This is a genomic window from Kaistella sp. SH40-3, assembly GCF_030686865.1.
Classification (GTDB): domain Bacteria; phylum Bacteroidota; class Bacteroidia; order Flavobacteriales; family Weeksellaceae; genus Kaistella.
Genome location: NZ_JAQYUS010000003.1, coordinates 288,356 through 346,026, shown reverse-complemented (window position 1 = coordinate 346,026; position 57,671 = coordinate 288,356). Strand labels below are relative to the sequence as shown.

Genomic DNA, 57,671 nt, shown 5'->3' with positions numbered 1-57,671 from the left:
GATTTTCATTACAATATTTAAATAGTTTTTATAATTTATCAGATGAGTCAAATTAATAATACTGAAGACCTTTCAGAAAATATAAATCTTAGTGAACTTATAAAACCTTATTTAAACAGATGGAAATTATTTTTATTCTCTGTAATTGGAGTACTTTTTTTATTTGTTTTATATATTAAAAAGACTTCTCCTACATATGAGATCACATCAACGGTGTTGATTAGAGATGTTAAAAAATCTCCGTTAGATTTCGGAATGATGTCTGAATTATCCAGTTTTGGTGGTAGAGCAAATAGTGGCATTAATAATGAAATTGAACTTTTAAAATCTAAAAAGCTAACAAAAGAGGTCGTTCAAAGATTAAACATTCAAAATGCTGTTTACTCAAAAAAAGGTTTAAGGGCTACAGAATTATATGAAAATTCAGCACCTTTTTTGGTGAGGGTGATTTCTGAAAAAAAAGTGCCCGATGACTTTAAAATCGAGCCCGTCAAAGTGCAGCTAAATGGTGATAAAGTCTTACTTTCATCAGAAAATTTAGAAAATACTATAACATCTACATATAATAAGACGATCAATTTGCCATTCGCAAATTTGATGTTAACAAAAAATCCCACGTATAAAAATTCAGAATTTAAAAATTTGAATGAATTATATGTTGTATTTGCTCCTATTGACAAAGTCGTAATTGATTTGCAGAAAATTATTGATATAAAATTAGTTGACAAAGAAGCTACTGTTATTGGGATAAATATTAATTATCCTAACATTGATAAAGGAAAGGCAATTGTGAATACATTAGTTAATGTATACAATAATGATGCTATTTTAGATAAAAATTTAGAATCAAAAAAAACAAAGGATTTTATTGATGAAAGACTTTCTATTATTTCTCGTGAATTAGGTGATGTTGAAGCGCAGAAAGAGAATTTTAAAACATCAAATCAAATAACTGATATCGCTACCGAAACACAATTGAATCTTGGGACATCGGCAGCTACAAGAGCCAGACTATTGGACGCAGAAACTCAATTGTCAATTAGCAATGACCTTATAAGTTATATGTCAAAACAAGGTTCAAATCAAGTCCTTCCTTCAACAGTTGGACTAAGTAATCCTACCGCATCTGCCAATATTACTACTTATAACGAATTGGTGATGCAGAGAAATCGTTTGCTAGAAAATGCGACACCGCAAAACCCTTCTGTTATCGAAGTTACAAAACAGATTTCGAATGTAAGAGCTGCTATTATGGATAATCTGATTAAAAATCGCGCAAGTTTGAACGAGGTGAAAAATCAGATGCTGAATGAGCAGAATATATTAAACTCTAAAATTAGAAAAGTTCCTTCATGGGAAAAAATGTTTAGAAATATTGAGCGACAGCAATCTATTAAAGAAAACCTATATTTGATATTGTTACAAAAAAGAGAAGAAAATGCTATTCTTCTAGCAAATACTACACCGAAGGCGAAAATTGTGGATTATGCATATCCTTCTGATAAGCCTGTTTCTCCGAAAAAGTTTTTTCTTTTGGGTGTAACTCTTTTGTTTGGTATGTTGTTACCTTTTATTTATATCTACCTACAAGAATTATTTAATAATAAACTCCGCTCTAAACATGATTTAGAAAAACTTTCGACAACCCCAGTTTTAGGTGAATTGCCAAGTTTAACGAAAGGACAGAGTGAGTTGGTAGAAGTGAATGATTTATCACCAATGGCCGAAGCGTTCCGGATTATTATTACCAACATGAATTTTATGCTTCCTAAGAAAGAAAAAGGGAAGATTGTATTTGTGTCTTCCTCAGTGAAAGGTGAAGGTAAAACGTTTGTTTCTGTTAATTTAGCACTTACTTTGGCGAATGGTAGAAATAAAGTACTGATCATAGGTTCTGATATAAGGAATCCACAACTTCAACGCTATAATCCTGCCAGAAGAGGTTTAGCAGGACTAACTGAATATTTGCATGATTACGAAACGCAATTACAGGATATTGTGCATGTATCCAGTTTTAATACGCAATGCGATGTGATTTATTCAGGAAGTATTCCTCCGAATCCGACAGAACTATTGTCCAGTGGTCGATATGAGCAGTTGCTAGAAGAGGTGAAACCATTGTACGATTATGTTATCGTAGATACCGCACCATTGTTGCTGGTGACCGATACCTTCTTGTTTGCTGAATTAGCGGATGCTACATTGTATGTCGTTCGTTCTGGTCACACTGAAAAAGAATTGATTGAATTTGCTAATAAGCAGATTACAGGCAATAGGATTAAAAATGTAGGATTCGTGCTGAATGATGTAAGAAAAGATTATTTTGGATACGGAAATAAATATGGATATGGGTACTCTGCTACGGAAAAAAGTTTTTTCGAAAAATTAAAAGATAAATTTTAAATACTTATGGAACACGATATCAGACCTTGGGGAGAATACTGGGTATTAGAAGATGCACCGACCCATAAAGTAAAAAGAATTCAGGTTAACTCAGGAGGGAGATTATCTTTGCAATATCATCATAAAAGAGCGGAAGTTTGGACGATCGTATCAGGGATTGGTACCATTACCATCGATGATGAAATTAAAGATTATGTTGCAGGGGAAGTAGCCCAAATTCCTCAAGGAGCCCACCACCGTATCGAAAATAAGACCTCCGAAGCAGTGGTTTTTATTGAGGTGCAGTACGGTACCTACTTTGGTGAGGATGATATTGTTAGAATAGAAGATGATTATAATAGATCATAAATAAATTATGTTTAAAGATAAAACTTTATTAATTACTGGCGGAACTGGATCATTTGGCAATGCCATGTTGAAAGGTTTTTTAGATTCTGAGTTAAAAGAAATACGTATTTTTTCTAGGGACGAGAAAAAACAAGAGGATATGCGTATTGAATACAAAAATGATAAGCTTAATTTTGTTATTGGGGATATTAGAAATTTTAATGATATCAATCAGGCAATGATGGATGTTGATTTTGTATTTCATGCTGCTGCACTTAAGCAAGTTCCATCATGCGAATTTTATCCTATGCAAGCAGTTCAAACTAATATTCTAGGGGCAGAAAATGTATTGGAAGCTGCGGCAAGAAACAAAGTTTCAAGAGTCGTGGTTTTGAGTACAGATAAAGCTGTTTATCCTATAAATGCAATGGGTATTTCAAAAGCGATGATGGAGAAAATTTCTATTGCAAAAGCTAGAGATCCTAGGGTAAAAGATATTGGTGCTATTTATACAGCTACAAGATATGGAAATGTGATGGCATCACGAGGATCTATCATTCCGTTGTTTATTAAACAGATTAAGGAGAGAGCTCCTCTTACTGTTACAGATCCTAATATGACCCGATTCATGATGTCGTTAGATGATTCCGTGGCATTGGTTATGTTTGCTTTTTTAAATGGACAACCTGGAGATATTTTTGTTCAAAAGTCTCCAGCAGCCACAGTTGAAGTTTTAGCCCAAGCCTTAAAAGAGCTTTTTAATGCGGATAATGAGATAAAAATTATAGGAGCACGACATGGGGAAAAAATGTACGAAACTTTATGCTCAACAGAGGAAATGGCAAAAGCTGAAAATTTAGGTGATTTCTATAGAGTACCAGCTGATTTTAGAGATTTAAACTACACAAAATATGTTCAAAAAGAGGCGAATGTTAAGTTAGAAGGTGAATATAATTCAGATAACACCAAAAGATTGAATGTTGAAGATTTGAAAGAATTACTTTTGACTCTTGATTATGTAAATGAAGAATTAAGAACGCACCAAAAATAATATTATGAATAGGGTTTTGGTTTTAGGAGTTGCCGGAATGGCTGGTCATGTTGTATATACTTTTTTGAAGGAAACGAATAACTATGAAGTGTTTGGTACAACTAACCGCAATAATTTAGAAGGTGTATCTTTAAAAATGAATATTTTTGATAGAAATGAGGTTGAAGAGATCATTAAAAATGTACAGCCAGACGTTATCATTAATTGTATAGGTATGTTGATTGGAACATCACGATCTAACCCAGATCAAACAATTTATGGTAACTCATATTTTCCATATATGTTAAAACTTCTGGCCCATCAATATTCTTCTAAGCTTATACATATCTCAACAGACTGTGTTTTTTCGGGAAAAGCAGGGGGGTACAGAGAAAATTCGTTTAAAGATGCTACAGACTTATATGGATTATCTAAGAATTTAGGAGAAATTAACGATTCTTTTAATTTGACAATTAGAACTTCCATCATAGGGCCGGAGATTAAGCAAAATGGAGAGGGACTTTTTCACTGGTTCATGGATCAAAGTGAAACAGTGAATGGATTTAGAAGTAATATTTGGTCAGGCATTACCACATTAGAATTAGCAAAATTCATTGACTGGGTAATTAAATATCCCTTAACAGGACTTGTACATTTGACTAATAATAAGCCAATATCAAAGTATGATCTGTTAGATATTTTTAATGATGTTTACGTAAGAAACATAAAAATTTTAGATGACAAAGACTATGTGTGTGATAAATCTTTTATTTGTACAAATCCAGATGTCACTTATAAAGTTCCGACTTACCGCCAAATGCTTGAAGAACAAAAAGAATTTATGCTTAAGCACAAAACCTTTTATGAAAATATTTATTTTTAATGGAACAATCTAATCTAGTTAAAATTATTTCAAATTACGGAAGCAGGCTCTGGAGTATGGTTTCCGTTTTTGTTTTTATACCACTCTATATAAAATTTTTAGGGAGTGAAAACTATGGTTTAATTGGCTTCTATGCTTTGCTTTTAGGTATTATCAGCTTTGCAGATTCAGGGATGTCTTCAGCAGTGATAAAAGAATTTTCTCAAGAATCAAAAACAAATTATAAATATACCCTATTTAGGAATCTCGAAATAATTTATATTATTTTATGTGTATTGATTTCGGGCATTATTTTTTTTAGTGCGGAATTTATAGTGAAGCATTGGATTTCTTCCCAAACGATATCACAGCGAGATTTAGTTTATTATGTAAGATTAATTGGTGTAGGAGTAACAACCCAACTTATAAGTTCACTATATTTCGGAGCACTTTTTGCGTTGAAAAATCAGGTTAGATCTAACCTATTGCAGTTGGGATGGAGTTTTTCCAAGTCTGCATTGGTCTTCGTGCTGTTTATTATTTTTTCAAAATCAATAGAACTTTATTTTATATGGCAAATTGTCTGTAATGTTTTTTATATTTATTTACTAAGATTTTTTGTTTTAAGACAACTCAATCTTGAGGTTTCTACAACACCTCTAAAAATACTATTTAGAAAGCTTCCGAAACATATAGCAAAGTATATCGGAGGAATGATATTTATTGCCATTATATCTTCAATCAATATCCAAGCAGATAAGTTAGTAACCAGTTCAATGTTTGACTTGGGAACTTTTGGGTTTTATAATATTGCATCTAGTTTAGCACAAATTCCTGTTATTTTGATTGCACCATTAATTGCCTTTGCATTCCCCCTTTTTTCCAAATTTTCAAATCCTATTCCTAAAGAGAATGAACATAAGAATCTGGTTGTGTTTAATAAAATTTTTTATTTGACAAATTTAATAGCGATTGTATTCACAGTAGGTATATTTTTTTATTCGAAAGAAATTCTATTATTATGGACTAAGAGTGCAATTCCTACATCTATTTTTCCGGCAATAACTTTTGATGTAAAGATTTTAATTTTAGGTTCTTTTTTCCTAGCGTTACAATTTCCTTTATATTATTTATTATTATCAAAAGGGAAAACAAAATACACTATATTTCAAGGAACGATACAAGTTTTAGTAGGTATTCCTTTGTTATATTTTTGTTCAAAAAAGTTTGGACTTTTTGGTATTCCTATCCCGTGGTTACTTATTAATATATCAGCGTTTGTTTATTTATTTATTATTGTACAAAAAAAATATCTTGATTTTGCAAACGTTCATTTTTACACCAGAATATTATTTCCGCCTTTAATCATTACACTTCTGTTCAATTTTTTGGTGTATTTTTGTTATCAAAAAATCCAATTTGCTTTTATTGCTTTTATTGCGTTTTCTGCATCTATAAGTCTCATTAGTTCGGTGTTATATTTTAATAAACAATCGAAAAACAATGTCTTTTCATTTAAACATTTATATAGTTTTCCTCATGAGTAAATTACTATCAATTATTATACCTACAAGGAACAGACAAGTCTATTGTGTAGAAAGTATTAAATCAATATTAATGGATATTGACCACCGTTGCGAGATTATTGTGCAAGATAATTCCTCAGATAATAGGCTTCATCAAATGCTACACAGTTTAAACAATGAATTAATCGTGTATAATTATAACTCTGCACCGTTATCTTTTATTGATAATTTTGAAGAAGCGTTGAATATTTCAACTGGACATTATTTTATAATATTGGGGGACGATGATTCAACAACTAAAGACATTTTATCGATTGTCGAATGGATGGAAAGAGAAAACATTGAGTCAGTATCCAGTAGTTTTGTTGTTGATTATATTTGGCCTAATGATAAAATAGAAAAATACAGAACGGGGTACCTAACCATACCCAATTACAAAGGAGATGTTCGTAAAATAAATGTCGATAGAAAACTTACAGAACTCATCGAAAACGGCTTCTTAGCATATCAATCTTTTGATTTACCAAGGACATATCATGGTATTGTCAAAAGAGCTTGTATGGATAAAGTAAAAAAAACTGGAGGAAGGTATTTTGGAGGATTAACGCCAGATATTTATTCAACTGTTGCTTTGTCATGCATTATCAAAAATCATGTAGTTATAGATTATCCTTTTTCTATTGCAGGGGGATGTCCTGCTAGCGCCACTGTGAATGCACAAGTTGGTGGACATTCAGGTGAATTGAAAGATGCACCCCACTTTAATAATAGAGGAGAATATGATTGGGAGGAAACAATACCAAGATATTATAGTGTAGAAACTATCTGGGCAGAAACTGCTATAAAAGCATTAAAAGACATGCGATATCCCAATTGGCAGAAAAAATTTGATAAATATAAACTTTATGTATACTCAATATATAATAATAGAAAATTTATACTTAGTTTGTCGGTAAGACAAACATTGTTATTACATAAATTGGACAAATTGTATTTCTTGAAATTATTGAATAGTTTAAAAAATGCGAGTATAAAAATGCTATTAAGAAAAAAAAATATATTACAGTTGTCTTATTTGGAATTTTATGAAGTCGTTGACTTAAATGTTTGTAAACAACAACTGTATAAAGAGATAAGAAGGGTACTCGATATAAATGCCAAAAGTAAAACAAATATCGCCTATCTTAAAGAATAACTCATATTTGATATTTGTACTTCTGATCTATTTTTTTTCAAAAAATTGGGCTATGAATATATTATGAAGCAAATTAGTATATTAGAAATTTTATTTCGATTATTTTGCTTTGATATAATAAAATAGTTAAATATATAGTATGTTTTAACCATTAATTAATTTAAAAACTATTTTATTCAATTTAATTAATTATGTATTTTTATCTAATCATTTTCTTGTTTATTGCAATCTGTTCTCTATACGAGATCAATCAATACCCCAAAAGGAATAAATCGTTAATAGGAATAATAATATTTTTATTATTTCTTGTATCGGGTTTTAAGTATGAAACTGGAGTAGATTGGTTTGCCTACGAATACTTAATTGACAACTCATATCCTATTGATAAAGCATTTGTTAATGGCAGATGGGATCTCGTATTTCCGACATTAGATGTTGGTTATTCCTTTTTGAATTCTTTAATTAAGTCATTAGGAGGGGGTATACAAATTTTAATCTTTATTAGTTCGCTTGTATCAATTGGTCTCTTGAAAAAAAATGTCGAAAAATATTCTCCTTTGCCTATTTTTTCTCTACTTGTATATTACACATTTTTCTTTTTTATATTCGACTTAAGCGGTTTAAGGCAAGGGCTAGCAATCCAATTATTTTTCTTTTCATTAAGATATTTAGAAAAGAAGAATTTTTTAAAATATATTTTAACTATTTTATTAGCAACTTCGGTTCATTGGACTTCAATTTTACTAGTGCCTATGTATTTCATTCTAAATAGAAAAGCTTCAATTAGAAATGTTGTAATCGTTATTATCATTTCAACGATTGTTTTCTCATTCCAAATAAAATGGCTTGGAGTTGTAATGGGGGATGTTTTGAATCAAATTAACGGCTTTACTTTATTGGCCGGAAAAGTAAGTGCCTATACTACCAATGATGTTTTTGCACAAAATAGAGGTTGGAATACTTATTCGTTTTATGTTTATATCAAGATTATACTGCTTGTAATATTAACATACCAAAAAAGAAATACAATCATCAAAAAAGAAAAGTCCCAATATTTTAATATCTTCTTTAATCTTTCTTTAGCTCAGTTTTTTTGCATATTTACTTTTTATGAATTTTATGAAATGTCAGAACGATTCAAGTTTTATTTTCTAATTTCGGAGGTGATTTTGTTTCCATGGCTGATTGTGTCATTTTATTATCGATATCAAAAGCAAATCACCTTGTGTATGTGCACAATTTTCATATTTTTTAATAGTTATATTTACTTTTTGGAATTTCCAACAGCAATTGCCTATACACCTTATCAAAATTATATTATTTATAAAATGCTGGACAAAAAAAGTACAGGATATGAAAGATTACAAGAACATATTAGACTGAATAGTGATGAGTAATTTAATATACATATGTCATATTATTGAAAGCGAAGATGATGGAGGAATGGCAAGGAATAGGGCTTTCTATAATTTTTTTTTGAATAAAAATTCCAAAATCTATAATATGTATCATTCAAATATAATGGTACGCCTTTTTAGATTAATTGTTTTTATATTTCAAATTTTATCATATAGAAGGAAAAAAATATTTATTCATATCGGTAGTATTTTTAATATTTTCCCAAAATTTATTTTAAGGAGAAAATTTGGGATATTTTTATTAAAAAAATTCATCATTATATTGGCAAAAAAAAATCATTTGATTTTTGAAATTAATGATCTACCATATGAGCAGGCAAAGGATTTGGATTTGCCGATCGAAAATTTTTACGAGGAGTTTCAAAACATTATATTTAATAATACGCTAAAATCCAAATATATTTTTGCTTCCAATCAGATGGAGAAATATGTATTAGAAAAATACCGCATTGCTCCTAATTATTCACAGGTTTTGATTAACGGTGCACCTAAACTGGATGAATCATTAGGAGAAACGATGTTTATGAAAGAATATAATTTATTCAAAGTCAAATATATTTATGTTGGTACAATGAATAAAGGAAGGGGTATTGAAGAGCTTTTAACTCTTTTTGAAAATCGTAAATCATATTTGTTTTTAGTTGGGCCAGACGGTGAATGGCTCCTAGATTATTTAGAAAAATTATCTAATATAGTCTATCTCGGAAGCTATAATGAACAAATGGCCATGCAAATTGCTTCGCAATGTGATTATGGTATTTTGCATTATGATAGTAGTAAGTTTTATTATAATTTATGTTATCCAACAAAAAATTCTTTTTATATTGCTGCTGGTATAAATGTGATTTCAACTCAATTAAAAGAAACTCAAAATGTTTTATCAAAATATAATATTTTCTTATTTGAGGATTTTCAGAAATGGGAAAGTATCATAGAGAATCCTAGTTGCTATTTTAATAAAATAAATAATATCGAAGAAAATACAAAAGAAAAATTTTATTGGTCTACTATTCTAAATAATTTAAAAATTTGAATGAGCCCAAAAGAATAAAGATTGTAATCTTAACCATCTTAAATTCTAGTTGGCCGTGCATTAGTAGATTTTCAAATTATTTGTATTCCATTTTTTATCATATCCGATCCCATATGGCAATGATTTCTTATATACATTGAATAATGTTAATTCCCCGACATTAGGACTCGCAATATAAATATCCCAACTATTACTATTGTTAAATGAAGATGGAGATGATATTTTTATATTACTAACATCATTTACCGGCGTAGAGTTATTTAACGTTAGCAATGCTCCAATGTTTTTGTACTTACCTATGTTATTATGACCTGCATGTGGTGCGATAATTTCGATAAGAGTAGTCCCAGAATCTATATCCCATCCACTTTTATTCGCATTTTCTGCTCCACAAGAAATAAATGTTATTGAATGGGTATTACTATTTGGACCCTTTTTTAAATTATAAGCATTATTAGGGCTTCCATCTACAGCACAACTTATAAAAGTCGAATAGATAGTCCCCTCTATATTAAAACTACATCCCTGCAGATAGCAAGTTTCAAAAACCAATGATGTATTAGAATCTCCTGTGAAAACTCCAATGCCTCCATCATCGTCAATAATATTTACTCTCGAAATTTTACCTTGAAACACCGCATTTTCTCCATTATACTTGCCAAGAGATAGGGCAATAGATTTTGATGAGTTTGCTGATCTTATTTTTACATTATCAATTTCAAAATCATAACCTTTGTATAATTCAATAATTTGTTCATGGTTTTTTCCTGTACTGATGAAATTAATATTTTTTATTTTTAGATCTATAAAATCTGAAATGATTAGATGCGAATTGTTTTTAAATATAATTGTAGAGCCAGTAAACTGTCCTCCTTGTAAAGAATAAGTAGATTTGTTTCCAATTATTTCAATTCCTCTAAGATTATTGATAGTGCATACCCTGTTGAATGTGAGATTTTTATTTATTATTAGGGTTCCTCCGTTTAATTTTTTTAATAAACGTATTGCTTTTTCAAATTTAGTATTATCATCTAAGTCTTCGAGATCGTCAATTTTTATTGTTTTTGTCAATATAAAATTGTTATCAACAAAATATTCATTATTTTTTTTTATGTAAATTAACCCATCCACTTTTGAATCATTCATCAATGTTGTATCTTGCCAAATATTTGTTTTTATATAATTTTGTGATTTTATAAAACATGTGCACATAATTAATAATAGTACCGTAGAAAATTTTCTCATGAGAATTATTTTTTATGCGTAATATACATATATTTTTTAATTTTTTTATGTCAAAAGAAATTCTTTATATTATTGTAACATACAAAGAGAAATATTATCATTGTAGCTCTTACAAGTCACTAATTGATAGTTTTAAATGTAGCAAATTTTTGAATTCGAATGAAAAATTATATGTTTTTGTAGCAGATAATACTGATTTAAACGAATGGGATTGTGAGGTAGCCGAGAATTTGGATCATATTAGTGTGTATTATCATCGGTTTAAAAATAATCCTGGGTTATCATTTGCTTATAACAAAGCAGTGGATTTTGCAAAAAAAAATGGATTCTCATGGGTGGTTTTATTGGACCAAGATACGATGTTACCAAGTAATTTTTACGAAGGTTACAGTCAATCAATAAGACAAAATGAGACGATTTTTTTGAAAGTACCTGTCGTTTTTATTAATTTTAATGCTATTCTATCACCGTCAAAATATATAGGTTACCGGGCTTATTTATATAAAATTGTTGAACCTGGGATTAAGAAATTAAAAGGAAATTCATTCATTAATACTGGAATGCTAATTAATATTGACTTTTATATAAAAGTAGGAGGTTATAATGAACAAATTAAACTGGATTTTGCTGATCATGATTTTGTCTATAGATGTACTAGATTTACTACTCAATATGAAGTTTTAAATATTAGATTGTTGCAAGATTTTTCATCTTTTACTAATTCTAAAGAACAGGCTATTAATAGATACCGTCTATATTTAAGGGATTTAAAAACTTTTAAAAAAGGAAAAACAAATAAATGTATGCTTTTTTTTAATTCGGATTTTTTAAGGTTAGTGAAACTTTCAATACAATATAAATCTTTTGATTTTCTTAAACTCAGATTGTCCAAATGATAAGTGTATGTGTAACTACCTATAATGGGGGTAAATTTTTGAAGCAACAATTAGACTCAATTCTTATGCAATTGGGCGTAAATGATGAAGTAATAATATCTGATGACGGATCTACAGATAATACATTAAAAATCATTGAAAGTTATTCTGATAAGCGAATAAAGTTATTACATCATCAACCTGAAATAGATAAATTCAAATTTAGTTTAACAACTTCAAATTTTGAGAATGCTCTGAAACACGCTATTGGTGATTATATTTTTTTTGCAGACCAAGATGACATCTGGAAGAAAAATAAAGTAGAGGAATGTATTAAAGTTTTGCAACAAGGGTATGACTTAATTTTACATGATGCAGAAATAATAGACGAAGCAAATAATGTAATTTATGAATCATATTTTAAAATTAATTCTTCAGTACCCGGGATCAGTAGAAATATTGTAAGTAATGCTTATTTAGGTTGCTGTATGGTAATTAGAAAGAGATATTTGGATAAAGCATTGCCTTTTCCCACTATTCCAGTTCCTCACGATATGTGGATTGGTTTACTATATGAATATTTTGGTAATGTGATTTATTTAGAAAAGAAATTACTTTCTTACAGAAGGCATGGGGGAAATGTTTCGAACGCAGGTGAAAAGAGTAAAAACAATATTTTTTTTAAACTGAACTATAGAGTGATTTTCTTGTTTGCTTTTATTAAAAGAATATTCTGATATTTCTTAGTTTGTCATTTCTGAGATTAAAAAATTTAATTTAAATATAAACGATAGTAATAAACAATAAAAACTATCAATGAATAGGAAACACAATGAAAATATTACAAACTATTAAATATTTTGAACCTAGTAAAGGCGGAATGGAATCTGTTGTTAAAAACTTAGTTGTTGGTATTAAGAGAAATAAATATGATTCTGATATTACTGTGATTTGTAATAATCATGAAAAAAGTAGTAAGACAATAAAAGAAAAATTACTTAATGTAAATGTGGTACGTTATAAATCTTTTTTTTATAAAAGTCAACCTATCTCTTTATTGTTTAAAGGATTAAATAAACATCTTAGGGATTCTGATGTGATTAATCATCATTATCCATTTCCAACTATGGAATTGGCATTATTAAAACATTTAAAAATTTTAAAGAAGAAAAATTTTATTATTACGTGGCATGCAAATATTGAGAACTCGCGATGGTCGTGGATTGAGAAATTTTATAATCCAATAATAAAACAATTGTTAAATTCTGCTACTAAAATAGTGGTGACTTCCCCACAATTATTTGAATATTCCCCCATACTTAAGTATTATAGACACAAAATCGAAATAATACCTTTGAGTTATGAGCCTCAAAATGAATTTATCTATCCAAAAACATTAAATGGGCAATTGAAAATTTTGTTTGTAGGAAAACTAAGAGAATATAAAGGACTAAAATATTTAATTGAAGCAACAAGGAATCTTGATGTAATAGTAGATATTGTTGGTAATGGAGAACAGGAACAAGAACTTAGGGGTTTGATAAAAGCCACAAATCAGGAAGAAAAAGTAAAACTACATACTGATGTAAATGATGTTGAATTAAAGAAATATTATAAAAACGCACATATATTCGTGTTACCATCTATTAATGAAGCTGAAGCGTTTGGTGTCGTTCAATTAGAGGCTTTAAGCTATGCATTGCCAGTGATTAACACGAATCTAAAGTCAGGCGTGCCATATGTTTCATTAAATAATATTACAGGATTTACAATAGCACCATTAAACAGTACTGAATTACAAAAAGCAATTATTAAGTTTATAGATAACCCTACGCTGTATGCAGATTTTTCGAGAAATGCCTTAGAAAGAGCTAAAGAGTTTACTACTGAAAAAATGGTAAAAAAATATTTAAGTTTATATGTATGAAAATCACCATCACAGGCGCATCCGGTTTTGTAGGGTCTAATCTTTCAAAATATTTGGAAGAAAAGGGAAATACCATAGATAGATTATCTTTAAGAAAGTCTGATTTTTCTTTGCAGAAAGATGCAAATGCTGTGATTCATTTGGCAGGTAAAGCCCATGATACGGCGAACACTTCTGCCGACAAAAAATATTTTGAAATCAATACTGAACTGACAAAGAAATTGTTTGATGATTTTTTGAATTCAGAAATAAAAGATTTTCTCTTTTTCAGCAGTGTAAAAGCCACCGCCGATACTTTGGAGGGTATTTTGGATGAAAACCATTCTTCCAGTCCGCAAACGCCTTATGGAAAATCGAAATGGGAGGCAGAAAAATATCTGCTTTCAAAAAATCTGCCTTCCGGAAAACGCCTGTTCATCGTTCGTCCTTGTATGATTCACGGTCCGGGCAACAAAGGAAATCTAAACCTGCTTTACAAAGTGGTAGAAAAAGGCATTCCTTGGCCATTAGCCAGTTTTGAAAATAGAAGATCCTTTTTAAGTATTGACAATTTGAATTACCTGGTTGATAAAATCATAAATTCAGATATCCCTTCCGGAATTTATAATTTTGCAGACGATAAAGCCATCTCGACAAACGAATTGGTGAGAATTATCGCGAAAACCTCTGGTAAAAAGGAAAAATTATGGCATATTTCAGCGGGTTTAATTTCGGGTGTGGCAAAACTGGGCGATAAAATAAAATTGCCACTCAATTCAGAAAGATTAAAAAAATTAACTGAAAGTTATGTGGTTTCCAACCAAAAAATCAAAACCGCATTAAATATCGATTCATTACCCGTAAGCGCCGAAGAAGGGATGAGAAAGACGATTGAGTCATTTAAAAGTAGTAAATAACAATCATTATTAAAACTTAATCCTCCAGTAAAACAATTCTTATCAAATGAAGATAAAAATTTGCATATTTTTGCAAATAATCTGATAATAAACACCCATGATGTATTTCGCTGTTTTTCTCGTGCTTTTTGTCTTAGAATTGTTCTATTTCAAAATTGCGGACCGATTTAATATCATCGATAAGCCCAACCACAGAAGTGCACACACCGATATTACCTTGCGCGGTGGCGGAATTATCTTTCCGATTGCTTTTTTGTTTTTTATGGGATATGAATTTTTCTTTAAAGGATATCGTTTTTCTTTGGACAATTCTTTAGAACCAAATTTCTGGATTTTCGGTGCTGGTTTGTTAACCATCTGTATCATTAGTTTTATTGATGATATGATGGACTTATCAACCAAGATCCGATTGATCTTTCATTTCATTTCGGTGACTTTGCTACTATTTTTTCTTAATGCATTTCAGTTACTCCCGTGGTGGGGAATTCCCGTTTGTTATGTCTTGATTATCGGTATTCTTAATGCTTATAATTTTATGGACGGAATTAATGGGATGTCTGGTATATATAGTTTGGTAGTACTGAGTTCACTTTTGTATATTAATCAATGTGTGGTTGAATTTGTCAATCATGATTTTATAATTTATCCAATACTTGCATCCGTTGTTTTTCTGTTTTTTAATTTCCGAAAAAAAGCAAAGTGCTTTCTTGGTGATATTGGCAGCATGGGAATAGCATTTTGGATTATAACACTTCTGTCTTTATTAATGTTCAAAACCGGGCAAATAAAATGGGTGCTTTTTTTAATGGTGTATGGTGCTGAAACAATCCTAACCATTATTGAAAGATTAAGATTAAAGGAGAATATATTTGATGCTCATCGCAGACATCTTTACCAATTATTTGCAAACGATAAAAAGATATCTCATCTCTTAGTAAGTTCTTTATATGGCTTAATACAACTTCTAATAAATGTAATTGTAATAATGTCAAATTGGTCTGATTTGATTAGTTTTTTAGTAATTTTGCTACCTACTGTTATTTTATATTTAGTAGTTAAAGACAAAGTGAAAAAGACAATTTTAAATTCCTAAGTAAAAATTTGATGAAAATTAAAGAAACCCCACTCAAAGATTGCTACATTATTGAACCTACCATTTTCGAAGACGATCGTGGTTATTTTTATGAAAAATTCAACGAACAAAAATTTGAAGAACTCACTGGAATGAACGGCCATTTCGTGCAGGATAATGTTTCAAAATCTTCTTATGGAGTTTTAAGAGGTATTCATCTGCAAAAAGGTGAACATGCTCAGGCAAAACTGGTTTCCTGTTTAGAAGGTAAGGTTTGGGATGTTGCCGTAGATCTTAGAAAAGATTCTCCCACTTTCGGAAAATGGTTCGGGGTGGAATTAACTCCCGAAAACAAATTGCAATTATACGTTCCTAGAGGTTTCGGACATGGTTTTTCTGTGCTTTCTGAAAAAGCAATCTTTGCTTATAAATGTGATAATTTCTATCATAAAGAAGCAGAAGGAAGCGTTATCTGGAATGATCCTGATTTGAACATCGACTGGAAGTTACCGGAAGAAGCAATCGTTCTTTCCGAAAAAGATGAAAAATTACCAACCTTTGCAGAAAATAATTTTTAAATCAAGTTATTAAATATAGGGTAAAAAGTTTAAAAACAGTTTTGAGAATGAAGTAGATTAAAGAAAATAGATGAAAGATAAAAGACTTACAATCAATCGTCTAAATTCTTAAAATATATTATTAAATACCTGTTAGTTCAATGACTCATTAACTCAATAACCCAATTACTCAAGCACTCAGTCAAAAACTATGAAAAACATAATCATCACCGGCGGCGCTGGATTTATCGGTTCTCACGTGGTTCGCGAATTTGTGAAAAATCATCCTGATTCTACAATCATCAACCTTGATGCTTTAACGTATGCAGGGAATTTAGAGAATTTAAAAGACATCGAAAATGAACCCAATTACGTTTTCGAAAAAGCAGATATTACGAAAGTTGACGAACTAAGAAAAGTTTTCGAAAAATACAATCCCGACGCTATTATTCATTTAGCTGCGGAATCTCATGTTGACAGAAGCATCACCGATCCAAATGCATTTATTAATACCAATGTCAACGGAACGGCAAATCTTTTGAATTTAGCCAAAGAATTTTGGACTCTGAACCCAGATCATCAACACGGGAATTTCCCTGATGAAACAAGAAAGAATTTATTCTACCATGTTTCTACTGATGAGGTTTATGGAAGTTTGGGCGAAACAGGATTCTTTTTAGAAACCACGGCTTACGACCCGAAATCTCCTTATTCTGCGAGTAAAGCAGCGTCCGATCATTTGGTGAGAGCGTATGGAAATACGTACGGAATGCCATTTATTATTTCAAACTGTTCCAATAATTATGGTCCCAATCATTTCCCGGAAAAATTAATTCCATTGTGTATTTCTAATATTTTGAATGGAAAACCGCTTCCGATTTACGGCGACGGAAAATATACCCGAGATTGGCTCTACGTTATTGATCATGCCAAAGCGATCCATCAGATATTTTTTGAAGCAAAAACCGGAGAAACATACAATATCGGAGGTTTCAACGAATGGAAAAATATTGATCTGGTCAAAGAACTCATCAAACAAATGGATGAAAAACTTGGAAATCCAGCGGGACACTCAGAAAAACTCATCACTTATGTGAAAGATCGTCCAGGTCATGATTTACGTTATGCCATCGACGCTACAAAACTCAACAAAGAACTCGGCTGGAAACCCTCCGTAACTTTTGAACAGGGATTAAGCAAAACAATTGATTGGTTTTTAGAAAATAAAGAATGGTTGGAAAATGTAACATCCGGAAACTATCAAGATTATTACAATAAACAATATTCTTAGCATGAAAGGAATTATTTTAGCCGGAGGTTCCGGAACAAGGCTTTATCCATTAACCATCGCGGTTAGCAAGCAATTAATGCCGGTTTACGACAAGCCGATGATTTATTATCCGCTTTCTACGTTATTGTTAGCCGGAATTAAAGATATCTTAATCATTACAACACCGCACGATCAGGAAGGATTCATCAAACTTTTGGGCGATGGTTCTGCGATTGGGTGTAATATTCAATATAAAGTTCAACCAAGTCCAGATGGTTTGGCACAAGCTTTTATTTTGGGTGAAGAATTTATCGGTGATGATTCAGTAGCATTAGTTTTGGGAGATAATATTTTTTATGGAACTGGTTTAGCAAAATTATTAGAAAGCAAAACGACTGTAAAAGGAGGTTGCGTTTTTGCGTATCAAGTTTCTGATCCTGAAAGATATGGAGTTGTAGAATTTGATGAAAATTTGAAAGCCGTTTCTATTGAAGAAAAACCAGAACATCCAAAATCAAACTTTGCAGTTCCTGGATTATATTTCTATGATAATTCGGTTGTAGAATATGCCAAGAATTTGAAACCTTCTGTTAGAGGTGAATTAGAAATTACCGACATCAATAGAATTTATCTTGAAGAAGGACAATTAGAAGTTGGTGTGATGTCTCGTGGAACCGCTTGGTTAGACACCGGAACGTTTGATTCTCTACATGAAGCTTCAGAATTTGTAAAAGTTTTAGAGAAAAGACAAGGATTCAAAATTTCGTGTATCGAAGAAATCGCTTATACGAAAGGTTTCATTAATAAAGAACAACTTCTGAAATCAGCCGAGAAATATGGTAAAAGCGGTTATGGTGATTACTTAAAAAAATTGGTTTAGTATTGCTATTCAATATCAAGTAAAACCGGAAATCCTTTAAGAAATCTTAATCTTAAAGGATTTTTTCTTTTAAAAGATCAAGTCATTTTTTAATTTTCTGTAACAAATAAATCACTAAATTTGCACCCACAAAAATTAGCCACTGCTAATCAACTTATTACTTTAAAATTATGCGTACAAAATCCGTCGGAAAAAAGAAAATCAATATCGTAACTCTTGGATGTTCCAAAAATGTTTATGATTCTGAAGTGTTGATGGGACAATTACAAGCCAACGGAAAGGAAGTGGTTCACGAAGATAAAGGAGACATCGTTGTAATCAATACTTGCGGATTTATTGATAATGCTAAAGAAGAAAGCATTAACACCATTCTAGAATTTGTAGAGGCAAAAAACAGAGGCGAAGTTGAACAGGTTTTTGTTACCGGTTGTTTGTCAGAAAGATATAAACCAGATTTAATCAGAGAAATTCCAGATGTTGATCAGTATTTCGGTACTCGCGATTTGCCTTTATTGTTAAAGCATCTAGGTGCAGATTATAAACATGAATTGGTGGGCGAAAGAATGGTTACTACTCCAAGACATTACGCTTACTTAAAGATTTCTGAAGGCTGCGACCGACCATGTTCTTTTTGTGCAATTCCTTTAATGAGAGGTGGGAATATTTCAACACCAATCGAAAATTTAGTGATTGAAGCAGAGAAATTAGCGAAAAAAGGAGTTAAAGAACTTATTTTAATTGCACAGGATTTAACCTATTATGGTTTAGACATCTATAAAAAAAGAGCGTTAGGCGATTTGCTTTTACGTTTGGTAAAAGTAGAAGGAATTGAGTGGATTCGTCTGCATTATGCATTCCCAACTGGCTTTCCGGAAGATGTTCTAGAGATTATTAAAAACGAACCGAAAGTTTGTAACTATATCGATATTCCTTTACAACACATTAATTCTGATTTGTTGAAAGCCATGAAACGAGGAACTTCTCACGAAAAAACCAACGCATTATTGGCGAAATTCAGACAGATGGTTCCAGATATGGCGATTAGAACTACATTGATTGTTGGTTTCCCGGGAGAAACAGAAGAGCGATTCCAGGAAATGAAAGAATGGGTTCGGGAGCAAAGATTCGATCGTTTAGGTTGTTTCACTTATTCGCATGAAGAAAATACTACGGCATTCGTTTTAGAAGACGATGTTCCTCAAGAGGTAAAAGAAGCGAGAGTAGAAGAAATCATGGAATTACAATCTCAGATTTCTTGGGAAAAGAATCAGGAGAGAATTGGTAAAACATACCGTTGTATTTTCGATCGTAAAGAAGGAAATTATTTTGTAGGAAGAACAGAGTTCGATTCGCCAGATGTAGACAATACCGTTTTAGTAGCAGCAGAAAACGTTTATTTGTCAATCGGAGAATTTGCCGATATCAAGATTACCGCTGCAGAAGAGTTCGATTTATATGGCGAATTGGTTTAATATTTAGCAATTATTGGTCATTTTTTTGACAATACTATAAAGATAATCATCAAAAAAATACTTCCAGAATTCCTGGAAGTATTTTTTATTTATTTAATTGATAATCAGGGTTTTATTGCTTGTAGTGTTTAGGTGTTATGCAATGTTTAGTTAAAATCATTAACATTTAATGCTTAATTTTAACACAATTTAACAATGTTTGTTAAATGCTGCTATTAAGGAGAATACAGACATTGTTAACAAAAATTTAACAATTTGTTAAGAGTGTTTAACTACTTGGGTGTTGTATAAGTCAATTTCGGAATAAATTTGCAAAGTCAAAACCCACAAAAATAAATTCAAAATGATGAAAAGAGGAACACTCCTAATCATAATGATGATTTCAACACTCGGTTTGTTTAATTTTAAAACAAATACCGAAGATGCCAAAAAAACAAGTTTTGCATCGTTCTACCACGATAAGTTTAACGGTAGAAAAACGGCCAGCGGAGATATTTTCAGTAATTCAAAATTAACCGCAGCCAACAGAACGCTTCCATTCGGGACTATGGTTAAAGTAACCAACCTGAGAACAGGAAAAAGTGTAGTAGTAGAAATAAATGACCGCGGTCCTTTTCATTCTTCCAGAGCACTTGATCTTTCAAAAGCGGCGTACAAATCAATCGGCGATCCTGCAAGAGGAACAATGCCCGTAGAATACGAAATTATCGACAACGACTAACATTAATGTTAAAACAATCAAGCCAATTCTTAAGAGTTGGCTTTTTTATTTGACCTCCTCCCTAAAGAAAAGACAAGAATCGTACCTTTTCGAATTATTCTCTAAAAATTAAAGTGATATTTTATTCTAATAATGTCATTCAAGATTAAAACAATTCCACCAAAACTGGACAATGATCAGAATGCACTGCCTCACTCAAAATTGCCGCACGCGAAAGTTTATCCTTCAAAGTATAAGATACGAAATTATAATCCAATCTCCAGCCTTTATTTCTGGCGCGCGAATTTTGTCGGTAACTCCACCACGAATAATTATCGGGTTGATCATTGAAAAACCGGAAACTGTCAATCAACTCACATTCTTCGATGAACTGAGTCATCCATTCTCTTTCCATGGGTAGAAATCCTGACGTGTTCTTTAAACCTTCCGGATTGTGAATATCAATCGCGTAGTGGCAAATATTAAAATCACCAGATATAATAAGGTTAGGAATCGTTTTCTTTAGCTCTTTTATATACGCTAAGAAATCGTAGCAGAATTTCATTTTAAAATCAAGTCGCTCGATATTTGATGCCGACGGAACATAAACCGAAATTACCGAGAAATCTTCGAAATCTGCACGCATAATTCTGCCTTCAGAGTCGTAGTGTTCAATTCCACAACCGTATTCAATATGTTTGGGTTGAACTTTAGAAGCGATTCCGACACCAGAATATCCTTTTTTCTGCGCAGAATGCCAGAAACTGTAGTAGCCATTTTCTTGCAGACTTTTAATATCGATTTGATCGTTCCCAGCTTTACTTTCCTGAATGCAGATGACGTCTGGATTTGCAACGGTAAGCCAGCCCAAAAAGTCTTTGGTAAAAGCGGCCCGAATTCCGTTCACATTGTAAGAGATGATTTTCATAAATAAGTTTAAGGTTCAAAAATACGAATTTGCTTTTCGTTTGGCGAGGATTTACAGCATGAAAAAAGCGGAAAAAACTTTCGCTTTTCCCGCCCTAGAGCCCAAAAGAAATAAACTATGAAAATAAACTACTTGGGTTCTAATATGCTAATCGGAATAATACATTCCTCTAAAGAAATACCACCGTGCTGATAAGTTTCTTTATAATAATTCACAAAGTGATTGTAATTTTTCGGATACGCCAAGAAGATATTATTTTTCGCAAAGATGTATTTCGAACTTAAATTTCCTTTCGGTAAAAATAATTTCTCCGGATTAGAAATTGCCCAAACATCACTATTTTCATAGGTTAAACTTCTTCCTGTTTTATACCGAATATTGGTTGATGTTTCTCTGTCGCCAACTACTTTACTGGGTTTCTTTACGTAAATCGTTCCGTGATCCGTGGTGATAACGAGTTTGAAACCACTTTCTGCCGCTTGTTTAATAATTTTCAATAAAGAAGAATTTTCAAACCAGTTATAAGTTAATGATCTAAAGGTTTTGTCATCTCTAATCAATTGATTTACAATTACATTGTCGGTCTTTGCATGCGATAAAATATCGATGAAATTATAAACAATTACCAATAAGTCGTTGTTTTTGTGTTGGTTAAAATCATCCAGGATTTTTCTTTCAAAATCAGAATTTAAAATTTTCAAGTACTTCATCGATTTACCAGACAAACCAAGGCGCTTCATTTGATCTTCTAAAAAATCGCGTTCATGCTCGTTTTTATTCCCATCTTCGTTATCGTTAATCCAATGTTGTGGAAATCTTTTCTCAATTTCCGATGGCATCAATCCAGCGAAGAAAGCATTTCTTGCATACTGCGTGGCCGTTGGAAGAATACTGTAGTAATAATCTTCAGAAGTTTTTTGGTAAAACTTAGTGAATAATGGTTCAATCACTTTCCACTGATCGTAGCGAAGATTATCAATCATTAACAAAAGAACTTTTTCTTTTTCCAGTTCTGGTTTTATTTTTTCTTTAAATAAAGTATGACTCATCATTGGTTTTTCTGATGAATGCAACCACTCTTCGTAATTGTTTTCGATGAATTTAGAGAATTGAATATTGGCTTCTTCTTTTTGAGATTGCAACAGTTCCGAAAACTCACTGTCGAAAACTTTATCAAATTTAATTTCCCAATTCAGAATTTTCTTATAATATTCTGCCCAGTCTTTATAGGTTCTCAAATAAGAAAGTTCCATCGAAAGATTTCGGAATTCCTGTTGGTATTCAAGAATCGTTTTCTGTTCAACCAATGTTTCTTCCTGAAGATTTTTCTTTAATGAAAGCAAAATCTGATTGGGATTCACCGGTTTCAAAATATAATCCGCAATCTGAGACCCGATTGCCTGTTCCATAATCAGTTCTTCTTCGTTCTTGGTAACCATTACAATTTTAATGGCAGAGTCGATATTTTTAATCATTGGAATCGCTTCCAGGCCAGATATTCCGGGCATATTTTCATCTAACAAAGCCAATTGAAAATTTTCTTTTTCAATCATTTCCAAAGCTTCATTCACATTATTTACGGGTGAAACTTGATATCCTTTATTTTCTAAAAATACAATATGAGGTTTTAGTAAATCTACTTCATCGTCTATCCAAATAACTTTTGCCATCTAATTTTTTTTGTTTAATATTTTAAGAATCGTGTATTAATGGTTCATTAATAGGCGCAATTCTATGATCTTAGTGTCATCAAAAATACAACCAAAAACTGCCAACTTTTCTTTAAACACAAGTTAAAGTTCCGTTAAATTTAAATGGAATTAATAAAGACATTCTATTAATCTTCTTTAATCTGTTGCTTGACTTTAATGATCCTTAAAACTAAATTGTAAATTTGCTGAATCGAACTATCTATTATGACCAATAAATTTAAAATCATCAATGATCCGGTTCACGGATTTATCAATATTCCTCACGAAATCCTTTTTGATGTTATTGAACATCCTTATTTTCAAAGATTAAGACGTATTTCTCAGACAGGATTATTAAATTTAATTTTTCCTGGCGCAACACATACTAGATTTCATCACGCTTTAGGAGCGATGCACTTAATGTTTACTGCATTGACGACTTTAAAATTAAAAGGAGTAAAAATTTCAATAGAAGAAGAGAAAGCTGCATTGTTGGCAATTCTTCTGCACGATATTGGTCATGGCCCTTTTTCTCACGCTTTAGAAAATATGCTGATGGATGATTGGCATCACGAGAAATTATCGCTATTGCTAATGAATAAAATGAATGAGGAATTTATTGGTGAACTTTCAATGGCGATAGAAATGTTTCAGGGCAAGTATCAGCGGAAATTCTTTAACCAATTAATATCATCACAACTTGATGTTGACCGTTTAGACTATTTAAAACGCGACAGTTTTTATACTGGTGTTGCGGAGGGAAATGTAAATACCCAAAGAATTATTTCGATGATGAATGTTTCCGACGATGAATTGGTCATTGATGCGAAAGGTATTTATTCTATCGAAAACTTTTTGACTGCAAGAATGTTTATGTATTGGCAAGTGTATTATCATAAGACTTCTGCTTTGGCAGAATACCTTTTGGTGAAGATTTTGGATCGTGCGAAATTTTTAGTTTCTCAGGGGAAACAACTTCCTGCTTCAGAAAACCTGGCCTATTTCCTGCACAAAAATCAATTTGAAAAAGCAACTGAAGAAGACATTAAACGTTTTACAGAACTCGATGACAATGATGTTATTCAAGCCATAAAATTCTGGACGAAAAATGAAGACGTTATTTTATCGTATCTGTGTAATTGTGTGATTGAAAGAAAATTTCCTAAAACCATTATTTCATCAAAACCTTTTGAACAGGAATTTATAGAGGATAAGATTGCGAAAACAAACCTGAAATTTGGAGCAGATATTGGTTCAGATCTGGTAGATCAAATCTCTAGAAATCTGATGCCATATAATGCAGAACATCAACCAATTTATTTACTGCAAAAGGATGGTCAAAAAATAACGCTGGACCATTCTGAGAATCAAATTCTCTCTTCCTTTATCAACCAATTGAATACCAAGTATATTTTATCATTTCCACGAGAAATTTAAAGCAGTTATTTGTTGCATAAATGATTTGGAATATTTGGGAATTTGTTATCTTTGCAGGATATGGAATTTACCGCATCGCAGATTGCAAATTTTATTAACGGAAGAATCATAGGAGATGAGCAGGCGCTAATCACAGGCGTTTCGCCTATTGAAAGTGGCGAAGATGGCCATCTTTCTTTCGTTGCACAAGAAAGGTTTGCAGAACATATTAATCAATCAAAGTGTTCAGTTCTAATTGTTTCCGAGAAACTTTTAACCCAAAAAACGTACCGACCAACTATTATTGTAGTTGAAGATGCTTATCTGGCATTTCAGGTTTTAATGAATTTGTATCAAGAAATGCAAGGTCGTAAATCAGGAATCGAAGATGGAGCCGTTTTTCACGAGTCTGCATCTGTAGGCGAAAATGTATACGTAGGTGCTTTTACCTGTGTATCTGAAAAGGTGAAAATTGGCGATGGTTCTCAGATTTACCCACAAGTTTTTATTGGAAAAAATGTGAAGATTGGTAAGAACTGTGTCTTATACAGTGGCGTACGGGTCTATGATTATTGCGTAATTGGCGATAACTGTATCATTCATTCCAATACCGTAATTGGTTCAGATGGTTTCGGTTTTCAACCGACCAAAGATGGTTATCAAAAAATCCCGCAATTAGGAAATGTAATTTTGGAAGATCATGTAGAAATTGGCTCTAACTGTAGTATTGACCGAGGAACAATCGGTTCAACTATTATCGGTAAAGGGACTAAAATCGATAACTTGATCCAAATTGCTCATAATGTGAAAATTGGACAGAATAATGTAATTGCTGCTCAAGCAGGAATCGCAGGTTCTACCGTAATTGGAGACTGGAATCAAATCGGCGGTCAAGTCGGTATTGTAGGCCATATTCAAATTGGCAACCAAGTAAAAATACAGGCACAAAGTGGTGTGAACTCTAGCACCAAAGACGGTGAAATTCTCTATGGTTCACCTGCCATCAACGCTGGTGAATATAGAAGAAACTATGTGCATTTCAGAAATTTCACCGATATTGTTAAACGAATAAATAATCTTGAGCTCAACTCAAAAGATAACACTAATGAGTGATAAACAAAAAACTTTAAACGAAGAGATTTCTCTCTCCGGAATCGGACTACATACTGGTCGCGAAGTAACCCTTACCATGAAACCTGCAAAAGAAAACACAGGTTTCGTTTTCGTAAGGACAGATTTAGAGGGCAATCCTCATATCGAAGCAGACGTCAACTATGTGACTACTACAGAAAGAGGAACGACTCTGGAGAAATTAGGAGTGCGGATCCATACTTGCGAACACTTGCTTGCTGCTTTGGTAGGATGTGATATCGATAATGCTATCTTGGAAATGAACAGTGCAGAACCACCAATTTTAGATGGTTCTTCTAAGTTTTTCGTAGAAGCAATCGAGAAAGCAGGAATTAAGGAACAGTGTGCTGCCAGAGAATATCTGGTTGTAAAAGAAGTGTTAAGTTATAGCGATCCTGTTACAGGTTCAGAAATTACAATCATTCCATCTGATACTTATGAAGTAACAACGATGGTTGATTTCGGGACCAAAGTATTGGGAACCCAAAATGCCACTTTAAAAGATATTTCTGAATTCAAAACTGAAATTTCTGCGGCACGTACTTTTAGTTTTTTACATGAATTAGAAATGCTTTTGGATGCTGGTTTAATTAAAGGTGGCGATATTTCTAATGCAATCGTTTATGTTGATAAAGAACTTACTGCAGAAACTTCTGATAAACTGAAAAAAGCCTTTGGAAAAGATGAGGTTTCGATTCGTCCCAATGGTATTTTAGATAATCTTACTTTAAATTATCCAAATGAAGCGGCACGTCATAAATTACTTGATGTTATTGGTGACTTGGCTTTAGTTGGTGTTAAGATAAAAGGAAAAGTGATTGCCAATAAACCAGGACATTTTGTAAATACCCAGTTTGCGAAGAAATTAAACAGACAATGGAAATTACAGAAAAAGAAAAATGTTCCAGATATCGATATTTATAAAGAACCGGTTTACGACATCAATGGAATTATGAAATTGATGCCACACCGACCACCGTTTTTATTGATCGATAAAATCTTAGAACTTTCTGATTCGCATGTTGTTGGATTGAAAAATGTAACAATGAACGAACCGTTTTTCGTTGGGCATTTTCCGAAAGAACCAGTCATGCCAGGTGTTTTACAAGTAGAAGCATTGGCCCAAACCGGTGGGATTTTGGTTTTAGCAAGTGTTCCTGATCCAGAAAATTACTCAACTTACTTTATTAAAATGGATAAAGTGAAGTTCAAGAAAAAAGTAGTTCCAGGAGATACGATGGTATTTAAAATTGAATTGATTTCGCCGATTAGAAGAGGTATTGTTCACATGCAAGGTTATGGCTATGTAGGTGACAGCGTTGTGGTTGAAGCAGAATTAATGGCGCAGGTTGCCAAAAATAAACCCGAGTAAATGATCCATCAATTAGCAGCCGTTGATAAGCGTGCGAAAATTAGTAAAAATGTTACCATAGAACCGTTTACGACGATTGCAGGTGATGTGAAAATCGGAGAAGGTACTTGGATAGGTTCTAATGTAACCATTATGGATGGAGCCAGAATCGGGAAAAATTGCAGAATTTTTCCAGGAACTGTGATCTCGGCAATCCCACAAGATTTAAAATTTGATGGTGAAGATACCCAAGTCATCATTGGCGATGGAACTACCATCAGAGAATGCGTTACCGTAAACCGTGGAACAAAAGCCCTTGGTTATACCAAAATTGGTAAAGAATGCCTCATCATGGCGACCTCTCATATTGCTCACGATTGTATTATTGGCGATCATGTGATCATTGTTAATGGTTGCGGAATTGCAGGTCACGTAGAAATAGGTGATTATACAGTGATGGGTGGACTTTCAGCCGTGCATCAGTTTGGTAAAATTGGTAAACATGTCATGATTTCCGGCGGAACATTAGTAAGAAAAGATATTCCACCTTATGTAAAAGTGGCTCGTGAACCCATGACTTATGCGGGAATAAATTCTGTGGGTCTTAGAAGAAGAGGTTTTACGAATGATAAAATCTTTGAAATCCAAAAAATTTACCGCGCTGTTTTTCAAATGAAAATGAATGTTTCGCAGGCAGCAAGTTATATTGAAAAAGAAATGCTACCGACTGCCGAACGCGACGAAATCCTGGAGTTCATTAGAAACTCCCCAAGAGGAATCGTAAAAGGATATGGCTCTGGTAAAGAATAAATAAAATCAAACAGAACTTAATTAAGTTTAAACTATCAACTATCAACTATTAAAATAAATGGCAACAAGCAACGATATTAAAAAAGGGATGTGTATCGAATTCAGTAACGATATTTTCAAAGTTATTGATTTTTTACACGTGAAACCAGGTAAAGGTCCAGCATTCGTAAGAACAAAAATGAAGTCTGTTACCAATGGTAAAGTCTTAGACAATACTTTTTCTGCAGGTCATAAAATTGATGAAGTGAAAGTAATCACCAGAAAATTCCAGTATTTATATGAAGATGATAATGGATATCACTTTATGAATAATGACGATTTTTCGCAAATCTATCTTGACAAAGAAATGATTGAAAACGCTCAGTTCATGAAAGCAGGTGAAGAAGTGACCATCATCTTAAAAGATTCTGATGAGTCTCCTTTATCAGCTGAAATCCCACCAACAGTTTATTTAGAAGTTACCGAAGCAGATCCAGGCGTAAAAGGAAATACAGCAACCAACGCTTTGAAAAATGCAATCGTAGAAACTGGTGCCAGAGTAATGGTTCCTTTATTCATTGAAGCGGGTGATAAAATTAAAGTAAATACCGAAGACGGATCTTACTTAGAAAGAGTAAAATAAATCGCGTTGTAAGTTTCGGGTGGTGAATTTTTTATTCAAAAACCGTAACTTTTAATGTAAAATTAAATATTTATGATTTTTACAAAACCACAAACCCTGAAAAGTATTTCAGAAATTATTGGCGCTAAAATGATTGGCGACGAAAATTTCCCTGTTTTGGGAACCAATGAAATTCATCGGGTTAAAAGTGGGGAAATTGTTTTTGTAAATCATCCGAAATATTATGACAAAGCTCTGAATTCTGCCGCCACAATTATTCTGATTGATAAAGAAGTGGACTGTCCAGAAGGAAAAGCATTGTTGGTTTCTGACGATCCTTTCCGTGATTTTAATAAAATCAATACCCTCTTTACAAAGATTACCCATTTCGGCGAAACCCTTCACGAACTGGAAGTAGGAGAGAGAACGCAAATTCATTCTTCCGTAGTGATTGGTAATAATGTGAAAATCGGAAATGACTGTATTATTTATCCTAATGTAGTGATTGGAGATCGAACGGTAATTGGCGATAACGTCATCATTCAGTCCAATACGGTTCTTGGTGGAGATGCTTTTTATTACAGAAAACTGGACGGAAATTTTGACCGTTTAATTTCAGTCGGAAATGTCATCATTGAAAACAATGTAGAAATCGGAAACAGTTGTACCATCGATCGTGGCGTTACAGATTCTACCATCATTGGCGAAGGTTCCGTTTTAGATAATCTCATCCAAATTGGTCATGATACCATCATCGGAAAAAAATGTCTGATCGCCTCTCAAACTGGAATCGCAGGATGTTGCATTATCGAAGATGAAGTGACTATTTGGGGACAGGTAGGAATGGCTTCTGGTGTTCGTATCGAAAGTGGAACCGTACTTTTAGCAAAATGTGGAGCTAACAGAGACTTGAAAAAAGGAGTTTATTTTGGCCAAATTGCCGAAGAATTCAAGCAGTATTTAAGAAAAGATATTACCCTTAGAGATCTGAGTAAAGCAAAATGATGAAATCATTAAAAAACATTAATTTTACACTTCTTTATTTTTAGTATGAAAAGATATCTCTCTATTTTCTTTGTGTTTTTGATCTATTTCTGTTTCTCGCAGAGCAGAACAATCGATGTAAAAATCATTACTCAAGATAATGATACGCTAAATACTAAAATGAACGTACAGGTAAATCTATTTACGCCTACACTTATTTATGGATCTAGTTTCAATGAAAAAGTGAAAATCATTGGAGAAAACGAGAAAAAAAGTAAAATAGAAGCCGCTAAAATAAAAGAACTCTCTTTTGTTGATCTCAATGGAAAAATGAGACATTTCATCAATAAATCTGAAGATAAAAAAAGACTTTTGGAAAGAATATATGATGGAGAAGTTTTAGAATGGTATCGCAATTATTACTCAACCAATATGGGAGGCGGTGAAAACAGCAACGATTTTCTCTATAATAAAAAATCAAATAAAGGAATAGGATTTATTTATTTCACAGGCATTCCAAAGAAAAAATTGAAAGAATTTTTCAAAGATGAACCTTCGATGGAAGGAGTGATAGATGAAGGAAAATACGCGGCCACATTTGATGAAGGCATGTTATCGATCCTTTTAAAATATGAAGAACTTAAGTTAAAAAGCAATTAAAATAAATTTAAAATAATAAAAAATGTCAGTATTAGTAAACAAAGATTCTAAAGTAATCGTACAGGGATTTACAGGGAATGAAGGAACTTTCCACGCAGGTCAAATGATTGAATACGGAACAAACGTAGTAGGTGGAGTTACTCCAGGAAAAGGAGGTTCTGAGCATTTAGGTAAACCAGTATTTAATACGGTTGCTGATGCAGTAGAAAAAGCTGGAGCTAATGTGAGTATTATTTTCGTGCCACCAGCATTTGCAGCAGATGCGATTATGGAAGCTGCTGAAGCAGGAATCAAAGTAATCGTTTGTATTACAGAAGGTATTCCGGTTGAAGATATGGTGAAAGTTAAAGCATACCTTGCTGACAAAGATAGCAGATTGATCGGACCAAACTGTCCGGGAATTATTACTTCTGATGAAGCGAAAATCGGTATTATGCCAGGTTTCGTTTTCAAAAAAGGAAAAGTTGGAATCGTTTCTAAATCAGGAACTTTAACCTATGAAGCGGCTGACCAAGTTGTAAAAGCAGGTTACGGAGTTTCTACGGCAATCGGTATTGGTGGTGACCCAATCATTGGAACCACTACAAAAGAAGCCTTAGAATTATTCATCAATGATCCAGAAACTGAAGCAGTGGTAATGATCGGTGAAATCGGTGGTAACTTAGAAGCAGAAGCAGCAAGATGGTACAAAGAAAGTGGTTCTAAAAAACCAGTGGTAGGTTTCATTGCAGGACAAACTGCTCCAAAAGGTAGAACAATGGGTCACGCAGGTGCAATCGTTGGTGGAGATGAAGATACCGCTCAAGCGAAAATGGCTATTATGAGAGAAAACGGAATCAACGTTGTAGATTCTCCAGCAGAGATTGGTGCTACCGTTGCCAAAGTTTTAGGATAAAACACACAAAACACAAATAGTTATGAAAAAATTAATTTTAAGTTCGGCATTATTGTCAGCCGTTTTAGTATCGGCTCAGATTGATTTTAGCAGCACGAGGTACGGAATTACCGCTGGTGGAACTTACTCCAGAGTCAGTAATGCTCACAATCCTTCCGGACCAAGATTTTCTTTTTACGGTGGAGCATTGGCGCTAATCCCTGTGGATAGTAATGATCAGTTTTACATTCAACCACAACTGGAATACTTTGGTGCTGGTGAATCTGGAAAAGATAAAGATGCAAAAGGTACTCCTGGTTACGACGCAGTTTATGCCAATAACTATATCAGTATTCCGATTTATTTTAAAGGATTCTTCTCTGAGGCAGAATCTGAGTTTTTTGCGATGGCAGGTCCAAGATTTAGTTTTTTGGTGAATCAAAAAGTTACAGGTGCGCCTTTAAGATACACGGTAGATGGAGATCCTGACACTGGCATAAATGGTAAAGCAAACAGTTTTAACTTTGGTGTAGGCTTAGGTATCGGTTATTCTTACATGAGACAAATAGAACTCGCAGTGAGATATGATCTTGGATTAAGCAATACCTATAAAGGCTTAATGAAGGACTCTGCTATAGACCCTAACAGTGCTAAGAAAAAATCTGAACAAGTCCTGAGTGTCGGACTGAGTTATATTTTTCAATAACTATTGAGCAATCATCATAAAAATTCCATCAATTAATTTTGATGGAATTTTTTTTATGATGTTGATTGTTGGTGCAGGTGAATTGTCAGGGATAGTTGATCTGGTATATTTTTCATTCATAGAATATATTAACAGAAGGTGTTTCTGTAAGTGTTCTATAATATGTTCTTTGAGGGTACTATAATCATTCTTTTGGGTGATATAATTCTCTTTGAGGGTACTATAATCATATTTGTGGATGCTATAATTCTCTTTGAGGCTACTATAATCGCATTTGTGGATGCTATAATTCTCTTTGAGGATAGTATAATCTACTTTGTGCATGCTGTAATTATTCTTGAAGGTTGCATAATCTTTTTCGCGGATGATATAACCCTCTTTGTAGATATAATATATCTTTTTGAAGTCTAAATTATTACTTTGGTAAAAGTTTTATTTTTTTAAGACTCTAAACGCTTGCATAAAAAGAAAAGAATTATAAATCTCTTCTTCATTTCAGAACCTAACTTTTTAACGGAGTCTTGAATGCACTTTCTGTTAACGGTTGGGTATTTCTGTTGGCGGGGAGTTTTTATAACAAGTCTTTGTAAATATAACAAATTGAACAATTAGCAAAAATCTTGATGATAGGAACTTCCGACCTGCTAATGGAAATACATTTTTGTACGCAGTTCTTTAGTTTACTTTACTTTTTTTTAGCGGCTTTTCACGAGAAATCCATATTCCATCTATCATTTTTTCATTTTGCGTCATCCAAATACTTATATATTTAATTTCCTTATTCTTCTCTGTACTAACATTAAAGATATATAATTCTAATGGGTTATATAAATTTGTATATCTATCATTATAAATCGAATTAATATCTTGTAGTGTTATTTTTCCATATATTTTTTCATTATTTTCACAAACTTTGATATTATTTTTGTCCAAAAAGGTTAGTAAATGGTCAGAAATTTTAAATTCAGAATATGTGGTTGTGTAATTTTTAGTTTCACATTTTTTTAGAAATGCAGAGATAAATCCTTTTGCGTAATTCACTTTTTCAGCGTTTACTTTTTTTGATGGAATTTCTTTAAATATTTTTTGCGCATTAATGTTAATAATTGCCAAAAATAATATGTAAACTAAAAATATTTTTTTCATAAATTTTTTTGTTTTGTGATGTTGATTTTGGAGAATTGCGTACAATTCTCTCTTATAAATATCACTATATGATACAAACAGACACTAGTTACGCTGTATTAGTATCATCAATGTAAATGCTAAAATAATAAAAATTCCTTTCAATGATTTGAAAGGAATTTTTATTAAATATTTTCGTGAACTGTCAACCATCAACTAAGCCCTAGCTCGTAATCCATTTCCAAAGTTCCTTCGCAGTCGCCTTGTTTCCGTACATTAAAATTCCGACACGGTATACTTTGCCAGCGATATAAATCATTAATAAGGTAGAAACCAAAAGCAATCCTGCAGATAAGATAATCTGCCAAATCGGCACTCCAAAAGGAATTCTCGCAATCATCGCGACCGGAGAAGTAAACGGAATGATCGATAACCAAAACCCAAGTGGACCTTCCGGGTTATTCATAATGGTAAAACTTCCGTACATTCCAACCATCAAAGGAATAATTGCAAACATAGTGAACTGTTGCGTCTCCGTTTCGTTATCTACGGCCGACCCAATCGCGGCATACATGGAACTGTAAAAAATGTAACCGAGTAAAAAGAACACGATGAATACGGCAATAATCAACGCAACATTCATATCTAAAAGAATATGTGAAACTTCGCCCGCCATTTTTGTAAAATCGAATTTCTGTACGATTTCGGCAGATTCCTCACCACCCGGAATTTGACTTTGCATTGCGGCAAATCCCGTGTTTAGGAATAAAGCACCGATCACGGACATGGTAATCCAAATGCAGAACTGGGTTAAAGCGACGAAAGTTACTCCCAGAATTTTCCCCATCATCAATTCAAATGGTTTTACCGATGAAATGATGATTTCGACTACGCGGTTGTTCTTCTCTTCCAAAACACTTCGCATCACCCGAACGCCATAAATGATGATGAACATGAATACGGCGTACATTAGAACCATGGCTAAACCGGATTTTACGCCGAAAGATAAGTCGTTATCAGAACTTTTATTGTCAACTACATTTTGGGTATTGAGTTCGAAATTCTCATCCAAATTTTTCATTTGGTCTTCTGAAATTCCGAGCGTTTTTATTTTTTCTTTTTTAAGGACTTTTGATAAATCACTCGATACTTTTGTTTTGGTGTCAAATCCAATTTTTTTGTTAATCAATAATTTAGAACCTTTTGCGAGTTCGTCATAATTTTGATTCTCAAGTTTTGGAATAATTAACAGACCTTCAATTCCATCCATTTCTTTTAGGGTAGAAACCAAAGCTTTTTCATTCTCGGCTGGAACAAAAACGTATTTTACTTTATTCGTGTTTTGTAAATTCCCTACAAAAAGTCCGCTTTTATCAACCACGTTAAAGGTGCTTGTGCTCTCATTCGCTTTAAACATAAAGGCGATTAAGGCTGCAAAACCAATCATTAGAATCGGTGCTAAAAGCGTTAGGATGACAAAAGATTTTTTCTTAACCTGAGTCAGATATTCTCTTTTGGTGATTAGAATTATATTTTTCATAAATAATTTTAATTAAGATTTTAACGTCGACTTATAAAACCTACGCTGACTTTCCAGTTTGATTTCCGCCCACCGCATTGATGAAAACTTCATTCATACTTGGGATTTTCTCATCAAAAGATCTTATTTTACCCACTTTCATCAATTCATTTAACAGTGAGTTTTGGTCGCGGTCATTTTTTAAATCAAAAGAAACCAATTGATTTTCAGTTGAGAATTCCTGAACATTGAACAGATTTTTAAATTGTTCAAAACGTTCATTATCAACATCTGATAAAGTAACATTAAAAATATTTTTCTTGAATTGCTCCCTCACATCAAACACTTTCCCATCCAAAACTTTTCTGGAGTTGTCGATGAGCGCAACATAATCACACATTTCTTCCACACTTTCCATACGGTGAGTCGAGAGAATAATGGTGGTTCCGTTCTTTTTTAAATTCAGGATCTGATCTTTAATTAAATTCGCATTCACCGGATCGAAACCTGAAAAAGGTTCATCTAAAATCAACAATTTTGGCTGGTGCAAAACCGTCACTACAAACTGAATTTTCTGCGCCATCCCTTTAGAAAGTTCACTCAGTTTTTTCTTCCACCATTGATCGATCTGTAATTGTTCAAACCAATATTTTGCCTGGGTCAACGCATCGTTCTTCGACATTCCTTTCAGTTCGCCAAAGTAGAGGAGTTGATCTCCAACGGTCATGTTTTTGTACAAACCACGTTCTTCTGGCATATAACCGATTTGTCTGATGTGGTCAGGATTCAGTTTTTGATTATTGATATAAACATTACCAGAATCGGCTTGTTTAATCTGATTAATGATCCGGATAAAGGTTGTTTTCCCAGCACCATTTGGACCCAAAAGTCCATAAATACTCGCTTCCGGAACGTCTATAGAGAAATCCTCTAACGCTAGTTTTTTACCGGCATTATAGGTTTTAGTTACGTTTTCTGCTTTCAGCATCGAATAAAATTTAATTGATTAGTCCCTTATATCAGAGAAAAGTTACGACAGAGAGAAAAGTTATTGGATAGTTGTGTATTCAAGAAAAGCGGGAGTTTTTTGAATTGGCAAAATACTCAAAAACTGAATATTAAACTTTGCTCTTATCTTAATTCACAAACTCAAAATCCTTGTAAAAAGCATCTGCTTCTGCAATCACCATATCCATTTCTTCCAGAGTAAATACCTCTAGAAACTTCCTGCGGAAATCTTTAAAATGTGGAATCCCACGGAAATAATTACTGTAATGTTGGCGCATTTCTATCAAACCAAGTCGTTCCCCTTTCCAATCTTTGCTCCATTCTGCATGTTGTCTTACGGCTTCTAATCTTTGGGTGATCGTTGGTTCAGGTAAAATTTCTCCGGTTTTAAAATAGTGTTTTACTTCATTAAAAATCCAGGGATAACCGATGGCGCCACGACCAATCATAATTCCGTCGCAGTCAAATTTATTTTTATATTCCTGTGCTTTTTGAGCCGAATCAATATCTCCATTTCCAAAAATCGGAATTTCGATATTGGGATTGTTTTTTACGGCGTGAATGTAATTCCAGTCTGCTTCACCTTTGTACATTTGCGCACGGGTTCTGGCGTGAATCGTCAAGGCTTTTACACCAACTTCTTGCAACCTTTCTGCAACTTCCATAATGTTAATGGATTCTGTATCCCAACCCAATCGGGTTTTTACGGTTACAGGAAGGTGGGTGGAGTTTACGACCGCTTTAGTTAATCGGATCATCAAATCAATATCTTTCAAAACGCCGGCGCCAGCTCCTTTGCAAACTACTTTTTTTACAGGACAACCGAAATTAATATCGACCAGATCGGGATTTACAGCTTCTACAATTTTAGCGGAAAGTGCCATGGCTTCTTCATCACCACCAAAAATCTGAATACCAACTGGTCTTTCATAATCGAATATATCCAGTTTCTTCATGCTTTTCATGGCATCGCGAATTAAGCCCTCCGAAGAAATAAATTCCGAATACATGAGATCTGCACCGTGCATTTTACATAATTTACGAAATGGCGGATCCGAGACATCTTCCATTGGTGCAAGCAACAAGGGAAATTCGGGCAGTTCTATATTTCCGATTTTTATCATGGTGCAAAGATATTAATTCTGAAATTGAATAGAGAAACCATTAAAAATAAAAAAACAGAATCATTTGAAATTCTGTTTTCTTTAAATTTTATTTTAATCAAAATCGTGATGTGTATCATCTTTCGAATTCCGATGCACAAACCACATTCCAATTGTTAAACCACCAACTCCTGCTACAGCAGTCATTAGGGCACGTTCTAATTTGTCTTCCAGTGGATTACCGACATAATTAAACAGGAATAAAATGATGAAAGTGATGGCCGCGATGGCCGCAAATTTTGTACTTTTTATATCCATAATTATAATTTATAAGAAATCATTACTCCGCCTTTGTAGGGAAGAAATTCTCCACTGCGGTTGTAATCGCGGGTCGGATCAGTATCATATCGAACGCCTAATTCCTTATGATATCCTTTGTAAAAACTTTGTATAGAACCGCCACCAATATATAAATCCATATTCCAGCGGTCACTTAACTGAAACTGATAACCCACCGTTGCGCCAATCATTACGGAATAACCATCTTGGTACAGATCAGACGAAACATAGGTTGGTGATTCATCGGTATATTGAAAGATATCATCACTCCAATAATTGTATTTTTGAATGATATATCTTGCTCCAGAAATATTGGCACCTACATACCAATGTTTAAATGCTTCCTGAAAATAATATCTTCCTTCAAACCCCATCATATACACTTGGGCATATTTTCCCGCGAACGATTTCCAGGGAGAAATAAAAACATCTCCTTGCGCAGTGATCTTTTCTTTTACTTGAAATTCAACACCAGCATTTAAAACTCCGATGGGAAGAAAAAGGGCATTTGCTTTAAGATAAATATTTTTTGAGGAGGGTTCTTGATTTTGAGCGCTACTCAAAAAGCCGCATAAAATTGCGCAGATAATAATTGTTCTTTTCAAAATCAAAAAATTATTTTAAAGTTTCTAATAGTTGTTTGGCCGCAGAGGAATCTTTGCCTTGTTGTTCGGCTAGATTTTTAGACATATCTGCGTAGATTTTGGCATTTTCTTTCTTGCCGGTTTTCTGATATATTTTAGCAAGAATATATGTGTTTTCTGCCGTTTCGCTGCTCATTACTGATTTTTCTGCCCATTCTTCGGCTTTTTGTAAACTTACTTTATTGTCTACATGTTCGCTAAAAATCCAGGCTGCTTTTAATAACTCTTCAGGATCAAAGTTTTCTGCATGTTTGTAATAAACCAAAGCCGCTTTTTCATATTCTTTAAAGTTGCCAACATTTGGGTAATAGATTACTTTCATTCGGTTGAGCGCCACTTCTGCTTCGGTTTTTCCTACCAAAGGAATTGCATTTTTATAAAAATAATCGTCATTAATGAGTTTGGTTTCTTTATCTAAAGAATCTTCCATCACATGAGAAATTTTAATATTTACATCAAATTGATTGTAAATATCTTCCGACATTTCTTTTACAATATCTGCTTTTTTATCTTTAAATATCTGATAATTAACATCTGTCGGAGATTTTACAAAATAGAGTAACATCCCGATATCATCTCTCGTAAACTCTTGGTTTTTGATCACTTTAAAATATCGCTCCGAAACTTTTTTCGCTAATTCGTAATCGGTTTGTGCGTTTTGACGCATCATGTTTAATAAAAAAGTTGGATCGCTTTCTCCTTTATCAAAAAGTTCTTTTGGAGAGGTGCTTAGCAGAAGAGGATTGTTGGCTTCCTTTGCAATCGCGATGAAATCTTCTTCACCCATATAACCATAACTTTTCATGATAATTTCTCCATCTCCGTTTAGGAATAAATAAGAAGGATACGACCGAACTCCATATTTTAGGGCGATATCTCGACCTTCACCTTTTTCCATATCGAATCTGGCGTTGATAAAATTGGAGTTATAATATGCTTTTACGGCTGGAAGTGGAAAAATATTTTTCTCCATCATTTTACAAGGTCCACACCAAGACGCAAATGCATCCATAAAAACCAGTTTTTTCTCCTTTTTTGCTTTGGCTAAAACTTCTTTAAAACTTGTGTTTTCAAAGTTAATCGTTTCCTGCGAAAACGAAATCAGATAGGTCAAGAGCAAAAATGCTGTAAGTGTTTTTTTCATTTTAATAAAATTCGGTACGAAGATAATTATAAATAAGTTATTCCCTATTTATAAATGAAGTTCGAATAGTGAAACTTTGATATTGAGAATCAAAATTAATTGGGTCGTTAAATCGAAGAATTTATTTTAATTAAAAAACCCTTTCTGTTTTTAGAACAAAAAGGGCTCTTTATACAATTTGTTTATTCTGGCTTGAAACCGTCTTTTAAAGTTACCGTTCTGTTAAATACCAATTTTTCTGCAGAAGAATCTCTGTCTTTCGTAAAATAGCCAATTCTTTGGAACTGATATGGATGACCGATTTCTGCATTTTCTAAACTAGGTTCTGCAAATCCGTGTACGATTTTTAAACTTTCAGGATTAATGAATTGCATAAAATCAGTTTCTTTTTCAGCATCGGGTTGTGGTGTTGTAAACAGTCTGTCGTAAATTCTTACTTCCAGCGGAATTGCATGTTGTGCAGAAACCCAGTGAAGTGTTCCTTTTACTTTTCTCAGACTTTCTTCCGTACCACTTCCTGATTTACTTTTCTCGTCGTAGGTTGCATAAATAGTCGTGATTTCCCCATTTTCATCTTTATCTACGCTTTCTGCTTTAATAATATATGCGGATTTCAAACGAACTTCTCCACCTAGTTTTAGTCTGAAGAATTTTTTGTTTCCTTCTTCTTTAAAGTCTTCTCGCTCTATATATAATTCTCTGGAGAATGGAACTTTTCTTGTTCCCGCGTTTTCGTCTTCTGGATTATTTTCGGTTTCTAACCATTCTTCTTCATTTTCCGGATAGTTCGTGATTATTAATTTTACCGGATCAACAACTGCCATTACTCGGGTTGCAATTTTGTTTAGATCTTCCCTTACGAAAAACTCCAGCAACTGAACATCAATTAAGTTTTCTCTTTTTGCTACCCCAACTCGGTCTATGAATTTCTTAATGGAAGTCGGTGTATAACCTAATCTTCGCATTCCGTAAATTGTAGGCATTCTAGGATCGTCCCATCCTGTCACTGCATTTTCAGCAACGAGTCTTTGAAGTTTTCTTTTGGAAGTGATCATATAAGAAACATTCATCCGTGCAAATTCACGTTGTTTGTTTCTAATCTTTTCTTTGTCATAAACCTGATCCAAATACCAATCGTATAACGGACGGTGATTCTCGAACTCTAAAGAACATAAAGAGTGAGAAATCTGTTCAATATAATCTGATTCACCATGTGCCCAGTCGTACATGGGATAAATTTTCCATTTTTCTCCTGTTCGGTGATGTGGTCTTTTCAAAATTCGGTACATGACAGGATCGCGCATGTTCATGTTTGGTGAAGTCATATCGATTTTTGCTCGAAGTGACATCGTTCCTTCCTCGAATTCCCCATTTTTCATTTTTTCGAAAAGTTCTAAACTTTCCGCGGTCGGGCGATTTCTGAACGGAGATTCTACGCCATCTTCGAAAGGACTTTTTCTTTGTTCTGTAATAACTCCTGAGGGTTGTTCGTCTACATACGCTTTTCCATCTTTAATCATCTGAGCCGCCCAATCATATAACTGATCGAAATAATCTGAAGCATATAATTCTTGGTCGTATTTGAAACCTAACCAATCGATATCTGCTTTAATTGAATCTACAAATTCCTGCTCTTCTTTTTCAGGATTGGTATCATCAAAGCGAAGATTTACGGGAGCATCATATTTCTCGCCCAAACCGAAATTAATGCAAATTGCTTTGGTATGACCAATGTGCAAATAACCATTTGGTTCCGGCGGAAAACGGAAGCGCAGTTTATCTTTCGGTAAACCAGCAGCTAAATCTTCTTCTATAATTTGCTCAATAAAATTGAGAGGTTTTTTATCTTCTTCTTCAGGATTATTCATTCTGCAAATTTAGCAAAAAGTGAGTGAAAGAAAAAGCAGAATATGTTATTGCTTTTTGATGTGCCACTTTTTTTAGTGATTATGCGGAGAATATATTTTAACAAAGAAATAATTGTTAATAATTGTTAAATTTTATAAATATTTTGTAACTTTAATTATAAAATAAGATTATGCTCTATTAAATAATAAGTTTTTTATAAAAACTCTAACTACTTAACGTACACACAAATGATCATCTTGCAAGAAATTATTCATTTTGTACTTATATATGGCTGTTTGATAATTTCTTTTTTATACCGAAAAAGAACGAATTCGAACCTTTATATTTATTTTGTGATTATTTGTACTTTAGAAACATTACCGTATTTGTTTTCAATTGAGTTTAACCGGTTTTATTCTTTCAGCTCGCTGCTTTATATAGCCTTTTTTACGTATTATTTTTCGAGGCAAGTTTCATCATATAGAAATACAGTTTATGCTGTTGGATTATTTTCCTTTTCTTGTTGTTTGATTTTTATATTTAATGCTAAAGAAACCTATCCTATTCCGTTAGCGATTACATTTTGTGCTTTTTTCATTATCCTTTCTTTTTTATATTTTTTCAATCAGTTAAAAAGCAGAAGCAGAGTGTATGTTTTTCATAAAGAGGCGTTTTGGGTGAGTTCTGCTCTTCTTCTTTGGAGTGTTTTTTTTCTTTTCAGGATTATACCAATGCCCTGGCTGGAGAAAAATGATATAGGTTTTTTATTATTGATTAATAATGTATTCAAAGGCGCTACAATGGTAAGTTATCTATTGTTTCTCATTGCTGTTACCCGTAAACATTAAATCTAATTATCGTGATTACTCATTTACCATTTGAAATTAAACTCGCTTATGTTCTTGCTGTTTTCGTGATGGTGATTTTAATTGGATTTATTATTTTTATCGTAGTGGTTTCTAACCGTAAACAAATTGTTTTTCAAAATAAAAATGAACTCAAAGAAGTTGAAATTAAGAATTTAATATTGAAAAATGAGCTTAAAGTACAGAAGGAAGCACAGCTTGAAAGGCAAAGAATTTCTCGGGATATGCATGATGATTTTGGGTCTGGAATTTCGGCCTTAAAACTTCAGATCGAATATTTGAAACTTTCGACACACGATAATGTTACTGATGATAACATTGAAGATTTATTAAGAAGTTGTGATAATCTGAATCATTCGATGCGTGAAATGTTGTGGAGTCTTAATTCTCACAACGACAGTTTAGAAAGTTTCATTACTTATGTAACGGTTTACGCGGTTAATTTTTTCAAGAAAACAAGCATTAGACCTCATATTCAAAATGAAGGATATGAAAATATAGTTTTGGGTGCGGTTATTCGTCGGAATTTATATTTGTGTGCTAAAGAGGCTTTGAATAATATTTATAAACACAGTTCCGCCGAGAACGTTTTTCTTGAATTTGCCCAAAATGAAAATCAATTCTTAATTAATATTGCAGACGATGGAGTAGGTTTGAAATCTGAAAATTTCGAAGGGAATGGTTTTGCAAATATGGAATCCAGAATGAACTCTATGAATGGTGAGTTTAAAATTATTCCTTCTGAAAAAGGATTGCATCTGCAGTTTATTTTACATTTATAGATGAAAATTGAAGTAAAATCATGTACCATGAATTTTTTTAAGTAAAAATCAAAGTTCATAATTTGTTCATTCTCCGCTCTCGAATTAAACCCTTAAATTTGTCTTTCACTTTAAAATTATTAAATATTAATTCTCAAACTATGCTCAAAAAAATAAGTATCGTTCTCTTGGCAGTACTTTCCCTCGGATTTAATGCTCAAAAAAACAAAGCCAAACAAGTCGATCGACCAAAACTGGTCGTAGGATTAGTCGTAGATCAAATGCGCTGGGATTACTTGTACCGATATTATGAAAAATACGGAAATGATGGTTTCAAAAGATTGCTGAACCAGGGTTATTCCTTAAATAATGTTCACATTAATTACATTCCAACCTATACTGCCATTGGTCACACCACTATTTACACAGGATCTGTTCCTGCCATTCACGGAATTGCTGGAAATGACTGGTTCGATAAAGAAACGGGTAAAAACGTTTACTGTACCACTGATGAAACCGTGAAGCCAGTTGGAACAAGTGATGCGAAAGTGGGGAGTCATTCGCCTAGAAACTTATGGTCCACCACTATTTCTGATGAACTTCGCCTGGCAACTAATTTTAATGCGAAAGTAGTTGGCGTTTCTTTAAAAGACAGAGCATCGATTCTTCCTGCCGGACATAATCCAACCGGCGCCTATTGGTTCGATGATACCACTGGAAATTTTATTACCAGTTCGTACTATAGAAATGAATTACCAACTTGGATCAATGATTTCAACAATCAAAAATTGGGCGAACAATTGGTGAAAAATGGTTGGAACACTTTGCTTCCAATTGCTGAATACACAGAAAGTTCACCCGACAATTCGCCTTGGGAAGGACTTCAGGGAAGTGCAAAAACACCCACTTTCCCTTACAGTAATTTGGCTGCAGATTATAAAACGAAGAAAGGAGATATTCGATCCACGCCTTTTGGAAATACTTTAACATTAAAACTTGCAGAAGCCGCCGTCAAAGGAGAACAATTAGGTGCTGATGCAGTTACCGACTTCTTAGCAGTTAACTTGGCTTCTACCGATTATGCCGGACATAAATTTGGGCCGAACTCCATTGAAGTTCAAGATGTATATTTAAGATTAGACCGCGATTTGGCAGAGTTTTTTAAATATTTAGATCAGAATGTTGGGAAAGATCAATACACTGTTTTCCTTTCGGCAGATCACGGGGGTGCTCATTCAAAAGGTTTTATGGATGAGCATAAAATGCCAACCGGTTTTTATGGCGAAGACAATAAAGAATTTAACGTAATGTTGAAAGACAAGTTTAAGGTTGATAAATTAATCTCTAAAATAACCAACAATCAGGTTTATCTGGATGATAAATTAATGATGGATAATAAATTAGATGCGGACCAGGTTAAACACTATTTAATCGATATCTTAAATAAAGACAAATCTATTTTATTTGCGGTTGATATGAAAAAAGCCGCTTCGGCGTCAATCCCAGAACCGATCAGAACCCGAATTGTAAACGGATACAACTGGCAAAGAAGTGGCGATATTCAAGTGATCTACCACGATAACTGGTTGCCAACTTACTCAAAACTTGGAACAACTCATGGTTCTTGGAATTCTTATGATTCACACATTCCTTTAATTTTTATGGGTTGGGGAATTAAGCAGGGTGAGAGCAATAAGCCACACAGTATGACTGATATTGCACCAACATTAGCAGCCCTTCTGCACATTCAATTCCCAAGCGGAAATATTGGAAATCCAATTACAGAAGCAATCGGAAAATAAGTTTTAAATAAATACTTAGAAATACAGAATAATTAAAAACCGCTTTCGAGCGGTTTTTTGTTTTTGTTAAAAAATTAAAACTTGTTTGAGTGTAGTAAAAGCATGTATCAACGATAAAAAAGACAAAATATATCAGTTCAAATTGATGAGATTCTTCCTTCGTCAGAATGACAAATCGGTGTTAATTCTTAAGCATTAAGAGATTAAGTGAATTAAGATTTCCTCCAAAAAATACATCATTTAAAAGTAATATGATCTTGCATTTCACTAAAAACTCATGTAACTCATGTGTCAAGAACAGTAAAAAACTTTTTGGTTAAAACTTAAATCAAAAAAAGACCGATTTCTCAATCAGTCTTTCTCAATATTTTATAAAAAATTATTTATTTCTATTCGGCGGATAATTCGCCATAATCTCGCTTACAATTTCCGGAATCTGTTTCTGTTTCGATTTCGGTGAATCTACTGAAATTCCGCTTCCGACTCCTTGCCAAACTAATTTCTGAGTTCTCGCATCAATCAAATCAACAATCAAAGAACCCTGGTTGTAATTTTGCGTCCAGGTTCTGCTCATGCCAACGCCCCAACCAAATGGGCCGCCCCAACCATACATTCCGTACGGACGAGTTGTTTGAACATCCTGAATTTGTTTATGATTCGCTTTCACGTTCACGATCAAATCCGGATTGTCGGAAACACTCATTCCTTTTGTTTGCAGTTGTTTAGAGACTTCGTTTAAAACTCGGTCTTTATCAATATCGTTCAATTTCAAATCATCAATACGCAATTTATATGTTTTGTACAGATTGAAATTCGCAGTTTCTGCATAATCAGATTTCACCTGAAAAGGGCTGCAAGAAGTCAAGCCCAATGTGGCAGAAGCCAATAAAAGTAAGATATATTTTTTGCTCATGACCTTTATGTTTTTTTTATTTTATTTAAAAAAATGAATTAGAAAGTGTTCAATACCAATTACTTTATTGCCCATTGCTTATTAATAATCAGTCTCTCATCTATCAGTCTGTTATTTTTTCGTCTCCGGTTTTACCGTTTTCTTAAAAGTATCCGTCTTTTTATCATAACCGTAGGGACAATGTTTACAACCACTTTTGCAGCAATATCCCCGTTTCAGGTGGTAGGCTTCTGTAAAAACTTTATAGCCCTGTTCGTTATAATAAAAGTCTTCGTGTTCTTTGATGATTTTCTGGTACATAAGTTAAATCAGATTTCCTGAAATTAATATCTTTGTTTTATGATACTGGTTTGCCAAAGACTTCTCAAAAATACAAAAATTTCAGGGATTACTCTTTTCCCGTTTATACTTTTGAAACGGCCGGAAGACTTGCACAATAAAATCCTGATCAATCACGAGAAAATCCATATGCGCCAGCAGGTAGAACTGTTGTTAATTTTCTTTTATCTCTGGTATGTGCTCGAATATTATTATTGGTACTTCAAATTAAAAGACCATTTCCTCGCCTACAAATCCATCTCCTTCGAGCGGGAAGCCTACGCCATGGAAAACGATTTAAACTACCTCGTCTCCCGAAAAGCCTGGAGTTTCTGGAAATATATTTTGGATTAATTTTTATTTGGGCGCACATTTCCGCCCTCCACTCCCAATCTTTTGTTCGTTCCTCACAAAAGGATTTCCTTTCAGGTCGGGGCGCAGATTGGGCAAGAAAGAAAATTACTTTTTAAAATAGAGTATTTTTCAAAGTTGTATAAAATTAATTTCCTCCAAATCTTGAAACTTTATGGAACGGATTTCTTTTATAGTTTCTTCAGCGTCTGCAAATAACTTTCCCCATTCATCACAGGAATCATTGCATTTTTAAAATCCTTTTCATTTCTAGTAACAATCAAATCACAATCAGAAGCAAGTGCGCTAAAATATTGCATCGCATCTTCAAAATCTTTAAAATCAGAATTAATTGCTTTTTCAATGACTTCATCATCCATCAAGGAAATGGAGCAGAGCACTTTAAATTTTCTAATTTTCTCCAATGCTATTTTCGTGTTTTCATATTTTGAAAGCAGATAATAAGTATTAGAAATTGAAGTAGGCGAGGTGAAAATTTTAATTTTCTTGTGATCCGCCAAAGTCATAATCTTTGCTGCAGGTTCGTATAAACCTTCTCTTTCCCCCAGAAAGTCGATGACAATATTGGTGTCTAAAAATATACTTTGCATTTTACTGATATTTTTTGTCTAAATGATCAGTATAATCTTCTCTTGAAGTTTTCCAATCTACATCAGCAGGAATACTTTTTCCACTCGAAATACTTTTCACAAAAGGAGAAATCTCAAAATCATCATTTTGTTCTTTAGTAATCGAGTCCAAGTAATTTTCAATTAATCTTGATAAACTCAACTTTTTAGTCGACGCGTATTTTTTCGCACGTTCAATAACGTGTTCATTTAATTTGAGGGTGAGTTTAGAATCCATAATATAATTTATACGTACAAATATAATGATTTTATACGAAAAATTATATAACTTTCTGTAATTAAGATTTACAAGATATCTTTTTTGAGAAATAAAATCTTTACGTCTTTTCTTTAAAAAGAAATCAGTCTTATTCTATTTCATCAATTATTCCCGAACTTTGCACCAATGAAAATTCCCACTATTTCAATTCCCATCACCCAAATTCCTCTTCAGAAAAACATCCAACTTTTTCTGAAAAGAGAAGATCTCATTCATACTCATATTTCAGGGAACAAATACTGGAAACTCTTTTATAATATCAATTCCTATATAGATCAAAATCCCGCAAATCTTTTTATTATTACTTTTGGTGGAGCCTTCTCTAATCATATTGCGGCTGTTGCTGCCTTAGGAAAAGAGTTTCAATTGAAAACTTTAGGAATTATTCGAGGTGATGAACTTCAGGATAAATGGCAGGAGAATCCAACTTTAAAACTGGCACATCAAAACGGAATGGATTTTCGGTTTGTGAGTCGGGAAGAATATAAAAACAAAGAAAAATTAACCCAAATACTGGAAAAAGAATTCCCCCATGCTTTAATTATTCCGGAAGGTGGAACCAACAAAGATGCTGTGGAAGGGATTAAATTCATGCTCACTGAGGAAACAAAAAGATTTGATTATCTTTGCAGTGCAGTAGGAACTGGTGGAACAATCGCCGGAATTTCTAAGTTTGCAAAAGAGAATCAAAAGATTTTAGGTTTTAAAGTTGTTGACGATCAGTCCTTATATAATAAGGTGTCGGAACTTTCAACCAAAAATAACTTTGAACTGATAGAAGCACATGATGGAAAATATGGTAAAATAACCGACGAAAATATTCGTTTTATCAATGACTTCAAACAGAAATACAGAATTCAACTCGATCCGATATATACGGGAAAGATGATGAAGAAGTTATTCGAATTGATAGAAGAAGATTATTTTCCGGCAGGAACAAAAATACTGGCTTTTCATACGGGCGGCTTGCAGGGAATCTCTGGAGCCAATGAATTGCTGAAAAAACAGAACCGCAGGTTAATCGATATTAATTGAAATATGATATAGAACATTACAGGTTTTAAAGTCATTAAATATAAAATATGAAGAAAGTATTTTTTGCTCTCGCAGTTCTCTTATTTGCGAAATTCAACGCTCAAGGTTGGAAAACAGACGAGCAATATATTCAAAAGTTTGCGAAATATGCGGTAGAGGAAATGGAAAAATATAAAATTCCTGCTTCAATTACCTTAGCACAGGGACTTCTGGAAACTGGTGGCGGACAGAGTCGCTTGGCGCAACAGGGAAATAATCATTTCGGCATTAAATGTAAAGAAGACTGGACGGGCAAAACCATGACCCACACCGATGATGCACCAAACGAGTGTTTCCGTGTGTATGATGATCCGCGGGAATCGTATGAAGATCACTCTAAATTTTTGGCATACCGAAAATATTACGTGAATCTTTTTAAACTCGATATGAATGATTATAGAGCCTGGGCACACGGTTTAAAGAAAGCCGGCTATGCGACCAATCCAAAATACGCTTATATTCTCATCGATAAAATTGAGAAAAATAGACTCTATGAATTCGATAAAGTGAATTCGAAGGAAGTGAATTATGCCATTTTGAAAATGTATCCTGATTTGAAGAACGACCGTATTTTTATGGCACAGTTAGAGCAGAGTCAGACAAGTTCAAAACCTGTTACGGTGAAGGTTCCGTATGAGCAGACTTCTTATGCACAACAGAAAAAAAATGTAGAAAAAATTGTAACCAAAGCCGAAACACTTAATTCCATTTTAATTAAAAGTCACCCGAATGGCGGTAAAAAATTCGTGATCATTCCAGATGATATTGATTTAGCAGCCATCTCGAAAAAATTCCAGATTACAGAAGCCGCTTTGATGAAATGGAATGAACTCGATGGGACTCAATTAAAAAGAAATGAAATTATATTCCTCGAAAATAAATCCTCAAAAGGAAATGTAGCGACCTATAAATCTCAGGCAGGCGAGTCGATGCACGATATCTCTCAAAAATTCGGAATTAAACTGAATAAACTCTATGCTAAAAACCGGATGGATTTTGGGCAGCAACCAAAATCCGGACAACTTATCTACCTTCAAAGCAAAAAGCCAAGAAAGTAAGACAGTTAGTAAATGTTAGGCAGTAGGTGGTAGAAATTAGATTAATCATTTTTAAGATTTAATTTTCAACTATCAACTATCAACTATAATCCTACAAACTAAAACCCATTAACTACAACCTAAATGTTATACCAAAGAAGTTCTGCTTTATTCGACGAAGCATACCAATATATTCCGGGCGGTGTAAATTCTCCCGTTCGTGCTTTTAAATCTGTAGGCGGCGTGCCAATTTTTATGAAAGCCGCAAAAGGTGCTTACCTGACTGATGCCGACGATAATCAATACATTGATTATATCAATTCCTGGGGTCCGGCCATTCTGGGGCATACGCATCCTGAAGTTTTAGAAGCCATTAAAAAACAGGCAGAAAAAGGTTTTTCTTACGGAACTCCAACCGAGTTGGAAACTGAAATTGCAAAGTACATTGTAGAAAATGTTCCCAATATTGATCAGATCAGAATGGTTTCATCCGGTACAGAAGCATGTATGAGTGCCATTCGTTTAGCGAGAGGATTTACGAAAAGAGATAAATTTATCAAGTTTGAAGGTTGTTACCACGGACATTCCGATTCTTTTTTAATTAAAGCAGGGAGTGGAATGGCAACTTTTGGAAATCCAAATTCCCCCGGAGTTACTGCGGGAACTGCAAAAGATACTTTACTCGCCAGATATAATGACATCGAACAGGTTGAAGATTTGTTCCGATTAAATCAAGGCGAAATTGCAGCAATCATCATCGAACCGGTTGCGGGAAATATGGGTTGCGTTTTACCAGAAAATAATTTCCTTCAAAAACTGAGAACACTTTGTGATGAAAATGGAGCACTTCTTATTTTTGATGAGGTAATGACCGGATTCCGTTTAGCGTTTGGTGGTGCACAGGAATTGTACGGTGTGAAAGCAGATTTGGTGACTTTCGGAAAAGTAATCGGTGGCGGACTTCCGGTTGGTGCGTTTGCCGGACGAAATGAAATCATGGATCATCTTGCGCCAAAAGGTGCAGTTTACCAAGCCGGAACTTTGAGCGGAAATCCTTTGGCAATGCGTGCAGGTTTAACGACTTTGCAACTCATTAAAAATGATGAAAACTTTTACCAAAATATTGATAAAGCCACTGAAGTTTTAGATTTCGAAATCGGAAAAATATTGAATCATAAATCGATTCCGCATCGGATTAACCGAAAAGGTTCCATGATGAGTGTCTTTTTCCATGTGAATGCGGTTTCTAATTTTGATGAAGCAGCCAATGCAAATCATGCTTTGTTTAATAATTTCTTTCATCAGTTATTGGCAAAAGGAATTTATTTGCCGCCAAGTGGTTATGAAACCTGGTTTATTTCTGATGCGATTAAAGACAAAGAAATCGACCAAACTTTAGAAGTTATTCGAAAGTTTGAGTATTCTTAAATTTTTTAATATTATCAATTAATTACAACAGTCAAAATATTTTTGACTGTTTTTTTTTATTCCTTATTTCTAATGATGTTTTCCATCGCTTTGATATTTCTTCAGTTTCAATGAAATAATGTTGTAATTTTGATTAATAAAGGTTTTTATTTAATTGATTGGTAATCAAATGGATGTCCGCCAGAATCCATTATTCAATCTTTTTTTGAACTCTTTCTAAATGCATAACAGGTCCTTTAATAATAACCATTAAAAACACAAAGCCATGTCTGTATTTATTTTAAGCAATAGAAAAATCGTAATAGAAAACGGTAAAGAATCTTTTTCAAATGAAGAAGTTTCCGTTCCTAATTTCAGACTCGCCAAGTGTAATTTAGATAACTGGAAAGAACCAACGAAGGAAGAACTAAAGAAAAAGAATTATAAAGATCGTGCAATCTTAGATTATAAACTCCTGTCTGAACCTCAAAATAGTGGTTATGAAAATGTTCTGGAAGTTCTGAAAAAAGAAAAAAAACTTGTCGAATCCAAATTAACAAGCGCCAATCTGGGTGGAACGCAGCGAATGTTTTATGACCTCTATAAAGAAATGTCGGCTACCAAACAAAGGAACGATATTCTCATGTTTATTCATGGTTACGCCTATACTTTTGATGAAGAATTACAAGCGATTTTGGAATTGAAGAAACTCTATATTGATAACCCCAAATCGCCTGTCAATCATATTTTATTCATTAGTTGGCCAGCGTCGAGTTCGGTTTTTCCGTTGACTTATTTTGATGATAAAGCAGCGAGCATCAATTCTGGAAATTCCCTGCTGCGGCTTTTCTATTTTTACACCCAGTTTTTAAAAGATGTTTTTGCCGATAAAGATTTGGTTCCGTGTTATCAAAGAATTCATTTGATGGCGCACAGCATGGGAAACCGTTTGTTACAAAGCATGTTGTACAGTTTGAAAACAGAGAATATCTCTCGCGTTATCGATCAAGTTGTGCTGTTGAGTGCCGATGTTAGTTTTCGCGTTTTTGAAGAGCAAGAAGAATCTTTCATAAAACTTCCGAAGTTGGCCAACCGAGTAACTGTGTATGTTAATCGGAAAGATGCTGTTTTAGGAATATCTCAATTCTCTAAAAATATTCTTTCGCCCAGATTGGGTAAAATGGGACCGAGCGAATATTCGAAAATTCAAGATGTAATTTCTGTCATCGATTGTACGGAGGTCAAAAATGATTTAAATACCAATTTTAAATTCCAGGTTGGAAATCACTGGAATTATCTTTCCAGTTCATCTGTTCAGGCGGATGTGATTTCGGTGCTGAATGATACCGATCAAAGTTTGATCGCAAAAAGGAAGAAGGTAAATGAGCAATTGTATTTTTTGGCTTAACAGGTATATAATTTCTAAATAAATCACTGCGACATTTATTTGAAGTTATCTGTTTTGAGTTATAATCTAACTTAATTCATAAGTGTTATAATAAGATCAATAATTTGAACTACTTATTTCTAAAATTTAAATTTTGAATTTTCATTCCTGTCTTTTTTTAACTGAATACATGATGAAAATCATGTATATTTTTTGTGGGGTAAAAACGAATATTCAATATCCTATGTGAGGGGTTTTCAAGCGATTGGTAATCTTTTTTTTGAATTTAAAATAGTAAATAAAGATATAATTTATGATTGTAACTGCACAAACTATTATAAGCCACAAAATAAAAACGTAGATTGCAGTCGCAAATAAATGGAAATTTCTTTCCAAAAAAAACACAAATTTTGAAAGGTCAACAACAAAAAAAACCAACTGTATATTATGCAGCGAAGAGTCATTTTTTTAGTATTCGCCTTTTTAACATTCAACTTTCCATTGTTTGGACAGAATTTCTGTAATGCGGTAAAAATAACAGATAATCTGGGTAATGAAGATCCCATCATCGATTGTAGTTATCCGCTACAAGGTAATTGCCTGAATTTAACGGCAAATTATCCTACTTTTTTTGAGACTAATTCTTATGAAGTTTCTTCGGAAAACTTCACACCGTACAGCGATTTTAATTCTGGTACTCCATTGAATGCTAATGCGGATGATTTGTTTTTTGATAAAATAAAAATCCCTTTTAATTTTTGTTATTTCGGTAAGAATTACAACGAGGTTATTGTAGGGAGTAACGGTGTTCTTACGTTTGACAGTTCGCAGTTAGGGAAAGTTAACTATCCGAATGTAGAGGAATTAAATCCAAGTATTGCGTTGCCTAAAAATAGTGTTTTTGGTGTATTCAGTGATTTGGTTTTTTCAAAAGATGACGATTCTGAAGTCTATTACAGTATCATTGGAACTGCGCCTTGTCGTAAACTCGTAGTGAATTTCTACAAAGGAAGAGTGTTGGGTTGTGCACAAACGGTGACTTCTCAAATCGTTCTTTCAGAAGGTTCTAATATCGTTGAGATTTTTGTCGAAAATAAACCATTGCTCTGTCCTGAAGCAAAATTTAAAAACTCGCTGATAGGAATTATTAATTCAGAATCTACAGTTGGCTATTCTCCCGCCAGCAGGAATTCTGGGATTTGGGAAGCGCAAAATGAGGCCTGGAAATTTGCGCCAAGTGGTAATGCTATAACTCCACAAATTTCATGGTTTAATGCTACTAATCAAATGGTAGGTTCTAGGAATACCATAAATGTTTGTCCAACCAAGAATGAAATTTTTACAGTAAAGGTTTCCTATCCCGTTTGTGGAAATTTCAATTATATTTTAGAAGATACGTCTGCTGTGACCTTTGCATCGGATTTTCCGCTAGCCAAAAACTTTACTAAGATTTTCTGTGGAGACACTACTTTCAATGTTAATCTGGAGGATTACAAAACTGATTTAACTCCTCAAAATCCAAATAATTTAAATTTTACTTTTCATAATTCTTTGAGTGATGCCCAAAATGGAATAAATCCACAACCGATAAATTTTATTTTAAACAGTAACAGAATTTTCCACGTTCGGGTTCAAAATCAGTCTGATCCCAACTGTTTTAGAATCGCAGTTTTAAATCTGAATTTGATTTCGCAAAGTTTGCTTACTTCAACTCTTGATATCTGCGACATCAATAACGATGGTGTTGAAAATAATTATCAATTATCACTATTCAATAATAGATTATTTACATCTCCTATTAATGGTAGTATTCATTATTTTTTGTCTCAAGCCGACGCCGATAATAATACCAATGAAATCACAACTGCTAATCTTGTGAATAATGCAAAGCTTTATGTCAGTTACAAAACATCAACTTGCAGTCAGACTTTTGGTCCGGTAACGATTCGTTTTAGACCTGCGCCATCAGTTAGTTCTCCAATCGATTATATTTTTACGACCTGCGATTATTTAGGAGATCTTACAGAGGTTTTTGCATTTAATGACATTTTAGGCCCTTTGGTGACCTCTGATCCAAGTCTTATTTTAATTTTTTACGAAACCTACGATCAAGCATATTCTGGTTCAGGATCACCATTAACCACGATTAGAGAAGGACGATATCAGGTTTTTGCACGAGTTGAAGTTCCTGGTGGTTGTTTCAGTATCGCAACCATTAATCTGGACATTACGTTTACAAAAATTGAGGCCAAAGATGACACGGTATATCTTTGTTTTAATGGAGTTGATGATATTAATGTTAATTTAAATGATTACGCACCGGAAATGTTACTTCAACTTCCTGTCGGAATCACAACCAGTTATTTCTTATCCGTAGAAGATGCAGAAGCAGATACTAATCCTATTTCCAATCTTCAAACGATTACGGAAGATGGTAATTTTATTTCGAAAACTTTTTATGTTAAATTTTCAGATGCCACAGATTGTTATGCGGTAAAAGCGCTAACGATTAATTTGGTTCATGTAATCATTAGTCAGTCTCAGTTTAATATTTGTGATTTTAATAATGATGGTCAGGAAAATGTAGTTCTATCCACTTTGAGCAATCGAATTGTGAGCGCGCAAAATGCTACGGTCTCTTACTTTACTAATCTTACGGATGCTGAGAATAATACCAATGCAATTACTCAATTTGAAATTCAGAATACGGCGAAACTTTTTGCAAGAATTCAGTCATATAGTTGTTTTGCAGTTTTTGAGATCGACTTGAATTTAGTTTCAACTCCAATAATCAAAACAGTTGTTTCGGTGGTACTTGATTCTGTCTGCGATAATAATAATGACGGTTTTGAACCTGTTGACCTCACCAATTTTCAGGCGGAAATTTATACAGGTGTAGATTCAGTTAACTTCGAATATTACACGGGATATAATTCCAATAATAATTCTTTGACTGGTTTAATTAGCAATCCTAACGAATTTGTTATTCCTAAAAACAGCATTGTTTATGTGAAAGTGGCTTTAGCAGGCGGTTGTTATTCAGTAAGTACTTTAAATATTCAGTTGAATTTTTTACCAGTCATTATTTTGAAAAGTGCAGCGCTCAAAAAATGTGATTATGATTTTAATCTCAATGAATCATTTGATTTGAATGAAGCCTTGCCGCAGTTATTTGCTCAAAGCGAAAATACGTACTCACTTGGCGATATTGCAATTACCTATTATGAAACACAAAACGCTGCAAATGCTGGGATTGCGTCTACGCAAATCTTTTCGCCAGTCGTTACTATTATTTCCAAAAAGATAGTTTGGGCCAGATTTACGTCGAAAACGATTGGGTGTTATTCTATAGCGCCTATCGAGTTGCAAACCTATCTTCCGCCAAAAGCAATGAATTCTGTGATTGCAAATATATGTGATGATAATCTTGACGGACTGTACGATGTGGATTTAACCAGTTTTACAGACTATATGGTTTATACCCAAAGTGCAGATAATAATTTCAGTTTCTTCCTTTCTAAAATGGAGGCTGATACCAATAAGAATCCAATTGTAAATCCTGAAAAATATAGTTTTGATCCTTCTATTACTAAAGTTTGGGTGCGTGTAGAAAATATTCCTGGGTGTTTTGATACCGCAGTTATTGATTTTAATTTAGGCACAACAATCACTTTTGATAACAAGGGTCCGTTTTTAATTAATGAGTGCGATTCGGGAAATGACAGTGTAGAAAATATCAATTTAACTCAGTTTGAAAAAAATATTTACATGGGTAATGCCACATTTGAATATTATCCAACCTTCCTGGATTTGAATAATGGAACGAATAAAATTTCAACTCCAGCAAGTTATTTATTTAATGAAAACTCGGGGTCTCAAAAAATATTTGTAAAAGTAAACACTACAGGTTTCTGTCCTGGTTTTGTGGAAATTAATTTGAAATTAAAGAAAACACCCATGTTTACTTTGCCAATTTATTATTTCTGTCCAGATGGTTTTGTCGATGTTAAGCCTGATCTTTCCAATCTAAATCTCGTCAGTTATGAGTGGAAAAATCCTGCCGGAGAAATTGTTTCGACTACTAAAGAATTAAAAGCAGTTAAAACTGCTGGCATCTACACTTTAAAGGTTACTGCTGCTAATAACTGCACCTTCACAACTGAAGTGCATGTGAAAATGTATGAAGTGCCCATTATCACTAAATTACTGCCGAGCGGAAACTCTTATACCGTAATCGCCACAGGTAGCAAAAAGATTCTGTATTCTATTGATGGCGTCAATTATCAGGAAACAAATACTTTCTATAATTTGCCTTATGGCGTGGTGACTTTCTATGTAAAATTTGAAGGCTCAGATTGTTTGGGTGTTATTAAAAAAGGATTGGTTTTAAATATTAAAAATGCCTTTACTCCAAATGATGACGGAATTAATGATACCTGGATTATTGATGATCTCAATGTTTTCGATGGTGAAAAAGCCAACATAAAAGTCTTCAACAGATTCAAGGAAAAGATTTTCGAGCAGGAAAGTGCTACCCGTTTAGAATGGAATGGTAAAACTTTATCTCGAGTAGTGCCAACTGATTCTTACTGGTATGTTTTGACTTTAGCCGATGGTAGAGTTTTTACCGGTTGGGTTTTAGTGAAAAATAGAAACTAAGATAGTAAGTTGTAACATCAGTTTTTATAAAAGAGATTTCAATTTTTTGAGTTAAGAAATTTCAGTTCAATATATTTGCACCATGAAATTATATGACATTATCATTATTGGTGGCGGACCAATTGGTTTGAACTGCGCATTGGAAGCAGAGAAAGCAGGATTAACCTATTTAATCATCGAAAAGGGAACGATTGTAAATTCGCTCTACCATTATCCGTTGTATATGACTTTTTTCTCGACCGCAGATAAATTAGAAATTGCAGATATTCCTTTTATTTCTACAGCGCCAAAGCCGGGTAGGAGAGAAGCATTGGAGTATTACCAGGGAATTTCACGCCATCGAAAAGTCAATATTAATTTATATGAAGAGGTTTTAAAAGTCACTAAAGAAGATGATTTCTTGGTGGAAACTTCTAAAAATAAATACCTCGCAAAAAAGGTAATCATTGCAACGGGTTTTTATGATATTCCAAATTTAATGAAGGTAAAAGGCGAGGATTTACCAAAAGTAAAACATTATTATACAGAGCCTTATCCATACGCAAATCAAAAAGTAGCAGTTATTGGCTCCAGTAATTCTGCCGTTGATGCTGCTTTAGAAACTTACAGAAAAGGCGCAGAAGTTACGATGATTTTCCGGCACGCCGAGATTTCTAAAAGTGTAAAATATTGGGTAAAACCAGATATTGAAAATCGAATTAACGAAGGAAGTATTAAAGCATATTATAATTCGGAAGTTGTGGAGATTATACCGAATTTAATTATCATCAAAGACGAACATCAAAATATTGTGGAAATAGAAAATGATTTTGTTTTAGCCATGACCGGATATTTGCCCAATTTTGAATTTCTAAAAAATTCTGGGATCGAACTTCAGGGTGAACATCTAAATCCTTTTTACAATGAAAATACAATGGAGACGAATGTTCCGGGATTGTACTTAGCCGGCGTAGTTTGTGGTGGAAAAGACACGCATCTTTGGTTTATAGAAAACTCAAGAGTCCACGCAGAACTTATTATAAAAGATATTTTAAATAAGATTTAATTTTTTTAACCGCAAAAGAGATCAAAGAAAAATTGAAATGGTTGATTGAATAAAACTTTTGTCTCTATTGCGGTAAAAAATAATTCTTAAACTTTGAAAAAGTGCATTTATCTCATCATCAACTCATCACCATGTAAAACCAACCTGGTTTCCAGATTATTGGTGAATAATCTGCCCGTACCCAAACCTTGAGGAATCTTCGGGTTTTTGGTAAAAGTATATTGCGCAATTGCATTTAAACCAACATTACTTTCAAGAGCCGAGGTAATCCACCATCCAATTCCTTTTTCTTCCGCGAATGAAATCCATTCATCTGTGCCCGAAAAACCTCCAACTAAAGAGGGTTTCAAAATAATGAACTGCGGTTTTATTTTTTCTAAAAGTTCTTTTTTATCCTCGAAATTCAGAACGCCAATTAATTCTTCGTCTAAAGCAATTGGTATTGGCGTGTTCTTGCAAAGTTCAGCCATTTCGGAAACGTTTCCCGCTTTAATGGGTTGTTCAATGGAATGAATGTCCAAATCTGCAAGTTCTTTTAAAACCACCTTCGCTTCTTCAAAACTAAAACCACC

Annotated in this window: 53 protein-coding genes (2 of these 53 running past the window's edge); 37 read left to right on the top strand and 16 right to left on the bottom strand. The window is 33.4% G+C overall.

What is annotated here, in order from left to right; all coding sequences use genetic code 11:
* The 9 genes from PUH65_RS07490 to PUH65_RS07450 all read left to right on the top strand — a co-directional run.
* Positions 1–25, top strand: partial view of a polysaccharide biosynthesis/export family protein gene (locus PUH65_RS07490; protein ID WP_305519273.1) — the 3' end only. It extends 716 nt beyond the left edge of the window; only the last 25 of its 741 coding nucleotides appear in the window; its start codon lies off the left edge, out of view; its stop codon occupies positions 23–25.
* A gap of 17 nt (positions 26–42) precedes the next feature.
* Positions 43–2,403, top strand: a complete 2,361-nt coding sequence (locus PUH65_RS07485; protein ID WP_305519271.1) for a polysaccharide biosynthesis tyrosine autokinase — start codon at positions 43–45, stop codon at positions 2,401–2,403.
* A gap of 6 nt (positions 2,404–2,409) precedes the next feature.
* On the top strand, positions 2,410–2,751 hold the full coding sequence (locus tag PUH65_RS07480; RefSeq protein ID WP_305519269.1) for a phosphomannose isomerase type II C-terminal cupin domain: 342 nt from the start codon (positions 2,410–2,412) through the stop codon (positions 2,749–2,751).
* A 7-nt stretch (positions 2,752–2,758) separates the two neighbouring features.
* A complete protein-coding gene (locus PUH65_RS07475; RefSeq protein ID WP_305519267.1) occupies positions 2,759–3,781 on the top strand; it encodes a polysaccharide biosynthesis protein in 1,023 nt (340 codons plus the stop codon).
* A gap of 4 nt (positions 3,782–3,785) precedes the next feature.
* Positions 3,786–4,643 (top strand): SDR family oxidoreductase, encoded by an 858-nt coding sequence (locus tag PUH65_RS07470; protein ID WP_305519265.1) that lies wholly within the window; start codon positions 3,786–3,788, stop codon positions 4,641–4,643.
* Positions 4,643–6,169 carry an oligosaccharide flippase family protein gene (locus tag PUH65_RS07465; protein ID WP_305519261.1) on the top strand — a complete coding sequence of 509 codons (1,527 nt, stop codon included), beginning with the start codon at positions 4,643–4,645 and terminating at the stop codon, positions 6,167–6,169. Before PUH65_RS07470 ends, PUH65_RS07465 begins: the two co-directional genes overlap by 1 nt.
* The gene (locus PUH65_RS07460) at positions 6,126–7,343 is read left to right on the top strand and encodes a glycosyltransferase family 2 protein (RefSeq protein WP_370692026.1); all 1,218 of its coding nucleotides are present in this window, start codon (positions 6,126–6,128) and stop codon (positions 7,341–7,343) included. Before PUH65_RS07465 ends, PUH65_RS07460 begins: the two co-directional genes overlap by 44 nt.
* Positions 7,344–7,534: 191 nt before the next feature.
* The gene (locus PUH65_RS07455; protein ID WP_305519258.1) at positions 7,535–8,740 is read left to right on the top strand and encodes an EpsG family protein; all 1,206 of its coding nucleotides are present in this window, start codon (positions 7,535–7,537) and stop codon (positions 8,738–8,740) included.
* Positions 8,733–9,794: a hypothetical protein gene (locus PUH65_RS07450; RefSeq protein WP_305519257.1), complete on the top strand. Its 1,062-nt coding sequence runs from the start codon at positions 8,733–8,735 to the stop codon at positions 9,792–9,794. Before PUH65_RS07455 ends, PUH65_RS07450 begins: the two co-directional genes overlap by 8 nt.
* Before the next feature lie 60 nt (positions 9,795–9,854).
* Here the strand turns inward: PUH65_RS07450 and PUH65_RS07445 are convergent, their stop codons facing one another.
* A complete protein-coding gene (locus tag PUH65_RS07445; RefSeq protein ID WP_305519256.1) occupies positions 9,855–10,940 on the bottom strand; it encodes a hypothetical protein in 1,086 nt (361 codons plus the stop codon).
* 146 nt (positions 10,941–11,086) lie between these two features.
* On the opposite strand from PUH65_RS07445, the gene PUH65_RS07440 reads away from it, so the two are divergent.
* The 10 genes from PUH65_RS07440 to PUH65_RS07395 all read left to right on the top strand — a co-directional run bounded on the left by PUH65_RS07440 (position 11,087) and on the right by PUH65_RS07395 (position 20,709).
* Positions 11,087–11,935, top strand: coding sequence for a glycosyltransferase (locus PUH65_RS07440; protein WP_305519255.1), 849 nt, complete (start codon positions 11,087–11,089; stop codon positions 11,933–11,935).
* On the top strand, positions 11,932–12,651 hold the full coding sequence (locus PUH65_RS07435; protein WP_305519254.1) for a glycosyltransferase family 2 protein: 720 nt from the start codon (positions 11,932–11,934) through the stop codon (positions 12,649–12,651). The genes PUH65_RS07440 and PUH65_RS07435 overlap by 4 nt, the downstream gene beginning before the upstream one ends.
* A 95-nt stretch (positions 12,652–12,746) precedes the next feature.
* Positions 12,747–13,841 (top strand): glycosyltransferase, encoded by a 1,095-nt coding sequence (locus PUH65_RS07430; RefSeq protein WP_305519253.1) that lies wholly within the window; start codon positions 12,747–12,749, stop codon positions 13,839–13,841.
* Positions 13,838–14,737 carry an NAD-dependent epimerase/dehydratase family protein gene (locus tag PUH65_RS07425; RefSeq protein ID WP_305519252.1) on the top strand — a complete coding sequence of 300 codons (900 nt, stop codon included), beginning with the start codon at positions 13,838–13,840 and terminating at the stop codon, positions 14,735–14,737. The genes PUH65_RS07430 and PUH65_RS07425 overlap by 4 nt, the downstream gene beginning before the upstream one ends.
* Before the next feature lie 97 nt (positions 14,738–14,834).
* A complete protein-coding gene (locus PUH65_RS07420; RefSeq protein ID WP_305519251.1) occupies positions 14,835–15,830 on the top strand; it encodes a glycosyltransferase family 4 protein in 996 nt (331 codons plus the stop codon).
* An 11-nt stretch (positions 15,831–15,841) separates the two neighbouring features.
* Positions 15,842–16,387 carry a dTDP-4-dehydrorhamnose 3,5-epimerase gene (gene rfbC / locus PUH65_RS07415; protein ID WP_305519250.1) on the top strand — a complete coding sequence of 182 codons (546 nt, stop codon included), beginning with the start codon at positions 15,842–15,844 and terminating at the stop codon, positions 16,385–16,387.
* 190 nt (positions 16,388–16,577) lie between these two features.
* Positions 16,578–17,657: a dTDP-glucose 4,6-dehydratase gene (rfbB, locus tag PUH65_RS07410; RefSeq protein ID WP_305519249.1), complete on the top strand. Its 1,080-nt coding sequence runs from the start codon at positions 16,578–16,580 to the stop codon at positions 17,655–17,657.
* 1 nt (position 17,658) lies between these two features.
* On the top strand, positions 17,659–18,516 hold the full coding sequence (gene rfbA, locus PUH65_RS07405) for a glucose-1-phosphate thymidylyltransferase RfbA (RefSeq protein ID WP_305519248.1): 858 nt from the start codon (positions 17,659–17,661) through the stop codon (positions 18,514–18,516).
* A gap of 170 nt (positions 18,517–18,686) precedes the next feature.
* On the top strand, positions 18,687–19,988 hold the full coding sequence (gene rimO, locus PUH65_RS07400) for a 30S ribosomal protein S12 methylthiotransferase RimO (protein ID WP_305519247.1): 1,302 nt from the start codon (positions 18,687–18,689) through the stop codon (positions 19,986–19,988).
* Positions 19,989–20,331: 343 nt separating this feature from the next.
* Positions 20,332–20,709 carry a septal ring lytic transglycosylase RlpA family protein gene (locus PUH65_RS07395; protein WP_305519246.1) on the top strand — a complete coding sequence of 126 codons (378 nt, stop codon included), beginning with the start codon at positions 20,332–20,334 and terminating at the stop codon, positions 20,707–20,709.
* A 145-nt stretch (positions 20,710–20,854) separates the two neighbouring features.
* Here PUH65_RS07395 and PUH65_RS07390 read toward each other — a convergent pair whose 3' ends face one another.
* Positions 20,855–21,616 (bottom strand): exodeoxyribonuclease III, encoded by a 762-nt coding sequence (locus PUH65_RS07390; RefSeq protein WP_305519245.1) that lies wholly within the window; start codon positions 21,614–21,616, stop codon positions 20,855–20,857.
* Between the two features lie 128 nt (positions 21,617–21,744).
* The gene (locus PUH65_RS07385) at positions 21,745–23,286 is read right to left on the bottom strand and encodes a PglZ domain-containing protein (protein ID WP_305532397.1); all 1,542 of its coding nucleotides are present in this window, start codon (positions 23,284–23,286) and stop codon (positions 21,745–21,747) included.
* Between the two features lie 246 nt (positions 23,287–23,532).
* Between PUH65_RS07385 and PUH65_RS07380 the strand changes: the two genes are divergently transcribed.
* The 9 genes from PUH65_RS07380 to PUH65_RS07340 all read left to right on the top strand — a co-directional run bounded on the left by PUH65_RS07380 (position 23,533) and on the right by PUH65_RS07340 (position 31,840).
* Complete coding sequence (locus PUH65_RS07380) at positions 23,533–24,744, top strand: HD domain-containing protein (RefSeq protein ID WP_305519243.1); 1,212 nt, start codon at positions 23,533–23,535, stop codon at positions 24,742–24,744.
* 60 nt (positions 24,745–24,804) lie between these two features.
* Positions 24,805–25,836: a UDP-3-O-(3-hydroxymyristoyl)glucosamine N-acyltransferase gene (gene lpxD / locus PUH65_RS07375; protein WP_305519242.1), complete on the top strand. Its 1,032-nt coding sequence runs from the start codon at positions 24,805–24,807 to the stop codon at positions 25,834–25,836.
* Entirely contained in the window at positions 25,829–27,226 is a 1,398-nt protein-coding gene (locus PUH65_RS07370) for a bifunctional UDP-3-O-[3-hydroxymyristoyl] N-acetylglucosamine deacetylase/3-hydroxyacyl-ACP dehydratase (RefSeq protein WP_305519241.1), read from the top strand. The genes lpxD and PUH65_RS07370 overlap by 8 nt, the downstream gene beginning before the upstream one ends.
* Positions 27,227–28,015 carry an acyl-ACP--UDP-N-acetylglucosamine O-acyltransferase gene (gene lpxA, locus PUH65_RS07365; protein WP_305519239.1) on the top strand — a complete coding sequence of 263 codons (789 nt, stop codon included), beginning with the start codon at positions 27,227–27,229 and terminating at the stop codon, positions 28,013–28,015.
* A 58-nt stretch (positions 28,016–28,073) separates the two neighbouring features.
* Complete coding sequence (gene efp / locus PUH65_RS07360; RefSeq protein WP_305519237.1) at positions 28,074–28,637, top strand: elongation factor P; 564 nt, start codon at positions 28,074–28,076, stop codon at positions 28,635–28,637.
* A gap of 72 nt (positions 28,638–28,709) precedes the next feature.
* The gene (locus PUH65_RS07355; protein ID WP_305519235.1) at positions 28,710–29,621 is read left to right on the top strand and encodes an LpxD N-terminal domain-containing protein; all 912 of its coding nucleotides are present in this window, start codon (positions 28,710–28,712) and stop codon (positions 29,619–29,621) included.
* Between the two features lie 45 nt (positions 29,622–29,666).
* Complete coding sequence (locus PUH65_RS07350; RefSeq protein WP_305519233.1) at positions 29,667–30,260, top strand: hypothetical protein; 594 nt, start codon at positions 29,667–29,669, stop codon at positions 30,258–30,260.
* Positions 30,261–30,282: 22 nt separating this feature from the next.
* Positions 30,283–31,155, top strand: coding sequence for a succinate--CoA ligase subunit alpha (gene sucD / locus PUH65_RS07345; RefSeq protein WP_193810710.1), 873 nt, complete (start codon positions 30,283–30,285; stop codon positions 31,153–31,155).
* 22 nt (positions 31,156–31,177) lie between these two features.
* Positions 31,178–31,840: a porin family protein gene (locus PUH65_RS07340; protein WP_305519231.1), complete on the top strand. Its 663-nt coding sequence runs from the start codon at positions 31,178–31,180 to the stop codon at positions 31,838–31,840.
* 675 nt (positions 31,841–32,515) lie between these two features.
* Here PUH65_RS07340 and PUH65_RS07335 read toward each other — a convergent pair.
* The 8 genes from PUH65_RS07335 to PUH65_RS07300 form a co-directional block, all read right to left on the bottom strand.
* Complete coding sequence (locus tag PUH65_RS07335; protein WP_305519230.1) at positions 32,516–32,986, bottom strand: hypothetical protein; 471 nt, start codon at positions 32,984–32,986, stop codon at positions 32,516–32,518.
* A 202-nt stretch (positions 32,987–33,188) separates the two neighbouring features.
* The gene (locus PUH65_RS07330; RefSeq protein WP_305519229.1) at positions 33,189–34,505 is read right to left on the bottom strand and encodes an ABC transporter permease; all 1,317 of its coding nucleotides are present in this window, start codon (positions 34,503–34,505) and stop codon (positions 33,189–33,191) included.
* A 40-nt stretch (positions 34,506–34,545) separates the two neighbouring features.
* A complete protein-coding gene (locus PUH65_RS07325; protein WP_305519228.1) occupies positions 34,546–35,472 on the bottom strand; it encodes an ABC transporter ATP-binding protein in 927 nt (308 codons plus the stop codon).
* Between the two features lie 148 nt (positions 35,473–35,620).
* The gene (gene dusB / locus PUH65_RS07320) at positions 35,621–36,616 is read right to left on the bottom strand and encodes a tRNA dihydrouridine synthase DusB (protein ID WP_305519227.1); all 996 of its coding nucleotides are present in this window, start codon (positions 36,614–36,616) and stop codon (positions 35,621–35,623) included.
* A gap of 93 nt (positions 36,617–36,709) precedes the next feature.
* On the bottom strand, positions 36,710–36,913 hold the full coding sequence (locus PUH65_RS07315) for a hypothetical protein (RefSeq protein ID WP_305519226.1): 204 nt from the start codon (positions 36,911–36,913) through the stop codon (positions 36,710–36,712).
* A 2-nt stretch (positions 36,914–36,915) separates the two neighbouring features.
* Positions 36,916–37,539 carry a DUF3575 domain-containing protein gene (locus PUH65_RS07310; RefSeq protein ID WP_305519225.1) on the bottom strand — a complete coding sequence of 208 codons (624 nt, stop codon included), beginning with the start codon at positions 37,537–37,539 and terminating at the stop codon, positions 36,916–36,918.
* A 10-nt stretch (positions 37,540–37,549) separates the two neighbouring features.
* Complete coding sequence (locus PUH65_RS07305; protein WP_305519224.1) at positions 37,550–38,722, bottom strand: thioredoxin family protein; 1,173 nt, start codon at positions 38,720–38,722, stop codon at positions 37,550–37,552.
* A 182-nt stretch (positions 38,723–38,904) separates the two neighbouring features.
* The gene (locus PUH65_RS07300; protein ID WP_305519223.1) at positions 38,905–40,590 is read right to left on the bottom strand and encodes a glutamine--tRNA ligase/YqeY domain fusion protein; all 1,686 of its coding nucleotides are present in this window, start codon (positions 40,588–40,590) and stop codon (positions 38,905–38,907) included.
* A gap of 839 nt (positions 40,591–41,429) precedes the next feature.
* Here PUH65_RS07300 and PUH65_RS07295 point away from each other — a divergent pair.
* Positions 41,430–42,218 carry a sensor histidine kinase gene (locus tag PUH65_RS07295; protein ID WP_305519222.1) on the top strand — a complete coding sequence of 263 codons (789 nt, stop codon included), beginning with the start codon at positions 41,430–41,432 and terminating at the stop codon, positions 42,216–42,218.
* A 140-nt stretch (positions 42,219–42,358) separates the two neighbouring features.
* The gene (gene pafA / locus PUH65_RS07290; RefSeq protein ID WP_305519221.1) at positions 42,359–43,999 is read left to right on the top strand and encodes an alkaline phosphatase PafA; all 1,641 of its coding nucleotides are present in this window, start codon (positions 42,359–42,361) and stop codon (positions 43,997–43,999) included.
* Between the two features lie 379 nt (positions 44,000–44,378).
* On the opposite strand, the gene PUH65_RS07285 is transcribed toward pafA, so the two are convergent.
* Both PUH65_RS07285 and PUH65_RS07280 read right to left on the bottom strand, forming a co-directional pair.
* Positions 44,379–44,912, bottom strand: coding sequence for a DUF4136 domain-containing protein (locus PUH65_RS07285; RefSeq protein ID WP_305519220.1), 534 nt, complete (start codon positions 44,910–44,912; stop codon positions 44,379–44,381).
* Positions 44,913–45,023: 111 nt separating this feature from the next.
* The gene (locus PUH65_RS07280) at positions 45,024–45,212 is read right to left on the bottom strand and encodes a DUF5522 domain-containing protein (RefSeq protein WP_305519219.1); all 189 of its coding nucleotides are present in this window, start codon (positions 45,210–45,212) and stop codon (positions 45,024–45,026) included.
* A gap of 39 nt (positions 45,213–45,251) precedes the next feature.
* On the opposite strand from PUH65_RS07280, the gene PUH65_RS07275 reads away from it, so the two are divergent.
* Entirely contained in the window at positions 45,252–45,584 is a 333-nt protein-coding gene (locus PUH65_RS07275; RefSeq protein ID WP_305519218.1) for a hypothetical protein, read from the top strand.
* Positions 45,585–45,772: 188 nt separating this feature from the next.
* Here the strand turns inward: PUH65_RS07275 and PUH65_RS07270 are convergent, their stop codons facing one another.
* Both PUH65_RS07270 and PUH65_RS07265 read right to left on the bottom strand, forming a co-directional pair.
* Positions 45,773–46,192, bottom strand: coding sequence for a PIN domain-containing protein (locus PUH65_RS07270; protein WP_305519217.1), 420 nt, complete (start codon positions 46,190–46,192; stop codon positions 45,773–45,775).
* A 1-nt stretch (position 46,193) separates the two neighbouring features.
* Positions 46,194–46,448: a DUF6364 family protein gene (locus PUH65_RS07265; protein WP_305519216.1), complete on the bottom strand. Its 255-nt coding sequence runs from the start codon at positions 46,446–46,448 to the stop codon at positions 46,194–46,196.
* Positions 46,449–46,616: 168 nt separating this feature from the next.
* Between PUH65_RS07265 and PUH65_RS07260 the strand changes: the two genes are divergently transcribed.
* The 6 genes from PUH65_RS07260 to PUH65_RS07235 all read left to right on the top strand — a co-directional run bounded on the left by PUH65_RS07260 (position 46,617) and on the right by PUH65_RS07235 (position 57,099).
* Positions 46,617–47,525 carry a 1-aminocyclopropane-1-carboxylate deaminase/D-cysteine desulfhydrase gene (locus PUH65_RS07260; protein WP_305519215.1) on the top strand — a complete coding sequence of 303 codons (909 nt, stop codon included), beginning with the start codon at positions 46,617–46,619 and terminating at the stop codon, positions 47,523–47,525.
* Between the two features lie 47 nt (positions 47,526–47,572).
* Complete coding sequence (locus PUH65_RS07255; RefSeq protein ID WP_305519214.1) at positions 47,573–48,622, top strand: glucosaminidase domain-containing protein; 1,050 nt, start codon at positions 47,573–47,575, stop codon at positions 48,620–48,622.
* Positions 48,623–48,745: 123 nt separating this feature from the next.
* Positions 48,746–50,029, top strand: coding sequence for a glutamate-1-semialdehyde 2,1-aminomutase (gene hemL, locus PUH65_RS07250; protein ID WP_305519212.1), 1,284 nt, complete (start codon positions 48,746–48,748; stop codon positions 50,027–50,029).
* A 265-nt stretch (positions 50,030–50,294) separates the two neighbouring features.
* The gene (locus PUH65_RS07245) at positions 50,295–51,416 is read left to right on the top strand and encodes an alpha/beta hydrolase (protein ID WP_305519211.1); all 1,122 of its coding nucleotides are present in this window, start codon (positions 50,295–50,297) and stop codon (positions 51,414–51,416) included.
* 426 nt (positions 51,417–51,842) lie between these two features.
* Positions 51,843–56,054 carry a T9SS type B sorting domain-containing protein gene (locus tag PUH65_RS07240; RefSeq protein WP_305519210.1) on the top strand — a complete coding sequence of 1,404 codons (4,212 nt, stop codon included), beginning with the start codon at positions 51,843–51,845 and terminating at the stop codon, positions 56,052–56,054.
* Between the two features lie 82 nt (positions 56,055–56,136).
* Complete coding sequence (locus PUH65_RS07235) at positions 56,137–57,099, top strand: YpdA family putative bacillithiol disulfide reductase (protein ID WP_305519209.1); 963 nt, start codon at positions 56,137–56,139, stop codon at positions 57,097–57,099.
* Positions 57,100–57,206: 107 nt separating this feature from the next.
* Here the strand turns inward: PUH65_RS07235 and PUH65_RS07230 are convergent, their stop codons facing one another.
* A protein-coding gene (locus PUH65_RS07230; protein ID WP_305519208.1) for an o-succinylbenzoate synthase crosses the window boundary here: on the bottom strand, positions 57,207–57,671 show its 3' end. The gene runs 540 nt beyond the window's last position; the window shows 465 of its 1,005 coding nt (coding positions 541–1,005); its start codon lies beyond the right edge, outside the window; the stop codon is at positions 57,207–57,209.

Coding starts and splice junctions, on each gene's coding strand:
- PUH65_RS07485 (WP_305519271.1), top strand. CDS start 43: ATGAGTCAAATTAATAATACTGAAGACCTTTCAGAAAATATAAATCTT.
- PUH65_RS07480 (WP_305519269.1), top strand. CDS start 2,410: ATGGAACACGATATCAGACCTTGGGGAGAATACTGGGTATTAGAAGAT.
- PUH65_RS07475 (WP_305519267.1), top strand. CDS start 2,759: ATGTTTAAAGATAAAACTTTATTAATTACTGGCGGAACTGGATCATTT.
- PUH65_RS07470 (WP_305519265.1), top strand. CDS start 3,786: ATGAATAGGGTTTTGGTTTTAGGAGTTGCCGGAATGGCTGGTCATGTT.
- PUH65_RS07465 (WP_305519261.1), top strand. CDS start 4,643: ATGGAACAATCTAATCTAGTTAAAATTATTTCAAATTACGGAAGCAGG.
- PUH65_RS07460 (WP_370692026.1), top strand. CDS start 6,126: ATGTCTTTTCATTTAAACATTTATATAGTTTTCCTCATGAGTAAATTA.
- PUH65_RS07455 (WP_305519258.1), top strand. CDS start 7,535: ATGTATTTTTATCTAATCATTTTCTTGTTTATTGCAATCTGTTCTCTA.
- PUH65_RS07450 (WP_305519257.1), top strand. CDS start 8,733: ATGAGTAATTTAATATACATATGTCATATTATTGAAAGCGAAGATGAT.
- PUH65_RS07445 (WP_305519256.1), bottom strand. CDS start 10,940: ATGAATGATTCAAAAGTGGATGGGTTAATTTACATAAAAAAAAATAAT.
- PUH65_RS07440 (WP_305519255.1), top strand. CDS start 11,087: ATGTCAAAAGAAATTCTTTATATTATTGTAACATACAAAGAGAAATAT.
- PUH65_RS07435 (WP_305519254.1), top strand. CDS start 11,932: ATGATAAGTGTATGTGTAACTACCTATAATGGGGGTAAATTTTTGAAG.
- PUH65_RS07430 (WP_305519253.1), top strand. CDS start 12,747: ATGAAAATATTACAAACTATTAAATATTTTGAACCTAGTAAAGGCGGA.
- PUH65_RS07425 (WP_305519252.1), top strand. CDS start 13,838: ATGAAAATCACCATCACAGGCGCATCCGGTTTTGTAGGGTCTAATCTT.
- PUH65_RS07420 (WP_305519251.1), top strand. CDS start 14,835: ATGATGTATTTCGCTGTTTTTCTCGTGCTTTTTGTCTTAGAATTGTTC.
- rfbC (WP_305519250.1), top strand. CDS start 15,842: ATGAAAATTAAAGAAACCCCACTCAAAGATTGCTACATTATTGAACCT.
- rfbB (WP_305519249.1), top strand. CDS start 16,578: ATGAAAAACATAATCATCACCGGCGGCGCTGGATTTATCGGTTCTCAC.
- rfbA (WP_305519248.1), top strand. CDS start 17,659: ATGAAAGGAATTATTTTAGCCGGAGGTTCCGGAACAAGGCTTTATCCA.
- rimO (WP_305519247.1), top strand. CDS start 18,687: ATGCGTACAAAATCCGTCGGAAAAAAGAAAATCAATATCGTAACTCTT.
- PUH65_RS07395 (WP_305519246.1), top strand. CDS start 20,332: ATGATGAAAAGAGGAACACTCCTAATCATAATGATGATTTCAACACTC.
- PUH65_RS07390 (WP_305519245.1), bottom strand. CDS start 21,616: ATGAAAATCATCTCTTACAATGTGAACGGAATTCGGGCCGCTTTTACC.
- PUH65_RS07385 (WP_305532397.1), bottom strand. CDS start 23,286: ATGGCAAAAGTTATTTGGATAGACGATGAAGTAGATTTACTAAAACCT.
- PUH65_RS07380 (WP_305519243.1), top strand. CDS start 23,533: ATGACCAATAAATTTAAAATCATCAATGATCCGGTTCACGGATTTATC.
- lpxD (WP_305519242.1), top strand. CDS start 24,805: ATGGAATTTACCGCATCGCAGATTGCAAATTTTATTAACGGAAGAATC.
- PUH65_RS07370 (WP_305519241.1), top strand. CDS start 25,829: ATGAGTGATAAACAAAAAACTTTAAACGAAGAGATTTCTCTCTCCGGA.
- lpxA (WP_305519239.1), top strand. CDS start 27,227: ATGATCCATCAATTAGCAGCCGTTGATAAGCGTGCGAAAATTAGTAAA.
- efp (WP_305519237.1), top strand. CDS start 28,074: ATGGCAACAAGCAACGATATTAAAAAAGGGATGTGTATCGAATTCAGT.
- PUH65_RS07355 (WP_305519235.1), top strand. CDS start 28,710: ATGATTTTTACAAAACCACAAACCCTGAAAAGTATTTCAGAAATTATT.
- PUH65_RS07350 (WP_305519233.1), top strand. CDS start 29,667: ATGAAAAGATATCTCTCTATTTTCTTTGTGTTTTTGATCTATTTCTGT.
- sucD (WP_193810710.1), top strand. CDS start 30,283: ATGTCAGTATTAGTAAACAAAGATTCTAAAGTAATCGTACAGGGATTT.
- PUH65_RS07340 (WP_305519231.1), top strand. CDS start 31,178: ATGAAAAAATTAATTTTAAGTTCGGCATTATTGTCAGCCGTTTTAGTA.
- PUH65_RS07335 (WP_305519230.1), bottom strand. CDS start 32,986: ATGAAAAAAATATTTTTAGTTTACATATTATTTTTGGCAATTATTAAC.
- PUH65_RS07330 (WP_305519229.1), bottom strand. CDS start 34,505: ATGAAAAATATAATTCTAATCACCAAAAGAGAATATCTGACTCAGGTT.
- PUH65_RS07325 (WP_305519228.1), bottom strand. CDS start 35,472: ATGCTGAAAGCAGAAAACGTAACTAAAACCTATAATGCCGGTAAAAAA.
- dusB (WP_305519227.1), bottom strand. CDS start 36,616: ATGATAAAAATCGGAAATATAGAACTGCCCGAATTTCCCTTGTTGCTT.
- PUH65_RS07315 (WP_305519226.1), bottom strand. CDS start 36,913: ATGGATATAAAAAGTACAAAATTTGCGGCCATCGCGGCCATCACTTTC.
- PUH65_RS07305 (WP_305519224.1), bottom strand. CDS start 38,722: ATGAAAAAAACACTTACAGCATTTTTGCTCTTGACCTATCTGATTTCG.
- PUH65_RS07300 (WP_305519223.1), bottom strand. CDS start 40,590: ATGAATAATCCTGAAGAAGAAGATAAAAAACCTCTCAATTTTATTGAG.
- pafA (WP_305519221.1), top strand. CDS start 42,359: ATGCTCAAAAAAATAAGTATCGTTCTCTTGGCAGTACTTTCCCTCGGA.
- PUH65_RS07285 (WP_305519220.1), bottom strand. CDS start 44,912: ATGAGCAAAAAATATATCTTACTTTTATTGGCTTCTGCCACATTGGGC.
- PUH65_RS07280 (WP_305519219.1), bottom strand. CDS start 45,212: ATGTACCAGAAAATCATCAAAGAACACGAAGACTTTTATTATAACGAA.
- PUH65_RS07275 (WP_305519218.1), top strand. CDS start 45,252: ATGATACTGGTTTGCCAAAGACTTCTCAAAAATACAAAAATTTCAGGG.
- PUH65_RS07270 (WP_305519217.1), bottom strand. CDS start 46,192: ATGCAAAGTATATTTTTAGACACCAATATTGTCATCGACTTTCTGGGG.
- PUH65_RS07265 (WP_305519216.1), bottom strand. CDS start 46,448: ATGGATTCTAAACTCACCCTCAAATTAAATGAACACGTTATTGAACGT.
- PUH65_RS07260 (WP_305519215.1), top strand. CDS start 46,617: ATGAAAATTCCCACTATTTCAATTCCCATCACCCAAATTCCTCTTCAG.
- PUH65_RS07255 (WP_305519214.1), top strand. CDS start 47,573: ATGAAGAAAGTATTTTTTGCTCTCGCAGTTCTCTTATTTGCGAAATTC.
- hemL (WP_305519212.1), top strand. CDS start 48,746: ATGTTATACCAAAGAAGTTCTGCTTTATTCGACGAAGCATACCAATAT.
- PUH65_RS07245 (WP_305519211.1), top strand. CDS start 50,295: ATGTCTGTATTTATTTTAAGCAATAGAAAAATCGTAATAGAAAACGGT.
- PUH65_RS07240 (WP_305519210.1), top strand. CDS start 51,843: ATGCAGCGAAGAGTCATTTTTTTAGTATTCGCCTTTTTAACATTCAAC.
- PUH65_RS07235 (WP_305519209.1), top strand. CDS start 56,137: ATGAAATTATATGACATTATCATTATTGGTGGCGGACCAATTGGTTTG.